We start from the raw sequence: 57,467 nt of genomic DNA, 5'->3' as shown, positions 1-57,467 counted from the left end.
GTTGAAGACGACGATCAGGTTGGTGCCAACGACCGCCGCGTTGTCGAGGCCCTCGAAGGCCTCGCCGCCGGACAGCGCGCCGTCGCCGAGGACGCAGACCACGTTGTGGCTCTGGCCGAGCAGGTCGCGCGCCTTGGCCAGCCCCAGGGCGAGGCTCACCCCCTGGGAGGTGTGGCCGCAGCGGAAGATGTCGTAGGGGCTCTCCTGGGGGTTGGTGAACCCGGAGCACTCGCCAAAGTGGGCTGGGTCGGTGAAGGCCGCCTTGCGGCCGGTGAGCATCTTGTGCGTGTAGCACTGGTGTGACACGTCGAAGACGATCTTGTCGCGCGGCGCATCGAAGACGTAGTGCAACGCGATGGTGGCCTCGACGACCGCGAGGTTGGAGCCCATGTGGCCACCGGTCACGCCGACGCTCTCGATGATCGCCGAGCGACACTCCCCGGCCAGCTCGACGAGCTCGGAGGTGGAGAGGCCCTTCAGGTCTCGCGGACTGTCGATGCGATCCAGATACCTGCCCATGTTCCCGCTCTACCCCCTGGCTCCTCGTTCGGGGACTGGGCACGCCAGCCCGGACCGGCACGTCGCCGTCCGCCGCGGGGCGGACGCGCCGACACACCATCTTACGCGAAAGGACAGGTTCGTGGCTGCGCGAGCGCGCTCCCTACCGTTCGCGGAGCGGCCGGGCGCTATTCCACGGGCTCGCCGGAGAAGTCGAGGCCGCGCGTGATCGTCCGCGCGACCCGCTCGTCCGCGCCGTCGGCGAGCAGCTCCTCGACCGAGAAGGTCACCCTGCCGAGGGCCGCCTCGTAGAGGTCCCAGAACGAGGCGCGGGAGCGCTCGCCGGTGAAGGGGTTCTCCCACGGGAGGTGCTCCCGGTTGTCGAAGTCGCTCGTCTCCTCGGGCCGCACGCGGTGCGCCATGGCCCGGTACAGCGAGTAGCGGCTCGGGGAGAACGCACGCTCGACCGCACCCGCCAGGTCGAGCTTCAACGGGTCGGGGGCGAAGAAGGCGCGCTGCGCCACGCGGAAGCACTCGACCGCGTGCGGGTAGGCGTGGGCGGCCTCCTCTACGGCCGCGCCCGAGAGCTCGGCGACCTGCTCCGCGAAGAGGCGGCCGACGCGTGTGAGCACGCGGTCCTGGGCGAGAAGGACGTGCTCGTAGGGGCGGTAGGCGCGGATGGTCTGGTGGCGCTTCGCGAAGAGGACCATCTCGTCGAGGTCGCGCTCCACCTCGGCGTGCACCCGCCCCGAGTCGCCGCGGTCGAGCCCCTCGACGCCGGCGGCGGTGAGGCCGCGCTCCCAGAAGTAGACGAGCGGGTGCACCGTAGAGTCGAGGAGGTAGTGGCAGAGGAAGCCCGCCACGTAGGCGCACGCGACGCCCTCGTCGCCCGCGTAGGGGTCACGCGCCGCGCGCGCCAGCGAGGCCAGCACCCGCGAGGGGCGCTCGTGGTGCAGCCGGCTGCCCACCTCCCTGTAGGGGCGGCTCCCTATGGGGTCGAGCACGAGGTAGAAGAAGGGGTCCGGCCCCTGGTTGCCCAGGAGGAAGGCGTCCCTCTCGTCCGCCGTCGAGAGCTCGACGGAGCCGAGGACCGCCCCGAAGGCGTCCCGTCCAAAGAAGTCGTGGGTCATGACCGCAGGCATCGTCCGCTCCTCCATCCCCCAGGCCCGCCGGCACCTGCCGGGCGGGCAGCCTCCGCTCAGAGCGTAGCGTAGCGCAAGCGTCCCCGGGAGGGCCCGCGCCCCACGCCGACGCCACCTTACGCTCAGATTACGCGCGGCTGATAATGGGCTAGGCCCGACAGGGCTAGCATGGTCTGTCGCCATTTGCGCAGGACGGCGCCGGCGGCGGGGGTCACGCACCCCGAGGAGGCGCCCCGAGGAGAGGGACGGTGGTTCGCATGGCAGGGCGCAGGCTCGACAGGACCGAGAGGAGCTGGGTCCTCTACGACGTGGGCAACAGCGCGCTCGTGCTTCTCGCCTCGAGCGTCATCCCCATCTACTTCAAGTCGCTCGCGGACGGGCCGGCACTCGTGGCGTGGAGCTACGCCGAGACGGTGGCCTCGCTGATCATCGCCCTTCTCATGCCCGTCCTCGGCAGCATGGCCGACATGCAGGGCATGAAGAAGCGCTTCGTGCTCGGCTGCGTGCTCACCGGCGCCGTGGCGACCGTCGCAATGGGCATCCCCACCGCCCCCATGGCCTTCCTCGTCGTCTACGTCGTCTCCTCGGTCATGCTCAACACCTCGATGGTGTTCTACGACGCCCTGCTCGTGGACGCCACGACAGACGATCGCATGGACGAGGTCTCGAGCCAGGGCTACGCCTGGGGCTACGTCGGCTCCACGATCCCCTTCGTCGCCTGCCTCGCGATCGTCCTCGTGCGCCCCTTCGGCATCTCCATGAGGACGGCCATGCAGATCTCGTTCCTGGTCACCGCCGCCTGGTGGGTGGCCTTCACAGTGCCGCTGCTCAGGAACGTGCGGCAGACCCACTACAAGCCACGGCAGGACCACCCCGTCTCCCGCGCGATCCGAGGCATCGGCGCCACCGCCCGAAAGATATGGGCCGACCGCACCATGCGCTACTACGTCGTCGCCTACTTCTTCTACATCGACGGCGTGCACACCATCATCAAGCTCTCGACCAGCTATGGCTCCGACCTCGGCATCGACGGCACCCAGCTCGTGCTGGCGCTGCTCGTTACCCAGTTCGTGGCCTTCCCCTCCGCCATCGCCTACGGCAGGATGGGCTCGCGCTTCGGCACCAAGCGGATGCTGCTCGCAGGCATCGTCGGCTACACCTTCATCACCCTGTTCGCGGCCTTCTTCCTGCGCACCGCCGCCGAGTTCTGGTTCCTCGCCATCATGGTCGGCCTCTTCCAGGGCGGCATCCAGGCGCTCTCTCGCTCGATGTTCGGCAAGCTCTGCCCCAAGGACCACGCCAACGAGTACTTCGGCTTCTTCGACATCTTCGGCAAGTACGCCGCCATCATGGGCACCTTCATCGTCGCGACCATGACGCAGCTCACCGGCTCCGGCTCGCTCGGCGTCTTCTCCGTCGTCATCCTGTTCGTCGTCGGCTTCGCGGTTATGTGGCGCGTTCCGGAGCGCGGGCGCGCCGAGGAGGAGGCCGCCTAGCGGAGAAGGACGTCCGCCCCAGGCGCCCGCCCGCGCGGGCGCCCTGCGGGCGGCGGGCTCTAGTCGAGGATCTCCAGGTGCTTCATCGAGATGTCGACGATGCCCGAGCTGTGCGTCAGCGCGCCCGAGGAGATGATGTCGACGTCGAGGTCGGCCAGCTGCGCTACGTTCTCCTCGCTCACGTTGCCCGAGATCTCGCACAGGGCGCGGTGGTCGATCAGGCGGATGGACTCGCGCATGTCATCGCGGCTCATGTTGTCGAGCATGATGACGTCCGCACCGGCCTCCACCGCCTCGCGCACCATCTCGATGGTCTCGCACTCGACCTCGATCTTGCACATGAAGGAGACGCGCATGCGCGCCGCCGCGATCGCGGGCTTGACGCCGCCGGCGGCGTTGATGTGGTTGTCCTTGAGGAGCACCGCATCGGAGAGGCCCGTGCGGTGGTTGCCGCCCCCGCCGATGCGCACGGCCGCCTTGTCGAAGACGCGCATGCCCGGCGTGGTCTTGCGCGTGTCGACGAGCTTGGCGTGGGAGCCGGCGGCGGCGAGCAGGTCCACCATCCGCCGCGTGTAGGTCGCCACGCCGCTCATGTGCTGCAGGTAGTTGAGGGCCGTCCTCTCCCCCGCCAGCAGGATGCGCACGTCGCCCTCGACGGAGGCGAGCAGCTGGCCGGCGTGGATGCGGTCGCCGTCGCGCACGAGCGAGGTCACCACCGTGGTGGGGTCGAGGATCTCGAAGACGTGGGTGAAGACGGCGAGGCCCGCGATGACGCCGTCCTGCTTGGCGATCACCTCCACGCGCGCGTGCTTGCGCCCGGAGACGACCGCGTCGGTCGAGACGTCGCCGGAGGGCATGTCCTCCTGGAGGGCGTAGCGGATGTGCTGCTCGGTCGCCACGTTCAGGACCGAGGGGTCCATCGTGGGGCGCATGTCCTTGGTGTGCTCGATGATGATCCGCTCCGCCGCCCGGCGCGCGAACACGAGGCACTCGAGCAGCGAGTTGCTCGCCAGGCGGTTCTTGCCGTGGACGCCGGTACAGGCGGTCTCGCCGACGGCGAAGAGGCGCGACATCGTGGTCTCGGCGTTGGTGTTCACGCGGATGCCGCCCATGAAGTAGTGCTGGGCGGGCACGACCGGGATGGGCTCGGAGAGGATGTCGTAGCCCTGCGCGAGGCAGTACTCGTAGATGTGCTTGAAGTGGGTCTTGATGATGGAGGGCTTGATCCTCTCGAAGGAGAGCCACACGTGCTTGGTCCCCTCGCGCCTCATCTCGGCGAGGATCGCCTGGGCGACCACGTCGCGTGGCTGCAGCTCGTCGCAGAAGCGCTCCATCTTGGAGTTGAGGAGGATGGCCCCCTCGCCGCGGGCGCTCTCGGAGATGAGGAACGAGCGGCCCGGCTCGCTCGAGTAGAGGCTCGTGGGGTGGATCTGCACGTAGTCCATGTGCTCAAGCGCCACGCCGTGCTTGGCGGCGATGCGACAGCCGTCGCCGGTGAGGATCGGGAAGTTGGTGGAGTGCTCGAAGCAGCCGCCGATGCCGCCCGTGGCGAGCACCGTGAAGCGCGAGTAGATCTCGTAGACCTCGTCCGCGTTGTCGTGGTCCTCGGCGCGGATGCCCGTGCAGACCTTCTGGTCGCCCGTGCCCTGGTCGACGAGGATGTCCACCATCTCGGTGTTCTCGTAGATCTCCACGTTGCGGCAGGCGCGCACCTGCAGGAGCAGGGTCTCGGTGATCTCGCGGCCGGTGATGTCCTCGTGGAATAGGATGCGCGGGCGCGAGTGGGCGCCCTCGCGCGTGTAGGCGAGCTCGCCGGAGGGCGTGCGGTTGAAGCGGACGCCGTAGCTGATCAGGTCGTTGATGATGGTGCGCGAGCTGCGGATGAGGATGTCGACGCTCTCGGGGCGGTTCTCGTAGTGGCCCGCCCTCATCGTGTCCTCGTAGAAGGAGTCGTAGTCGTCCTTGTCGTGCAGCACCGAGATGCCGCCCTGGGCGAGCATGGAGTCGCAGGTCTGGATGTCGCCCTTGGCGAGCATCACGATCTTGTAGTTGCGCGGCAGCTTGAGCGCGGTGTAGAGGCCCGCTGCCCCGCAGCCTGCGATCACCACGTCGCACTGGAGCCTCTTCATGGCAGCCCCTCCCCGGCCCGTCCGCCGGGCCCGGCGTCGTCGTCTTCGGTCGCGCCGGGGCGGCCCCGGCCGGCGCACGCCCTAGCGGGCGAGCTCGAGCATGCGGTCGAGCGCGCGCCTCGCCCCCGCGGCGAAGCGCTCGTCCACGTCCGTCTCCCCCGTGCCGTCGCGCAGGCAGGCCAGGACCTTCCCGCCCGTGACCTTCGCCATGTTGGGGCAGACGGGCGTCGTGCGCGGGAAGTAGTAGCGCTTGCGGCCCTGCTGGCCCGTCGCCGCGAGGCGCAGGTCGATCTCGTGGTGGACGCCGTGCACGGTGCAGATGACGTAGTCCTCCTCCGCGCCCGAGACGACCCGCTCGATGATGCCCGAGGTGGAGCCCACGTAGTCCGCCTCGTCCACCACCCAGGAGGCGCACTCGGGGTGGGCGCAGACGACGGCCCCGGGGTGCTGGGCCCTGAGCTCTTGCACCTCGACGAGCTCGATCGCCTCGTGCGTGACGCAGAAGCCGTCGTTCAAGATCACGTTCTTGGAGGGCACCTGCTCGGCGACGTAGTGGCCGAGGTGCATGTCGGGGATGAAGAGCACGTTGCGCTGGGGCAGGCGCCCCACGATCCTCACGGCGTTGGAGGACGTCACGCAGACGTCCGAGAGGGCCTTCGTCTCGGTCGTGGAGTTGACGTAGCAGACGACCGCGAGGTCTTCTCCGTAGCGCTCGCGCGCCTCCTCCACCGTCGAGCGCCTCACCATGTGCGCCATGGGGCACCCCGCCGTGGGGTCCGGCATGAGCACGCGCTTCTCGGGCGAGAGGAGCTTGGCGCTCTCCGCCATGAACTCCACGCCGGCGAAGACGAGGGTCGCGCACGAGAGCTCCTTGGCCTTGCGCGCGAGGTAGAAGGAGTCCCCCACGAAGTCCGCGAGGTCCTGGGCGTCGTCCTCCACGTAGTAGTGGGCGAGGATGACCGCGTCCTTCTCGCGCTTGAGGCGCTCGACCTCCGCGCGCATAGAGTCTGTGACCATGAGCCCCCCAAGCGAGTCCCGGCACTGCGCCACCGAGGATAACACGCCGGGGGTCCCGCGCGCCCACCGGACGAACGTCGCCCGGCGGACGCGCGGGAAGGCTAGCCCGCGAGCTCTGCGAGGAGGTCGCCGAGGGCGTCCGCCATCTCGTCGACCTCGGCCTCGCTCACCACGAGGGGCGGCAGGAACCTCAGGATCGAGTCGCCGATGTGGTTGAGGACGAGCCCCCGCTCGAGGCCCTTCTCCACCACCTCGGTCGCGACCGGCGCGTCGAGCTGGGCGCCGCGCATGAGCCCATGGCCGCGCACCTCGCTGACGTGAGGGAGGCAGGCCAGGCAGGCCGCCAGGTGCTCGCCGCAGGCGATCACGTGCTCGCCTATGCCCTCCTCCACGAGCGCCTCCACGCACGCGCGGCCGACGGCCGCCGCCAGCGCGTTGCCGCCGAAGGTCGACCCGTGGTCTCCCGGCCCCAGGAGGTCGGCTGCCTCGCCCCTCGCCGCGAACGCGCCCATGGGGAAGCCCCCACCGATGCCCTTGGCCATGGTCACGACGTCGGGCTCGATGCCCGCCAGCTGGTAGGAGAAGGGCGCGCCGCAGCGGAAGAAGCCCGTCTGCACCTCGTCCACCACGAGGAGGAGTCCGCGCTCCCGGCACGCCTCCGCGACCCCCCTGAGGTAGTCCGCGTCCGCGGGCCACACGCCGCCCTCGCCCTGCACGCACTCGAGCATAACCGCGCAGAAGGGCCCGCACTCCCCGCCCGGCTCGTCGAGGCGCGCCTCGAGCGCCCCGAGGTCGTTCAGGGGCACGGAGTCGAAGCCCTGAGGGAGCGGCAGGAAGCTCCTGTGGAAGGCCTCCTGGCCCGTGGCCGAGAGGGTCGCGAGCGTGCGGCCGTGGAAGCCGCGCTTGGCCGTGAGGATGGCGCTGGCCCCGCCGAGGCGCCTCTCGCCCCAGCGGCGCGCGACCTTGATCGCGCCCTCGTTGGACTCGGCCCCGGAGTTGGAGAAGAACAGCTTGAAGGCGGAGCCGGTCGAACCCGTCACGTGGCCGGCCCCGTCGGTCGTGGTCGCGAGCAGGGCCGCCACGTCGCGGGCGAGCTCGCCGCGGTTCTCGACGTAGTAGTAGTTGCCAACCTGCCAGAGGCGGCCGGCCTGCTCCTCGAGGGCGGCGACGAGCCTGGGGTGGCCATGCCCGAGCGAGAGGGCGCCAATGCCGCCGAGGAAGTCGAGGTAGGCGTTGCCCGCGGAGTCCCAAAGGCGCGCGCCCTCGCCGCGCACAAACTCGACGGGGAGCCTCCCGTAGGTGTGCATGAGGTAGGTGTCGTCGAGCGCGGCCACGTCCTCGGGGACGCTCCGGCCTATGTTCGCAGCTGCCATGGGTCTCTCCTTGTCTCCGCCGCGCGGGCGGTCGTCTAGTCCTGGGTGAACATGGTGCCGATGCCGGCGTCGGTGAAGATCTCGAGCAGGATCGAGTGCGGGTAGGTGCCGTTCAGGATGTGCACCTGCTCCACGCCGGCGTCGAGCGCGGAGGCGATGGCCGTGACCTTGGGGATCATACCGCTCGAGAGCGTCCCCGACTCGAGCAGCTGGTGGGTCTCGCTCCGCGTGACCTGCGTGACGAGGCTGTCCTCGTCGTCGACGTCGGCGAGAAGCCCGTCGACGTCCGTGAGGTAGACGAGCTTGTGGGCCTTGAGAGCCTTGGCGGTCTCCGAGGCGGCGACGTCGGCGTTCACGTTGTAGAAGCCGTCCGGGCCGCAGCCCACCGAGGCGACCACCGGGATGTAGCCGGCGTCGAGGACCGCCTCGACGAGCTCGCAGTTGACCTTGCGGATCCTCCCCACGCGCCCGAGGTCGGCGCTCACCGGTTCGCACTTGAAGGTCTTTCCGTCCGCGCCGGAGATGCCCACCGCGTTGTTGCCGTACTCGTTCAGGGCCCAGACCAGCTGCTGGTTGACCTTGCCGATCAGGACCTCCTGGACGGCCTCCATGGTCGCGTCGTCGGTCACGCGCAGCCCGTCCTTGAAGCGCACAGGGATGTCGAGCTGCGAGAGCAGGCGGTTTATCGCCTTGCCGCCGCCGTGGACGAGGACGACGCGCATGCCCATGAGCTTGAGCATCTCGATGTCGGCTACGACGCCGGCCATGAGCTCCTCGTTCTCCATCGCAGAGCCGCCGTACTTGACGACGACGGTCTCGCCGCGCCACTCGTTGATCCACGGCAGCGCCTCCACGAGGACGTTCGCCTTCTGGAGCGCCTCCTCGCGCATGATCCGGTCGTGCCTCTTCATCGGTCCTCCCTCTCGACTCTCCCATCCTGGTGGCGCGGCGACCCCGGCCCTCCCGGGGCGCCGCCATGCCGCTAGGTCCTGTACTCCCCGTTGATCCTCACGTAGTCGTGCGTGAGGTCGCAGGTCCAGATCCTGCAGGAGGCGTCGCCCATGTGGAGGTCGAGCGCGATGGGCACCTCCGGCGCCTCGAAGCGGCGAAGCATCTCCTCCTCGTCCATGGGCACCGCCATGCCGCCGCGGCAGACCGCGACGCCCAGGAAGTCTATGTCGACCCGCGCCTGGTCGAAGGCGACGCCGCACTTGCCGGCCGCCGCCGCCACGCGCCCCCAGTTCGCGTCGTGGCCGAAGACGGCCGTCTTCACCAGGGGCGAGTTGGCGACCGCGCGGGCAACCTCCTCCGCGTCGGCCGGGGTCGCCGCGCCCGTCACGTCCACGGTGACGAGCTTGGTCGAGCCCTCGCCGTCCGCCGCGATCTGGCGTGCGAGCTGCTCGGCGACCGCGCGCACGGCGGCCGCGAGCGCGGGGTAGCCGGCCGACCCCACGTCGATCTCGTCGCCGCCTGCGGCGCCCGTCGCAAGCAGGAAGCAGGAGTCGTTGGTGGAGGTGTCGGAGTCGACGGTCACCTTGTTGAAGCTCGCGCGCACGGCCGCGCCGAGCGCCGAGGCTGCCGCGGCACGGGTGAGGGGCGCGTCGGTCGAGAGCACGCAGAGCATGGTCGCCATGTTTGGCTGGATCATGCCCGAGCCCTTCACGAAGCCGCCCACGTGCACCACCCTGCCGCCGACCTCGCCGGCGAGCGCGAACTCCTTGGGGTGGGTGTCGGTGGTCATCACGGCGCGCGCCGCGGCGTGGGCGCCGGCCGCGTCGTGGGAGAGCGCCTGGAGGGCGGCCGGCACGCCAGAGGCGAAGGGGGCCTCGTCGAGCTGGACGCCGATGACGCCGGTCGAGGCGACGAGGACCTGCCCCTCCGCGCAGCCGAGCGCACGGGCGAGCAGGGCCGCCGACTCGCGTGCGACGCCGAGCCCGCGCTCCCCGGTAGCCGCGTTGGCGTTGCCGGAGTTGAGCATCACCGCGCGGGCGGAACCCGCTGCCGCGCGCGGGCGCGAAACCTGCACGGGCGCCGCGCAGAAGCGGTTCTGCGTGAAGGTCGCCGCACAGGTTGCGGGCTCGTCCGCGACGACGAGGGCGAGGTCGAGGCGGGCGGGGTCCTTGCGGAAGCCCGCGTGGACGCCGGAGGCGGCGACGCCGGAGGCGGCGCAGACGCCCCCCTCGCAGGGGGCGAAGCCGAACGAGGCGGCTCCGGACGACTCGTCGGGAACTGGTATCGCATCGAAGGTGGACATGGTCGCATCCCTTCCTGTCAGGGCGTAAGCGGCGCACGACGCCCGGCGAACCCAGGCGCCCGGAGTGCCGCGCGCTCTCTCTGATTTGCTCTTCCGGGGCCTGGCGCCAGGGCCAGCCAGGTCGCCTATACCACGGGCGCCACGAAGTCGAGCCCTGCCGTCTCGGGCAGGCCGCAGACCAGGTTGGCGCACTGCACCGCCTGCGCCGCGGCCCCCTTCCCGAGGTTGTCGATGGCGGCGGAGGCGACGAGCACGTGGCGTCGTCGCGCGTCCAACGCGACGCCCACCTGGGCGCGCGCCGTGCCGGCGACGGAGGCGCAGGAGGGCATCGCGTGGGCGGGAAGGACGCTCACGAGCGCCTCATCGCGGTAGCGGTCCTCGTAGATGGCCTGGACCTGGTCTGGCGTGACCTCGGGCGCGACCTCGAGGTAGACCGTCGCCACAAGGCCGCGCTTGAGCGGCACCAGGTGCGGCGTGAAGACGACGTCGACGGGCGAGCCCGCCACGGCCGAGAGGGTCTGCTCCATCTCGGGGGTGTGGCGGTGCGACCCCACTCCGTATGCCTCGACGGAGTCGCTCGCATGGCAGAAGTGCGTGCGCTCGGAGGGCTTGCGACCTGCCCCCGAAACGCCGGACTTGGCGTCTGACACGACGAGCGAGGAGGTGACGATGCCCGCCTCGAGGGCGGGGGCAGCGGCCAGCGCCGTCGCGGTGGGGTAGCAGCCCGGGGCCGCGACCAGGACGGGCTTACCCGAGGCACGGCGGCGCCCGAGCTCCACGAGGGCCGCGCGGTTGAGCTCGGGCAGGCCGTAGACCGCCTCGGCGAGGAGCTCGGGGGAGGTGTGGGGCGTCTTGTACCAGGCCTCGTACACCGCGGGGTCCTTCAGGCGATAGTCCGCCGAGAGGTCGACGACCGAGACGCCGCGCTCGAGGAGGGCCGGCGTGATGGCGAGGGAGGCGGTGTGAGGCACCGCGAGGAAGGCGAGGTCCGCGGCCGCGGCGATCGCGTCGGGGTCGGGCAGCGAGAAGGTCGCGGCGCACGACCCGAGGAGGGCCGGGTAGACGTCGGAGAGGGCAACCCCTGCGGCCTTTCGGTCGCAGGCCATCGCCAGCTCGAGGTCGGGGTGGGCGAGCACGAGTCGCACGACCTCGACGCCGGCGAAGCCGGTGGCGCCGACGACACAGACACGGATATGGCTGGGGGTTGCAGACATGTGATAAGACCTCTCTTCTTATCGCCGCTTATCAGGAAGCCGAGGGCATCGTTGTGTGGCCGCATGGCCGGTGCCCCGCTCATACCGATCCCGCGCTCGGCGGGCGTAGTGGGGCTACCCTAGCACAACGCCGCGGGGCCCCGGGTCCGCCCGCGCGTTGTTATTCTTCTCGACACATGCCCCCGTGGCGGGCCCGCGCCCGGCCGCAAGATTGGCGCTATAGTGTCTTGCGTGCGCCCGCCAGGGCGCGAGCACCAGCAAGAAGGAGAGAAGATGCCCGCCTCCACCGCCTACAGCAACCGAGAGCTCAGAGCCAAGAGGGGTGACCTCAGCATCTACGGCCAGCTCTACCTGCCCGGCTCCTGGGACGGCTCGCCCCTCCCCACCGTCGTCTGCGCCCACGGCTTCGGCGCCAACTACCTGCACAACGTGCCCTACGCCTGGACGCTCGCCGAGGCCGGCTTCGCGGTGTACTGCTTCGACTTCTGCGGCGGTGGCTACGCCTCGAGGAGCGACGGCAACCCCATCAACATGTCGCTCGAGACGGAGCTCGCCGACTTCGAGTGCGTGGTGGACATGGTCCGCGGCCAGGACTTCTGCGATCCCTCGTGCGTCGTCTGCATGGGCGAGGACCTCGGCGGGCTCGTGGCCACCATGGTCGCCGACGCCCTGCCGGACGAGGTGAGCGCCCTCGTCCTTCTCTACCCCACCCTGCAGCTGCACGACGAGACCAGGCGCACCTTCCCCACCAAGAAGAACATCCCGCAGTCCTACCGCCTCTCCGGCATGCGCGTGGGCCGCGGCTTCGGGGAGGCCGCCTGGGACGCCAACCCCTACACGCACATGCGCGACTTCGGCGGCGACGTGCTCATCGTGCACGGCGACGAGGACGCGACCAGCCTCATCGAGTACTCCGAGCGCGCGGCGGAGGTCTTCCGCTCGGCGAGGCTCGAGACGATCCACGGCGGCCGGCACGTCTTCCGCGACCAGGCCCTCGAGCGCGCCCAGGGGCTCGTCCTGCGCTTCGTGCGCGAGCAGGCCTCCAAGGCGGCGGCCCGCCTGCGCGAGGAGGCGCGCCAGCGCGCGCTCGCCGAGGCCGCCACGCAGGCGACCCAGGACGCGATCCGCGCCGCGCAGCAGGCCCTCGCGGAGGAGTTCCCCGCAGACCCCGTCGCGCCGGGCCAGCTCACCCTCGGTGAGGCCACGGCGCCGGAGCCGGCGGAGGCCGCGGGCGAGAAGGACGTGGCGCCCGCGCCCGCGCCGAGGCGCTCGCGCTACGTGCAGCCCGACCCCAGCAAGCTCGGCCGTCGCCGTGCGCGCCACTTCCGCGGGGACGCGTAGGCGGCCAAGGCCCGCCCGCCCGTGGCGACTGGCTACCTGATCCGGAAGAGCAGGCCCGTGTCGCCCGGCACGCTGAGCGTCGCCCACCCGTCGACGACGGGGACGCTCGCCGGCCGCAGGCCCTCCCCCTCGCGCGCCGCGCCCGCCCCGGGGTCGCCGACGCCCTCGCTCGCGCCCGCATCGCCCCGGGCGGGCGAGAGGGCCTCCGGGAGCCCCGCGTCCTTCTCGCCCACCGCCGCCGCGGGAGCGGTGGGCGCCTCGGGCCCCACGAACCTCTCGCCCTCGACGTCCACGCAGCCGTCCTCGCTCCTGCCGCCGAAGCGCTCCCAGTCCGTGGAGAGCACGAGCTCGAGCGAGGTGGCGAAGGAGACCGCGAGCCCGAAGTCGCGCTGGGCGGGCTCGCCGAGGTTGAGCACGCAGGCGTAGCGCTCCTGCCCCCACCGGCGCTCGAAGGCGAACACGAGCCGCTCGCGTGCGCGGTCGCCTATCCCGAGCCAGGTGAAGCCCTCCCCGCGGAAGTCCCAGCGCCAGAGCGCGGGCGTGTCGAGGTAGAGCCGGTTGAGCTCGCTCATGAAGCGGTAGAACTCGAGGTGGGTCGCGGGGTCGCCCGAAAGCGACTCCTCGCCCGCGCCGGGCGTCTCGCGCGCGACCTCGGGCGCCCTCTGCGGGTCCATGAGGTCCCAGTCCTGCAGGCGCCGGGCGTCCCACTCGCGCAGCTGGCCCCACTCCGAGCCCATGAAGTTGAGCTTCTTGCCGGGGTGGCAGGCCATGTAGAGGTAGAAGGCGCGCGCCGAGCGGAACTTGCGCGCCCAGGGGCCGAAGCACTTGCCCGGCAGCGTCGACTTGCCGTAGACGTTTTCGTCGTGGCTGAGCGGCAGGACCCAGTGCTCGCTCGGGAAGTAGTGCATGGAGAAGAGCAGGTCGCCGTAGTGCTCCCTGCGCTCGAAGTCCTGCTTGCGAAAGAAGTCGGTCGTGTCGTTGACCCAGCCCATGTCCCACTTGTAGTCGAAGCCGAGCCCGCCGCGGGCCGGGTCGCCCGTGACCTGCGGGAAGGTCGAGGAGTCCTCGGCGATGAGGGTGCAGCCGGGGACCGCGCGGTGCAGCGCCGCGTTGAGGCGCCTCACGAAGTCGACCGACCCCTCGTTCACGCCGCGCGACGGGTCGCCCTGCCAGTACAGCAGGCGGCTGACGGCGTCCATGCGCAGGCCGTCGAAGTGGAACTCCTCGAGCCACCAGCGCGCGGCCGAGGCCACGAAGCTCTGCACGTCGCCGCGGGTGAGCATGAAGTTGTGGCTCCCCCACTCGGAGACGCCCAGCTCGGGCGAGGGGTACTCGTAGAGCTTGGTGCCGTCGAAGTCCGCCAGCCCATAGGCGTCGCTCGCGAAGTGCACCGGCACGAAGTCCATCACGCAGGCGACGTTCGCCTGGTGCAGCCTGTCGACCAGGCGCTTGAGCTCGCAGGCCGTGCCGAAGCGGCTCGTCGGCGAGAAGAACCCGGTGTTCTGGTAGCCCCAGCTCTCGTCGAGGGGGTGCTCCGAGAGGGGCATGAACTCGACGCAGTTATAGCCCGCGTCCGTCACGTGGCCGATGAGCTGGTCGGCGACCTCGTCGTAGCGGTACCAGTCGGTCCTGCCGGGACCCTTGCGCCTCCAGCTCGCGAGGTTCACCTCGTACATGTTGAGGGGCACGTCGAGCGGGGGCCTGCCGAGGGCGTCGGCGGCCGCGGCGCGCGCGGCCACCCACTCGCCGTCGCCCCACTCGTACCAGAGGCTGCGCACGATCGAGCGGTGGCGCGGCCTGAGGTCCATGCCGAACCCGTAGGGGTCCACGTGCCGGCGGGCGCTCCCGTCGTATGCGCGGACCTCGAGCTCGTAGGGGAGGCCGTCGCGGACGTGCGAGGCCGTCGTCTCCCAGACGCAGCCGTCGCCCACCCGCATCATCGGGACGGGCGCGCGCCCCTCGAGCAGGAGCGTGACCCCGAGGGCGCTCGGGGCGTAGACCCTGAAGACGGCCGTCGTGTCGTCGAGGAGGTGGGCGCCGAAGTAGCGGTAGGCGTCCGTGCAGTCCCCCGTGTGGAACGCGAACGCGTCGAAGCCGTCCTTGGTCTTCCCTACGATCATCTGAGGCGCTCCTCCCAATCCCGGCCCGAGGCGGCGCGGGCGCGCATGCGGGCGCGGCCGCACGCGGTCGCATCGTGCAAGGTTATATATTCTAGTCCATCCCGCCGGCGCGCCGACGCGCCCTAGTCCACGCTCTTCAGGCTCTCCACCATGTCGACGCCGTCGAGCTTGCGGCGCATGATCGCCATGACGGCGAGGGAGAACGCGACCGTCAGCGCGAAGGCGGCCACGAAGCTCGCCGGGTGTATCGCCCTGCCGAACATGACGTAGTCCACCTCGGCCGTGGTAACCACGAAGTTCTCGAGCCAGACGCCCAGGAGGAGACCGAGGGCGTCGCCCATGAGGGTGAGCAGCAGCGTCTCGCGGAACACGTAGCGGTAGACCTCCCGCCTCGTGAAGCCGAGCACCTTCAGGGTCGCGATCTCGCGGATGCGCTCCTCCACGTTGATGTTGGTGAGGTTGTAGAGCACGATGAACGCGAGCGCGGCGGCGGAGACGATGAGCACCACGACCACCACGTCGACCACGGAGAGCATGCTGCGGTACTGGTCGATCGCCTCGTCGGAGAAGACCACGGTCGAGACGTGCGACAGCTCGTGCAGCCGCCCGGAGACCTCGGCGTGGGCGGCCGCGTCTCCCTCGAGCTCGCACAGCATGGTCGAGAAGGACGGCTCCTCCGGAGACGCCTCCCGCCAGGCGTCGCGGCCCACGTAGACGTAGTTGCCGACGTAGTTCTCGACGACGCCGGTCACGGTCAGGGCCCTCCCCTCCCCCCTGACGTTGCCCACCTCGTCCTGGTCGAAGAGGACGACCTGGTCGCCCACGGAGATGCCGTGGAGGCTCGCGAGCTTCTCGGTCACGAGGACCGAGCCGTCGTCGAAGGGCACCGGCTCCTGCGTCCGCCGGTCACGGAAGTCCACGAGAGCGCCGAGCTCCTCGGCGCTCTCGGGCACCACGACCGAGACGCGCGTGGTCGCCGTGGCCTCCTCGTCGCCTCCGGTACCGCCTGCCTGCATATTCTCCGCCTGGACGCGCGTGACGCCCGAGGCGGCACCCGACGAGGCGAGGAGGTCCGTGACCGCCGAGACGTCCAGCTCGTCGTCCGTGCCGTCCATGCCGACGGTGGTGTTGTAGCGGACGATCGAGGAGGGCTCGCCGGCCTGCTCCGTCGGGCCGAACTGCAGCTCGATGATGTCCCAGATGGAGTCGTGCAGGCCGAAGCCCACGAGGAGCAGCGCGGTGCAGCCGGCGATCCCGACGACCGTCATGAGCAGCCGGCGCTTGTACCTGAAGAGGTTGCGCGCGCAGACCTTCCAGAGGAAGGAGAGGCGCCGCCAGAGGGGTCGTGCGCGCTCGAGGAGGATGCGTTTGCCCGGCTTGGGCGCGCGCGGCAGCATCAGCTCCGCCGGGGTCTCGGAGAGGCTCGACCAGACCGCGGCCCACGTTGCCGCGAGCGTCACGCCCACGCCGAGGCCGCCAGACTGGATAGCGACGAGCGCGTCGAGCGGCAGCGGCCGCGGCAGCGGCGGCACCGCGTAGATGATCGCGTACGACCCGATGACTATGGAGGGCAGGACCTGGGAGAGGACAACCATCCCGAGGACGGCGCCTGCGCCTGCGGCCGCGAGCGCGTACGCGAGGTAGCGGCTGGCGATGCGCGCCTTGCCATAGCCAAGCGCCTTGTAGGTGCCGATCACCACGCGGTCGTCCTCGACCATGCGCGTCATGGTCGTGAGCGCGACGAGGGCGGCGACGAGGAAGAAGATGAGGGGGAAGACGTCGGCGATGTGGTCCATGCGCTCGGTGTCCGCCCGGTAGGTGGCCGCGCCCTCGCTCTGCGTGCGGTCGAGGACGTACACGTCGGGAAGCTCGATGGCGTCTATCTCCGCCTGGGCATCCTCGATCTGGGACCAGGCGGTGCCGAACCTGTCGTCCGCCTCGGCGAGGCCGTCCTCGTAGGAGGAAAGCCCCTCCTCGTAGCGGGAGCGTGCGTCCTCGAGCTGGGCGCGGGAGGAGGAGAGCCGGGCGGCCGCCTCGTCGAGGCGCCCCTTTGCGGAGGAGAGCTCGCCCTTGGCGTCGAGCCTCCTCTGGTCGAGCTCCGCCTGGCCTCGTGCGAGCTCGTCCTCGCCGGCGGCGAGCTGGGCACGGCCGTCGTCGAGCTGGGAGCGCGCCTCGGCGAGGGCCTCGGCGGACGAGCGCGCCTGCTCGAGCTGCGTCAGCTCGTCGTCCGTGGGGAGCGCAGCCTCCAGCTGGGCGATTGCACCCTCGAGGGGCGCGATCGCCCCCTCGGCCTGGTCGGCGGCCGCGAGGGCGGCGTCGAGCTGGGCGAGCGCGCCCTCCAGCCCCTCCCGCTCGGCCTCGAGCGCGGAGCGCGCTTCCTCGAAGCCCTCGGAGGCGGCGTCGAGGGCGGCGATCCTGGCGTCTACGTCCGCGATGCCGTCCGCGACCTCCTGGCGGCGCGCGGCCGCCTCGTCGCGCGCGGCGACTGCCGCCTCGGCCTGCGCGAGCTGGGTGCGGAGGTCGTCGAGCGTGGCCCGGGCGGACGCGGCCGCGGCGAGGCGCTCGTCGAGGGCGTCCGCGTAGCCCTGGGCCGTGTCGGCGCTGACGCCCGCAGGCCCGAGCGCGGCGGCGAGCCCTGCCATGCCCTCCTGCCAGGCTGCCTCGGCGGCATCGAGCTCCTCTCGCCTGGACGCGAGCTCGGCGGCCCCCTCGTCGAGGGCCGCCTGGGCGTCGGCGAGCTGCGAGGCGGCGGAGTCGCGCGCGGACTCGTAGGCGGCGAGGCCCTCGTCTAACTCCCGCTGCCCCTCCGCGAGCTGGCGGGCGCCCTCTTCGATCCGGGAGGCGGAGTCGTCGAGCGTGGCCTTGGCGTCCGCGAGCTCGCCGTACGTCTCGTCGTGTCGCTCGTCGTACTCCCGGACCTTCTCGTCCAGCTTGTCCTGGGCCCTCCGCCTGAGGGTGTCCTGGCGCGCCTGGGCGAGCTCTCCCGCCGCGTCCTCGATGCGCCCCTTGACCTCGCCGACCGCGGACTCGTAGGCGTCGGAGCCCGACGGCTCGGAGGAGGCGCCCGCGACCTCGAGGTAGACCTCCGTGTAGGGCGCGTCCGCGAGGAAGGCGTCCTCGGGGACGTAGAGGTAGTGCTCGACGCTGCCCGAGCCGAGGGTCGTGGAGCCGTAGCTGCCCGTGTAGACGTAGTCGGGCGCCACGACCCTGCCCGTGACCGTGAAGCTGCGCTCCTCGAGCTCCTCGTCGAGGCTCGAGGTGCCGTAGAGGACCGTCACGATGTCGCCGATCGCGAGGGCCCCGGCCCCGGCCGCGGAGACGACGCACTCGTCGGGCGCGCTCGGCCAGGAGCCCTCGCGCAGGATGGGACGGTTGAGGTAGGAGGGGTCGTCCGCCTCCGAGGAGGCCTCGCCGCAGGAGGACGTCGCGGCGGCGGCGACGTCCAGCGAGGAGATGCGCACGGCGACCTGCTCGTCGCCCACGCGCGCCATCGCGTCGACCGTGCGCGAGGGCATCGCGGCGCCGACGCCCTCGACGCCGGCGACGCGCGCGACGTCCGCGTCGTCGAAGCCGAGGGTGGAGACGACCCTGAGGTCCCACAGGCCCGTGCCGTCGTAGAGCCGGTCCGCTGCCAGGCGCATGTCGGGGCCGCACATCTTGAGGCCGGCGTAGAACCCGCAGCCGAGGGCGACGATGCCCATGATCGCCAGGAAGCGTCCGAGGGAGGAGCGGATGGAGCGCAGCACGCCCTTCGCGAAGGCGGAGCGCGCGCGGACGGGGCGCCTCGTCCCGTGACCCCGGGCGCCCATGCCTACCACTCCACGCTCATGGCGTCCGCGGGGTGCGCGTTGAGCTCGACGGAGGAGGCGCGTCCCTCGCGCACGCGGATGACGCGGTCGGCCACCTGCGTGAAGGCGAGGTTGTGCGTCACGATGGCGACCGTGCGGCCGGTCTCGCGCGCGGTGTCCTGCAGGAGCCTCAGGATCTGCTTGCCGGTCACGTAGTCGAGCGCCCCCGTCGGCTCGTCGCACAGCAGCAGCTTGGGGTTCTTGGCGAGGGCGCGGGCGATGGCGACGCGCTGCTGCTCGCCGCCGGAGAGCTGAGCGGGGAAGTTGTCCGCGCGCTCGGCGAGCCCGACCTTCGCGAGGACCTCGTCGGCCGGCAGGGGGTCGTCCGAGATCTGGCTCGCGAGCTCCACGTTCTCGAGGGCGGTCAGGTTCTGCACCAGGTTGTAGAACTGGAACACGAAACCGATGTCGTGGCGCCTATACTGCGTGAGCTCGCGCTCCGAGAGCGAGCTCACGACGCGATCCCCCAGCCTGATCGTACCGGAGGTCGCCGAGTCCATGCCGCCGAGCATGTTGAGGACGGTCGTCTTGCCGGCACCCGACGGCCCCACGATCACGGCGAGCTCGCCCCGCTCGATGTCGAAGGTCATCCCGTCGACCGCGCGGACCTCGACGTCGCCCATCCTGTACGTCTTAGTGACGTCCCTGAACTCGACGAATGCCATGCGCACCTCCCCTTTGGCACATCTTGTCACAGGGAAGCGCCACGCGCCAGCAAGCCGGGGGCGGGCGGGGCGCAGGGCGAGCCTGCGTGGGGTCCTGGCCCACATGGCATCCGACGAGGCCCGCCCGTGCCGACCGGCGACCCTGCCGTCCGGGCCCCGCGCCGCCCAGCGGCGTCTAGTAGCCCGTCACCTCGGAGAGCTCGTAGGAGGCCACGTCCTCGGGGTCGACCGTGCCCGAGGCGTTGAACTTCCAGGTGCCGCCCGCCTTCAGCTCGGTCGCGTTGGCGTAGGCGTTGCCCACCTGGTTGCCGTCCGCGTCGTAGAGGACGTAGGTCACCTGCACGTAGGAGCAGTCCTTACCGGAGTTGTTGGTCAGCGTGCCGCTGATCTGGTACAGGTACGGGTTGGAGGTGTCGACCTCCTCGTCGCTCACCGGAAACTTCTCCGCCGGCTCGGAGGCGGTCTGCTGGGTGCCCGCGGACGCTTGCGCGTCGCCCGAGACCGCCTGCGCGTCCGATCCGGACTTGCCGTTGCCGCCCATGCCGGCGATGACCGCCAGCGCGACCACTACCACCACGACGATGAGGACGACCTTGCCCTTGCCGCCCTTCTTCTTGCTCTTCTCGACCTCTGCCATCTGGACCCCCTTCGTGAGTACCCCGCGCACCCAGTGCCGGCGCGGAGAAGCAAACCGTGAGGGCAAGCCTAGGCAAGCCGCGCATGCCGTTCATTAGCTGCCGGCTAAGTCCCGCGCGTCGTCGGTCTCTCGAAGGGCCTGATCGAACTGCCCGTCCTCTCCCGTCCAGAGGTATCGACGGGAGGGACTCAGCATATGCGAAGCCGATTCGTCCGGAGGACTTGCCGGCAGCCTCGACTTTCGCTTCCCGCGCGAGAAGAAGCGGGGCGTCCACCGCCTTGCGAGCCGAAGGGCCGGAACTGCGGCACTGCCTGGGGAATGCCGATCGGAGAATCCGCATCGCGGCGTCTCCACGTGGATAGTCGAGAAGTCAGAGAGCGGCGGCGGTGAGAGGGCCCGTCGCGCCTACTGGCGGGGAGGGGCGCACGGATGGCGCCGTGCCGTCCGGGCGCCAACGCTACACGACGGCCGTCGCGGCGGCGCCGCCCGTGAGCGCCACCACGATGGATGCGAGCACCCAGACGAGAAGCATCGCCGCGAGGTAGGCGGACGCGCGCGAGACGAGGAGCCCCAGGGAGGCACCCGCGGAGGCGCCGCTCCCGTAGCCCCCCGTGCCCACCAAGAGCGAGCAGAGCTCGTAGGCGGGCAGCAGGAGGCCCCAGAGCCCGAGGGAGACAAGGATTGCGGCGCTCCCCAGCGCCTGGCCCGGGGGCAGGCCGGCGGTGCTCCCAGGGATGCCCGCCACCACCATGAGCTCGAAGAGGGCGAGCAGGGCGGCGAGGACCCGGACGGCGAGCCTGCGCGCCGCGCCCGCTGACCGGACTCCACCGACGAGCTCGGGCATCCCGCGCAGGGCGAGCGTGGGGAGCGCCTGGGAGATCCAGGCCACGACCGGGCGAGGGCCGCGACCTCCGCCCCCCGCCGCCTGGCCCGGGTCGGCAGGGCGCCCCGCAACCAGAGTGGGCTCGGAGGTGCGCCCCGCCGCCTCGCGGGCAGCCCTCGCGAGCTCGCCAGCGCTCCCGTAGCGCCGGCTCGGCTCGAAGGAGCACGCCCTTCTCGCCACCCCGGCGAGGCGCGCGAGGGCCACGGCCTCACCCTCCGCGCCCGACGTCACCCCGGCTCCGGAGCCGGGGGAAGGCACCACCCGGGCCGTCCCCCCGCACGCGAGGAGCCGCTCGTACGCGCGGTCCCCCGAGGCCTCTCCCGTGAGCGCGCACGCGAGGAGCCGGCCTAGCGAGAAGACGTCCGAGCGCGCGTCCGTCTGTGCGAACCCGAACTGCTCGGGGGCCGAGAAGCCCCTGGTGCCCAGCACGGTGGTATCGCGCTCCCGCGCCTCGTCGCGCACACGCGAGATTCCGAGGTCGGTGAGGTAGGCGCCCCGGGGCGAAACGATCACGTTCGAGGGCTTGACGTCTCGGTGTACGACCTGCTGCGCGTGCAGGGCGTCGGCCGCCGAGCAGACGTCGTCGAACACGTCGAGGGCGCGAGCGACGCCGAGCGCGCCGCGCTCGGCCAGCAGCTCGTCTAGGGGCGTCCCCTCCACGTAGTCGTAGGTGACGACGAGCCCGTCGGGCGTGGCGTACATGCCCTCGACCCTCGGCAGGTGCGGGTCCGAGGCGCGCATGGCACGCGCCCACGCCTCGGCGTTGGCGAGCTCCCACGGGATGCGCTTACGCACGTAGGGCCCCTCGCCCCCGATGGTGACGAGCTCGGTCGTGCCCGAGGGCCCATCCCTCAGGACGCGCTCGACGGCGTAGGCGTCATCTGCCCCGAGGGCGTGGAAGGCGAGGGAGTCCTCGTCGAGTCCAGGCGCGTCCTCAGCCAACCAGGGTCTCCTCCCCCAGCTCGTAGAGCTTGTCGTCCGTCGCCGCGCGGCTAAGGCCCCGGTCCACGCAGAAGGCGATGATCGCGTCTCGGCGGTCCTTGACCCACAGCTCCGCGTTGCCCGATAGGCGCAGGAGCCGCTGGGTCTCGCGCAGCGACGCACCGAGGGAGAGGGCGAGTGCGAGGGCCGTGTCACGTCCGGGACGACGGGTGCCCTGGAAGACCTGGTAGCCGAAGGTCGCGTTGACGCCGCTCTCGCGGATGACCCGGGCACGCCTGAGGCCGCTCTTCTCGAGGAGGTGGGCGAGGTAGGCCACGAGGTCGCGGCCTTCGACGGGGTGGCCCGGGCCCTCGAGGTAGGCCTCGGGGCTCGCGCTGGAGAGGAGCTGCTCCAGGAGCTCCTCGGTCAGAATCTCGTCGCACGCCGAAGACCCGGCACCTGCGTCGTCGCCCGCGACGGCACCCCGACCGTCCGTACGTCCCTCTCCCGCTACCACCATGCGCTCCCCTCGACGTGGCGCACCATTATACCGTCGTGCAGCGCATGCGCCTGCGGGGCTCGACGTGCGCTCGCGTGCCGCCGCCCCTCCCCGGCAGGGCGGCGCAGAAAAGTCCTATCCTTTTGCCATCGACCGGCAAGGATAGGAGAGGCACATGGAATACCGCTACGAGCACGACTCCATGGGCGAGGTGAGGGTCCCGGCGGACGCGCTCTGGGGCGCGCAGACGCAGCGCTCCCTCGAGAACTTCCCCATAGGGGACCAGACCATGCCCAGGGAGGTCGTCCGGGCGCTCGCGCTCGTGAAGAAGGCGGCCGCCCAGGCCAACGCCGAGCTCGGCGTGCTCGACCAGACCGTCGCCTCCCTCATCGAGGAGGCGGCCGACGAGGTGCTCGCCGGCGAGCACGACGACGCCTTCCCCCTCAAGGTCTGGCAGACCGGCTCGGGGACCCAGTCCAACATGAACATGAACGAGGTCCTCGCCCACATAGCGAACGCCCACGCCGCCGAGCGCGGCATCGCCCTCGAGCGGCCCGTGCACCCCAACGACGACGTCAACCGCAGCCAGAGCTCCAACGACGCCTTCCCCTGCGCGCTCAGCGTCGCGGCGGCTCTCGCGCTGGTCGAGGAGGTCATCCCTCCGGCGCAGCGCCTCATGGACACGTTCAAGCGCCTCGAGGTCGAGAACGAGGGCGTCGTGAAGAGCGGCAGGACCCACCTGCAGGACGCGGTGCCCATCGCCTTCAGCCAGGAGGTCTTCGGCTGGCGCGGCCTCGTGGCGACGCCGCTCGACCAGATGGTGAAGGTCCTCCCCTTCCTCTACCGGCTCCCCCTGGGCGCCACCGCCGTGGGAACCGGGCTCAACGCCCCCGAGGGCTTCGGCGACCTCGCGGCCGAGAAGCTCCATGAGCTCACCGACCTGCCCTTCCGGACGGACCCCAACAAGTTCCACGCCCTCACCTCGAAGGACTCGGTCGTCTTCGCGCACGCCGCGATCAAGGCCCTGGCCTGCAACCTCATGAAGGTGGCGAACGACGTCCGCTGGCTCGCCTCCGGCCCGCGCTGCGGCCTGGGAGAGATCAGCATCCCCGCCAACGAGCCGGGTAGCTCCATCATGCCCGGCAAGGTCAACCCCACCCAGTGCGAGGCTCTGACCATGGTCGCCGTCGAGGTCATGGGCAACGACGCCGCCATCGGCTTCGCCGCCTCCCAGGGCAACTTCGAGCTCAACGTCTTCATGCCCCTCATAGCCTACGACTACCTCGAGTCCGCGCGCCTGCTGGGCGACGCGATCGCGAGCTTCGACGAGAGGTGCGCCTCCGGCATCGTTGCCAACAGAGAAAAGATGGCGAACAACCTGCACAACTCGCTTATGCTGGTGACCTGCCTCAACCCCTACATCGGATACGAGAGGGCCGCCAAGGTCGCGCACAAGGCCTACGAGGACGGCGTCTCGCTGAGGGAGGCCTGCTGCGAGCTCGGCTTCCTCAGCGAGGAGGAGTTCGACAAGGTGTTCAAACCGGAGGAGATGGTCTAGGCACATGGACGACATCAGCAGGAGGAGCCTCGAGCTCCACGAGAGGCTGCAGGGCAAGATCGAGGTCGTGTCGCGCGCGAAGGTCGAGACCGTCGAGGACCTCTCGCTGGTCTACACCCCGGGCGTCGCCGAGCCCTGCCGCCAGATCCAGGCGGACTACCAGAAGTCCTGGGAGCTCACGCGCCGCAGCCACCTCGTCGCGGTCATCACCGACGGCACCGCCATCCTCGGCCTCGGCGACATCGGACCGGCCGCGGGCATGCCGGTCATGGAGGGTAAGTGCGCCCTCTTCAAGGAGTTCGGCGACGTGGACGCCTTCCCCATCTGCGTCGACACCCACGACACCGACGAGTTCGTCCGCACGGTGCAGCTGATTTCCAAGAGCTTCGGCGGCATCAACCTCGAGGACATCGCCGCGCCGCGCTGCTTCGAGATCGAGCGCAGGCTCCAGGAGGTCTGCGACGTCCCCGTCTTCCACGACGACCAGCACGGGACCGCCGTCGTCCTGGCGGCCGCCCTCATCAACGCCATCAAGGTGACGCACAAGCAGACGGGCGATCTGCGCATCGTGATCAACGGCGCCGGGGCCGCGGGCTGCGCCATCGCCACGCTCCTCGTCCACATGGGCTTCGGCAACGTGATCCTGTGCGACGTCAACGGGATCATCTGCGAGGGCGACGAGGGGCTGCACGCAGGCCAGGAGGCCCTCTCCCACGTCACCAACGCTGACCACGAGCACGGCACGCTCGCCGACGCCCTCAAGGGGGCCGACGTCTTCGTCGGCGTCTCCAGGGGCAACCTCGTGACCCCCGAGATGGTCTCCACCATGAACGAGGGCATCGTCTTCCCGATGGCCAACCCCGTGCCGGAGATCATGCCAGACAAGGCCCTCGAGGGCGGCGCCGCGATCGTCGGCACCGGCCGCTCGGACTTCCCGAACCAGATCAACAACGTCCTGGTCTTCCCCGGCATCTTCAAGGGCGCGCTGCAGGCGCATGCCAAGAGGATCACCGAGGAGATGGAGGTCGCGGCGGCGCACGCCATCGCGTCGCTCATCCCCGACGAGGAGCTCTCGCCCACCAACATCATCCCCTCGGCGCTCAACAAGTCCGTGGCGGACGTCGTGGCCAAGGCCGTAGCCGATCACGTGGAGTAGGGCCGCTCCTCCGCTCGCAACCCAGGCGCCCCTGCCAGGCAGGGGCCTTCCGGGGCCGTCGCGCTCGCGCGGCGGCCCCTTCCCTTTGGCGGGGGGACCGCATGGCGGGGGACCGCGCCTCGCCCCGGTGCGAGCCGGCCTCCTCGCGCCCTACCCGCCTGCCGGCCGGCCGCATCCGCCGGCAGCGGAGGCGTCCGGCGCCTCGACGTCGTTTCCGCCCCACTCGTCGAGGGCCTCGCGCTCGACCTCGCGCTCCTTTTCGCGCAGGGCCTCCTCGAACCCCTTGAGCGGGTTGAACGGCATGAATATCTTGGCCCTCTCGCTCAGCGGCATCCTGGGATGCCGCACGTAGAGGTCGTCCGGACCGAGGCCGCCGCCCGCAGCGGCGCCTGCCTCTGATCCTCCCGTGACGCGTCCTATGGCGAACCTCCCCTCCCTAGGCTCCCTCTCCGCTCCTGTGACCGCCGATCTGCGCATGGCGCTCGCGCGCCGTGGCCCCGGGCAGGAGGTCTATGCCCTTGAGCACTGCGTTCTTGCCGAACTTCCGCTTGATATCGTTGATGGCGCGCTGCCGCGTGCGCTCGCGCTCGCGCGCGCCCTCGTCGGCGAAGAGGTCGAGCTGGGTGCCCGCGGCGCCGAGCGGGGCGACCTCGGTGAGACTCACCCCCACGCGGTGGACGGGCCGCTCCCGCGACACCCCCTCGTCCCAGGCCGCGCGCGCCGCCTCGCGGAGCTCGCGCAGGGAGCTCGTGGGGCTCGCCAGTCTGCGCGCCCCGGAGGCGCCGGGGCCGCCGTAGAAGCGCAGGTTCCCGGCGCGCCGCATCCGGTCGCGCTCCTCGGCCGTGAGCGCGTAGCCCACCCAGAACGAGACGCCGCCCGCGACCTCCCCCTCGTCCACGAGCCTGAGCGAGAGGTCGTCCAGCATCTCCTTCACGACGAGCCACGCGTTGTCGAAGTCCTTGTCGCACCCGAAGACCTGGGCGCTCGTGTACATCCTGCTCCTTGAGCGATAGCCCTTTATGTCCGCCATGGTGCAGGGCTCCTGGCCCCAGGCGTGGTCGATCAGTATCTCCGCGTCACGGCCGAGGACCTCGTAGACGGGCTCGGGCGCAGCGAGTGCGAGCTCCCCCATGGTGTGTATGCCCAGCTCGGAGAGCCGCCTGGCGATCCCCGGCCCGACGCGCCAGAAGTCCGTGATCGGGCGGTGGTTCCACAGGGTCTGGCGGTAGGACTCCTCGTCCAGCTCCCCGAAGAAGCCGGGGCTGTGCTTGGCCGTTATGTCGAGCGCCACCTTGGCGAGGTAGAGGTTGGTGCCCAGCCCGCAGGTCGCCGGGATGCCGTTGCGCGCCACCACGTCCTCGCGGATGCGCTCGCCGAGCTCACGGGCGCCCATGCCGTACAGGTCGAGGTAGGGCGTGACGTCCAGGAAGGCCTCGTCGATGGAGTAGACGTGGACGTCCTCCTTGCCGACCCACCTGAGGTAGGTGCCGTAGATCTCGGCGCTCTTCTGGATGTAGCGGGCCATCCGGGGAGGGGCCATGGTATAGGGAATGCCCTTGGGTATCTCGAACACGCGGCAGCGGTTGCGCACGCCGAGGGCCTTCATGCTTGGGCTGACCGCGAGGCAGATGGTCTTCTCCGTCCGCGTGCCGTCCGCCACGACGAGGTTGGTGGTCATGGGGTCGAGCCCGCGGTCTGCGCACTCGACGCTGGCGTAGAAGCTCTTGAGGTCTATGCAGAGGTACTGCCGCTCCCCCATGCCGCCTCCCTTCGGTCGCCTCGGCATGCGAACAATTGTACGTCCAAACGCAGCGCGGCGCCAGCCCGGAGGGGAGGTTTTCCCGATCCGGACCGGCGCCGCGACCCAGGCCGGAGGGCGCCGGGCGGCGTGCGCCCCGGTGCCCCGGCGTGCGCCCCTACTCGCTCCTGAGCGCCTCCACCGGGTCGCGCCTGGCGGCGATGGTCGAGGGGATGATGCCCGCCACGAGCGTGAGCACCACCGAGATGACGATGAGGACGGCGGCGTTGGCCGGCGAGAGCGCCATGATGCCGGAGACGTGCTTCCAGCCGTAGACGAAGCGGTTGACCGGCACCTCGGCGACGAGGACGACCAGGATCGCGAAGACTCCCGACACCAGGCCCTCGATGAACGTCTCCGCGTTGAAGATGTTGGCGACGTTGAGCTTGGAGGCGCCCATGGCACGCAGGATGCCGATCTCCTTCTTGCGCTCCAGGACCGAGATGTAGGTGATGATGGCGATCATGATCGAGCTCACCACGAGCGAGATGGAGACGAAGGCGATCAGCACCGTGGACACGAGGTTGACGATGTCCGTCACGGAGGAAAGCAGGGTGCCCATGAGGTCGGTGTAGCTGATGACCTTGTCGTCCTCGCCCTGGGCCCGCATCCGGTCGTTGTAGCCGTCCACGATCTTGAGGACGTCCTCCTTGTCGGAGAAGCTCCTGGGGTAGATGTCGATCTCGTGCGGGTCAGACTCGTCAGCGTAGCCCAGGGTCGTGAGGTTGTTCTCGTAGGTGAGCGAGCTCGCGTTGGCGTAGTTGGTCAGCAGCGAGGTCAGGTCCTCCTGCGTGAGGTTGAAGTGGATCGCGTTGCGGAAGGCGTCGGCGTCGACGGAGAAGGAGTCGGCCATCGCGGAGGAGAGCCCCTCCATCTGCCCCTGCATCTGGGAGGAGATGGCGGCGGAGAGCTGCGAGCCGAGCGCCCCGGCGGCGCTCTGCATCTGGGTCTGGAGCGCCACGGCGAGCTGCTGCGCCATGGCATCGGCGGCCTGGCTCATGAGCGCGCCCATCCGCTCGGAGAAGTACGGCGCGAACTGGTCTGTCAGGTAGTCCTGCATGACGAACCTGAGCTTGGCCGAGAGGTCGTCGGTGCCGGTCGAGGCTGCCGCGACGGCCTCCGCGTAGCGCTGTCTGCCCTCCGGGTCCACCGTCGTGTAGTCGCTCCAGGCGGCCTGCCAGTCGTAGTAATGCCCCCCGTTCTGGTCGGTCTTGGTGTACTTGGCCATGTTGGCAAGCCAGTAGTCGCCAAAGCCGTCCGCGAGCCGCTGCGCCGCCTCCGTCGCCGCCTGCTGCCGCGAAGGGTCGACGTCCGCGGCGAGCTTGGAGAGGTCGGGCTGGGGGGCGTCGGCGACGAGCCGCGCCACGGCCTCGGGGCTGAAGACGGAGGAGAGGGAGCTCGTGTCGACCCCCGAGAGGTCGAGGCCGGAGAGGTCCATGCCCGAGAGGTCCATCCCGGAGAGGTCGAGGCCGTCGCCAGAGGAGGACATGGCCTGGGCGAACTTGTCCTGGTCGAACGAGAAGGCACCCCTGAGCGCGTCCTCGTCGACCGAGAAGATCTGGGACATGTCGAAGCTCGCGCCGGAGGCGGACCTCAGCTCCTCGAAGGTCTTGCCGGTGAAGACGTCCACGTCGGGGTCGTCGAGCTGCTGCCTCACGATCTGGGAGGAGGCCGCGTCGGCCATGAGGCGCTGCGTGAGGGCGTGGGTGTAGGCGACGCCCTCCTGCATGGAGGTGTTCTGCGTCGTCGCGTTGGGGCGCACGACGCCCACGACCCGCAGCGTCATCGCCGAGTCCACGACGCCGCGCATGAAGCCCTCGTCGCCGGTCATGTCCGTCCAGGTCGCGGTGTCGGCGTTGTACTGGTAGCACGAGGAGGGGTCCACCACCTTGAAGGTGAGGCCGAGCGCGTCGTCGTAGGTGAGGCCGACGTTGGTGTCCGGCAGGGCGGGCCGCTCGCCTGAGGCGCTTATCGAGTCGACGAGGTCCTTCAGCTGCTGGGGGTCGAGGATCCCCAGGCAGTAGAGGGTGTAGTCGGAGATCTTCCCATTGGCGTCGAGCACGAGGACCGCCTCGTCCTCGCCGGTCGGCCAGGAGCCGGCCACCACGTCGTACTGGGAGTCGAGGAGCGCCTGGTCATCGAGGAGCTCCTCGAAGCCCTCCGCGGAGGAGGACGAGGAGAGCCCCAGGCTCGCGCCCGCCTGCTGCATGCTGCTCTGGCCCGAGCTCAGGGGCGAGCCGAGCCTGGTCACGCCCTTCGAGGTGTCGGCGGCGTACATCTTGGGGTAGATGCCGTACTTGTACTCGATGGAGCTCGCGTGCTCCTCGACGCCGCTCTGCCCGCTGTCGAGGAAGGCCTTGAACGACGCGAGGTCGTTGAGCCTCACCTGGGAGAACATGTCGGAGACGACCGTCGACTCGGGGATCTCGTCGCCCCCGGAGACGCTCCCCTGCTGCCCGGTGCCGTCCGACTCGGTCGCGCTCGCGCCCATCTGGCCCATCAGCTCGGAGACGTTGGCCGAGCCCTGCGTGATCGCGAGGGGGTAGTGCGAGAGCGCGTCCTCCTCCGTCTTGGCGATGTAGTTGTTCACGCCGTTGGAGATGGCGAGGATGGCGGCGATGCCGATGATGCCGATGGAGCCCGCGAAGGCGGTGAGGATGGTGCGGCCCTTCTTGGACCAGAGGTTGTTGGCCGAGAGGGAGAGCGCCGTGAGGAAGCCCATGGAGGCGTGCCGGCGGGACTTGCCGCGCTCGTGCGCGTCGTCCGCGCGGGCCGCGCCGCGCCCCGCGCCAGGGGCGGAGGCGGCGGGCGGGGCGGACTGCGCAGGCATGGCCACCGTCTCGTCGCCCGCGACGGGGAGGGCGACCGTCGCGCCGCGTCCCTGGGCCGTCTCGGGGCGCGCGGGGTCGAAGGGGTCCGTGTCGCCCTCGACGCGCCCGTCCCTCACGCGCACGATGCGCGTCGCGTAGCGCTCCGCCAGCTCGGGGTTGTGGGTCACCATGACCACGAGCCTGTCGGAGGCGATCCTCTTGAGGATGTCCATGACCTGGACGCTCGTCTGGGTGTCCAGGGCGCCGGTCGGCTCGTCCGCCAGGACGATGTCGGGGTCGTTCACGAGGGCGCGCGCGATCGCCACGCGCTGCATCTGGCCGCCCGAGAGCTGCGACGGCCGCTTGCGCGCGTGCTCGGCGAGCCCCACGTCCGCGAGGGCCGAGAGCGCGCGGCGCTCCCGCTCCGCACGCCCGACGCCAGAGAGCGTGAGCGCCAGCTCGACGTTGGAGAGCACCGACTGGTGCGGGATCAGGTTGTAGCTCTGGAAGATGAAGCCGACGCGGTGGTTTCTGTAGGTGTCCCAGTCCTTGGACGAGAAGTCCTTGGTCGAGACGCCGTTGACGACGATCTCCCCCGAGTCCGCGTGGTCGAGGCCGCCGAGGATGTTGAGCATCGTGGTCTTGCCCGAGCCCGAGGGGCCGAGCACGGCCACGAACTCGTTGTCCCTGAAGGTGACCGAGACGCCGTCGAGGGCGACTTGGGTGAAGCCTTCGGTCGCGTAGGTCTTCTTGATCTGGTGCAGCTCTAGCATCGGAGTCCTTTGCAGAAAGTCCCTGCCGGCCCGCCGGGGACGGACCTCGGGGCGCCGTCGCCCCGGCTTGTGAGGTACCTATTGTGACGCACCCCCGGCCCTCCGCAGGAGCCGTCAGCAACACTACAGAAACCCAGCTCCAGGACCAGCTGCGGCAGTCCTTCCGTCCCGTGCCCCGCCCTGGGCGCCCGGGCGCCGATCGTGCGACCCGGACGTCGCCCGGGCGCCGAGCCCGGCGGAGAGGGGCGCCAAACGCTATCATCTTTTGCCTGAAGGGCGATTCGCGCCCGAGGTCCCAAGCGCGAGCCGGCCCCGAGGTCCGAGGGGCGACCAGCGCCCGGGCCCACTCCCCCACCCAAGAAGCCAAACGCGCAATAGGAACGCCATGTCACGAGACAGAGCCCCCCATACCAGACCCACCGACACCGCACCCGTCGAGAGGGGGGCCGCCGCCCCGGGTCGGCAGGAGCCACAGGGGAGAAGGACCTCGCGCCCGCAGGCGTCCGCGCGGGCGCGGCGCACGGCGCCCGCCCGCCCGCAGCGCGCCCCCGAGGGGGGCCGGGCCACCAGGGACGCCGCGCCCCGGCGGGCGGAGGGGCCGCGGGCGGCCGGGCAGCCTCGGGCCGGGCGTCGCAACGACGCGCTCGACGGCCTGCGCGCCCTCGCGATCGCCTCCGTCGTCTTCTACCACCTCTCGGTGGCCTGGCTGCCGAGCGGGCACATGGGCGTCATCGTCTTCCTCGTCCTCACCGGCTACCTGCTGACGAGCTCGCTCGTGCGCACCCTCGTCAAGGGGGGCGCCATCGGCTACCGCACCCTCTGGACGAGGCGCCTCCGCAGGATCTGGCCGCCCATGGCGGTCTGCGTCTTCGTCACCGTCGCGGCCTGCGTGCTCTTCAACCACGTCCTGCTGACGAAGCTCAGGCCGGACTTCGTCCCCTCGCTGCTGCTCGTCTCCAACCTGGCCGCCATCGTGCGCGGCGCCAGCTACTTCGACCACCTCGGCGGCGTCTCGCCGCTCACGCACCTGTGGTACCTCGGCCTCGACGCGCAGTTCTGCCTCGTGTGGCCGCCCGTCCTGGCCCTGCTGTGGAGGCTGGGGGCGAAGAGGCGCGACGCCGCCCTCCCAAGGCGCGCCACCTTCGCGCTCGCGCTCGCCTCCGCCGTCGCCATGGCCGCCCTCTTCGACCCCAACGGGGACCCGACGCGCGTCTACTACGGCCCCGACACCCGCTTCTTCGCCCCGCTCGTGGGCGCCTGTCTCGCCCTGCTGTGGCCCCTCGGCAGGAGGCGTCCGGTCGGCGCCCTCGGCGGCTCCAAGCTCGACCTGGGGTCGCTCGACATCTTCGGCCTGGTGGGGCTCGCGGGCGTGCTCGCCGTCATGGTCCTGTCCCAAGACACCGCGACCTTCCTCTACCGCGGCGGCATGATGATCGTGGCCCTGCTCTCGGCCGCCCTCGTCGCGTCCCTGCTCGACCCGGCGACGGTCACCTCGAGGTTCTTCTCCGCCAGGCCCCTGGTCTGGCTCGGCAGGCGCGCCTTCGGCATCTACCTGTGGCACTACCCGCTCTTCCAGCTCCTCCGGGTTACCGACGGCGACACCCCCGCCTGGGTGGTCGCGCTCGCCGTCGTCGCCTCCGTCGCCTTGGCCGAGCTCTCGCTGAGGCTCGTGGAGGAGCCCCTCGCCCGAGGCGCGTCGCCGCTGCCGACGGGTCCCGGCCGCCTCGCGCCCGCCCGGGCGGCAGCCCTCGTCGCGGGGCTCGCCGTGGTGGCCGTCGCGGTCGCAGGCGCCGTCGTCGTGCCGGACGAGACGGCGCTTCCCACCGACGCCCTCAACAACACGGGCGTGAGCGCCGGCGCGGCCAAGGACCTCACGTCCGAGTCGCAGCAGGCTGCGGACGGCGGGGATGCCGCGGGCTCCGCGGAGGACTCCAAGGGCGTCGCCGAGGGCGCGACCCCCGACGACCACCTCGTGCTCACGGCCTCCGCGGACGAGACGGGCCAGAACCGCTACGACCCCTTCGTGGTCGCCGACTCCGTCGCGGGCGACGCGAGCTGGTACTTCAAGCAGCACTGCCCCAACGGCTACCTCGACTCCTACGTCGGGCGCCGCCCCGACCAGGCCCTCGACGTCCTCAAGGGATACGTCGACCAGGGGGTCGTCGGCAAGGTCGTGGTGCTGTGCACCTTCTCCAACGCGCCGGGGACCTCCTCCACCCTCGACCAGCTCGTCGAGGCGTGCGGCGACCGCATCGTCTACGTGGTGAACGTCTCCATCCCGGAGTCGGAGGAGGCGCAGATCAACAGCAGCCTCACGGCGCTGGAGAAGAAGTACGACAACGTCCACCTGATCGACTGGAAGTCCTACGTGGCCGGCCACGGCGCAGACTCCGCCGAGCCGTGGCTCTACGCCGACAGGGAGCACCTCACCCCGCAGGGCCAGCCCCACTACATCGACCTCATCACCAGCGCGATCGCGAAGGACTTCGTCGAGTCCGCGGGCGGCTCCGCCCAGGTGGGCACGGTCGGGCAGAACACCGGCGAGTAGCCGCGGCACGGGAGGCGCCCGAGCCGCGCGACGGTGTCGGGCGCCGGACTGCCGGGCGCCGCGCCGCCGTCGGCGCGCCTCGCCCGGCCCGTCCTAGAGGATGGAGTCCACCTGCATGTCGTAGGTCGACTCGATGCTCTTGATGAGGCAGAACATGGCCTCGTTGTAGGGGGCGCTCAGCCCCTTTGCAGCCGCGTATCTCACGAAGGCGCCGTTGATGGAGCCGACCTCCGTCTGGCGGTGCATGATCACGTCCTGCGCCATCGAGGTGATGTGGTCCTTCTCGGAGCCGAAGATCTTGCGGCGCAGGTCGTTCTTGAGCCGCGTGGCGTCGACCTCGACGCCGTAAGCCTCGGCCACCGCGCAGGCCTCGTCGATGATGTCGTTACACAGGTCCATGCCCTTGTTCAGGATGCCCATGCCGCCGCAGGGGACGCGGCAGACGGCCGAGGTGGAGTTGAGCGCCGCATTGTAGGCCGCCTTCTGCCAGACGTCTCGCCAGACGTCCTCGTGGACCTCGCACTCGAGGCCGGCCTCGTTGAAGGCGCGTTCGACTGCGCGGGCGAGGTCGCTCACCTCCGAGGTGAGGGGCATGAACTTGATGATCCCCTCGCCGCTCGAGCGGACCGAGCAGAGCCCGGTGCGGTCGGCGTTGTACGTGCACATCCCGATGAGCACGCGTCCTGGGTCGACGAAGCGCTTGATGAGCTCCGCGTTTCCGAGGCCGTTCTGCAGCGAGAGCACGTAGGTGCCCTCCCCGAGGTAGCCCCGCGCCTGCTCCAGGGCCTCCGTCGTGTCGGGGGTCTTGGTGCAGAGCAGGACGAGGTCGGGCTCGCCCTCCACGTCCTCGGCGCGCATGACGGGCGGATGCGCCTCCAGGCGCTCGTCGCCGAACGCGCACGAGATGCCATGCGCGCCAATGGCGTCGATGGCCGCCTGGTCCCGCTCGACCAGGGACACGTCGTTCTTATCGCCCTGCGAGAGCATCGCGCCGTAGAGCTGCCCGATGGCGCCCGCGCCTAGGATGACTATCCTCATGACCTGCCTCCGTCCCCGTCGAGGCCCCGCTCGCCTCGCGTCCGGCTCGCGACTGCCGGCCGGGAGCCCCGGGCCGGCACGCAGATTGGTTTGCTATACCCCCGTTCGGGAGGCCTCAGTCAACCGGCGTCCCGGACGAGCGTCGATTCTCCCGTAGCTGGCGCCTGGAGCAGCGACGGGCGCCCGGCTCAGCGACGGGTGCCAGCACTAGCCCGGGGCGCCCCCGGCGGATCCCGCTAGAGCCTCTCGGCGATGCTCAGGATGAGGTGCTCCGTGCGCTCCCAGCCCAGGCAGGCGTCGGTGATGGACTGCCCGAACGTCCCGCCGCCGACGGGCTGGCACCCGTCGACGAGGTAGGACTCGATCATGAAGCCCCTGAACAGCCCGGCGATGTCGCGGTTGCGGGCGACCGAGTCGAGCACCTCGTTGGCGATGCGGCTCTGCTCGAGCGGCCGCTTGCCGGAGTTGTCGTGGTTGCAGTCCACGATGAAGGCCGGGTAGCTGTACTTCTTGGGGTCGTAGGCCTCGACCAGCCGCTCGAGGTACTCGTAGTGGTAGTTGGGGTAGTTGATTCCGTCCAGCCCCACATAGCCCCTCAGGAGCGCGTGCGCGAGCTCGTTGCCCGTGGTCTCGACCTCCCAGTTCCGGTAGATGAAGGTCTGCTTCGCCTGGGCCGCGTAGATGGAGTTCAGCATGATCGCGGTGCTGCCGCCCGTGGGGTTCTTCATGCCGACGGGCACCGGGATGCCGGAGGCGACGAGCCGGTGCTCCTGGTTCTCGACCGAGCGCGCGCCGACGGCGACGTAGGAGAGCAGGTCGGTGAGGTACTGGTAGCTCGACGGGTACAGCATCTCGTCGGCGGTGAACATGCCGCTCTCCTCCACCACGCGCAGGTGCATGTGGCGGATGGCCTTGACGCCCTCGAGGAGGTCGGGGGCGCCCTCGGGGTCAGGGTTGTGGAGGAGGCCCTTGTAGCCCGTCCCCCTCGTGCGCGGCTTGTTGGTGTAGACCCTCGGGACGAGCACGATCTTGTCCCGCACGATGTCGCGCAGGCGCGCGAGCCGCGTGACGTACTCGAGCACCGAGTCCTCGCGGTCGGCCGAGCAGGGGCCGACGACGATGAGGATGCGGTCGCTCTCGCCCTTGATGACCGACTGCACATCGGCGTCGAAGCCCTCCTTGGTCGCTGCGAGGTCGGGCGAGAGGGACATCTCCTCGCGGATCTCCTTCGGAATGGGCAGCCTTCGCTTGAACTCCATGGACATGGGCAGTCACCTCGAGGACGTCCCCGCGCGTGCGGGGGCGGTAGCTAGTGGACGAGTCGGACCTGGCCCTCGGCTCCCGGATGTGGCGCCGCGGCGGTCTCGTGTAGGAAATCTAGCGCAAGCCCCCTCGCGGGGCGCCAAAATTTACGTGCGTTAACAAGCGCGCGACGCCCCCGTCACGGCGCCCCCGTCACGGCGCCGCCATCCCCCTGCCGCATCGCCGGACGGGCTGGCAGGCGCGCTACCGTTCCTCTACCTTCTCAGGCTCTTGAAGCCCTCGCCGTAGGCCTCAAAGACCTCGGTGATGAAGACGATGGCGTCCGGGTCGATGCTGGAGACGCCCTCGCGCAGGTCGGCGGCCATGGAGCGGTTGACCACCACGAGAAGGACCGGCCGCTCCTTCCCCGAGTAGGAGCCCTTGGCGTAGAGCTCCGTGCAGCCGCGGTCCAGCTCGTAGAGGACCATGTGGGCGATCTCCTCGTACTTGTCGGAGATGATGTAGGCGGCGCGCTGCGAGTTGAAGCCGTCGACCACGCGGTCGATCGCGTAGCTCGAGATGTACATGGCGACCGCGGCGTAGAGCGCCCTCTCCAGGCCGAACACCGGCATGGAGGCCACCACGACCGCGGCGTCCACCACGAAGATCGTCACGCCGGAGGAGAGTGGCACCACCCGCTGGAGGAGCTGGGCCAGGATGTCGGTGCCGCCGGTGTTGCCGCCGACGCGGAACACCAGGCCGAGGCCGATGCCGCAGATGACGCCGCCCCACAGGGCGCAGAGCAGGAGGTCGCCGTTGCCGAGCTCGGGGAGGAACGGCTCCAGGGCGTCAATCAACACGGAGGAGGCGACGATGCCGACGAGGGTCCTCGCCGCGTAGCGCAGCCCGCCCGTGCGGATGACGGGGACCATCAGGAAGACGTTCATGAGAAGGACCATGCCGCCCACCGGGAGCGCGACGCCCGTGGTCGCGAGCACGACCTCGCGGATGGTCATGGCGAGCCCCGTCGCCCCGCCGGCCGCCAGCCCGTTGTTGAGCTCGAAGCAGTCGAGCCCCACTGCGAAGACGAGGCACCCGAGGCAGATGATGAACGAGTCCCTCACGATGCTCCGCTTGAGGATTGCTGGCAACGACATCTCCTGAGACCACCCGTTCCGCACGTCTTGTCCACCAGGCGCCCGAAGGGAGCGCCCGAGGCCAGATTGTCTTCTCGAGTTCACGATTATGCAACACTTCCGTGACATTCGCGCCGCCGGCGGCGGGCCGGGACGAGCGACGGGCGGCCGCGGGGCGGCGGAAGCGGCTATCATGAGCCAGTGATAGCGAGAAGAGCGGTTTCGACGAAAGAGGGCACCCATGCCTTGCACCACCATCCTGGTAGGTAAGGACGCGAGCTACGACGGCTCGACGATCATCGCGCGCAACGAGGACAGCGGCTCCCTGGGGTTTTGCCCCAAGCGGATGGAGGTCGTCCAGCCGGCCGACCAGCCCAGGCACTACCGCAGCGTCCTGAGCCACCTCGAGGTCGACCTCCCCGACGACCCCCTGCGCTACACGTCCGTCCCCAACGCGCTCGGCGACGAGGGCGTCTGGGCCGAGGCGGGCGTGAACTCCCTCAACGTGGCGATGAGCGCGACCGAGACCCTCACCACCAACGAGCGCGTGCTGGGCGCCGACCCCTTCGTGGAGCTGCGCCCCGCCCACGGCCAGCCCGGCGACGAGGACTTCGAGCCGGAGGTCCCCGGCGGCATAGGCGAGGAGGACATGGTCACCCTGGTCCTCCCCTACGTCACGAGCGCGCGCGAGGGCGTCGAGCGCCTCGGCGGGCTGCTCGAGCGGTACGGCACGTACGAGATGAACGGCATCGCCTTCTCGGATGTCGACGAGGTCTGGTGGCTCGAGACCGTCGGCGGGCACCACTGGATCGCCCGCAGGGTCCCCGACGACGCCTACGTCACCATGCCCAACCAGCTCGGCATCGACGCCTTCGACCTCGACGACGCCCTGGGCCCGCAGGAGAGCTTCATGTGCTCCCCCGACCTGCGCGAGTTCGTGGAGGAGAACCACCTCGACCTCTCGCTCGACGGCCGGCTCAACCCGCGCGACGCCTTCGGTAGCCACAGCGACTCCGACCACGTCTACAACACCCCGCGCTCCTGGGCCATCCAGCGCTTCCTCAACCCGCACAGCAACATCTGGGACGGCCCGGACGCCGACTTCCGCCCCGAGGACGACGACATCCCCTGGTGCCGCGTCCCCGAGCGCAAGGTGACGATCGAGGACGTCAAGTACGCCCTCTCCCTGCACTACCAGGGCACGCCCTTCGACCCCTACGCGCACTACGGCAGCCCGCTGGAGCGCGGCAAGTACCGCCCCATCGGCATCAACCGCAACGGCCAGCTCTCCGTCATCCAGCTGAGGCCCTACGAGCCCGAGGCCTGCCGCGCCATCCAGTGGCTCGCCTACGGCAGCAACGTCTTCAACGCCCTCGTCGCCCTCTACGCCAACGTCGACGCCGCACCCGACTACCTCGCCAACACGACGGGCCGCGTCACGAGCGAGAGCTTCTACTGGGAGAACCGCATCATCGCCGCGCTGGCGGACGCGCACTTCAACGAGTGCAACGCCGAGGTCGAGCGCTACCAGCAGCGCGTACCGGCGAGCTGCTACAACGTGCTCGCCCGCGTCGACCGCGAGGTCGCCGAGGCGGGGCTCGGCTACGAGGAGGCGGCCGGCGCGCTGGGCCGTGCCAACGAGGAGATCTGCGCGATGCTGCGGAAGGAGACGGACGACCTTCTCGCCAAGACGCTCGACACCGCGAGCCTCAAGATGAGGAACGCCTTCGCCAAGGAGGACGCGTAGCCGGACGGCCGCCAAGTCCGCGTGGGCCTGCGGGCCCGCGTGGGCCTGCGGGCCCGCCACACCGGCTCGCGGGACTTAAGGAGGAGACATGGTCTGCCCCGCTTGTGGCGCAAACATCGATCCGGACGCCGACGCCTGCCCCAAGTGCGGCGTCGCGCTCACCTACCGCGCCGCCAGGAAGAGCGCCGAGACGGACGGATCAGAGAAGGGCGGCACCAAGGCGACGGTCATATATGCGATCGTCTGCATAGCGGCGGTCGCGGCGTTCTGCTGGGCGATCCTGTTCTGGCACGAGTCGCAGGTCCGCACCGTCCCGCAGATCATCGCTCCCGGCGTGTCGCTCTCGAGGCTCGTGCAGCCCTAGGGCGCAGGGCGCGCCGCCAGAGGGACCGCTTGAGGGGCGGCGCCGCAGGTCGTGCGGCGGGCGCCTAACGCCGCACGACCTTCTCGCCCGCCGAGAGGACCGCGCGATACGCCTCCTGGTAGGGCACGTGAGCGGCACGAGCGAGCGCAGCCACCGCGTCATGCTCCGGGTAGGCGCGCTCGCTGCCGTCCGGAAGCTCGACGACCTTGACGGACGCCTCTCCCAGCTCGCAGGCGACCCGCACCTCCCTGCGTGCGAGGGCCGTGCGCTCCACCCTGTGCCTGCGGACGCCGATGGTCGTTGTCTCCTCGAAGAGGATCCGCTCCATGCGGGGTACGAGCGGCCCGTCGCATAGGACCTGCACCTGGTAGCCGGGGCGGTTCTTCTTCATGAAGACCGGCATGAAGTGCGCCTCGCGCGCGCCAGCGTCCATGAGCAGACCGAGCGCACGGCCAAGAGCCTCACCCGTGCAGTCGTCCATCTCGCACTCGAGCTTCCAGAGGCCGGCCTCTGCGCCCGCGCCCACCCGCGCGCAGCGCTCGGCATCCACCGAGGGCCCCTGCTCTGCCATCGGCGCCGACCCCAGGCCCCGCACCTCCTCCGGCAGAGGCTCGACGAGCAGCGCACGGACGGTGCTCGGGGGGTCGTAGGCACGCTTGCCCGACCCCAGGCCGCAGGCGAGGATCCTGTAGCGGCCCGGCGGCTCCTCCATCGTCCGTATCGCCGCGGCAATCGCGGCACCCGTAGGGGTCACGAACTCGCCCTGCCGACCGCTCTGCGAGATGACGAGCCCATGGCTCCGCACGATACTGGCGACCGCGGGGACGGGGACGGAAAGGACCCCGTGGGCGGAGCGGACGCGGCCCGTCCCCTCCATGAGCGGCGAGACGTAGGCGTCGATAACGTCGAGCGCGTCGAGGCAGTAGGCGACCGCGACCACGTCAACGATCGAGTCAACCGCCCCTACCTCGTGGAAGTGCACCTCGGAGACGGGGACGCCATGCGCCTCCGCCTCCGCCTCGGCGACGATGCGGAAGATGCGCCGGGCGATGCCCGCCGCACGCTCGCTGAGGCCCGCGGAGCCTATGATGCGGAGCACGTCCCCGAGGTTGCGATGCTCGTGATGATGGTCGTGGCCGCTGGCGCGCTCGTGGCCGCCGTCGTGGTCGTGGTGATGGGCGCAGGGCCGCTCGTGGGGCGTCGACTCGCCGTCCAGGTCACCGTAGAGGTATGCCATGTCGTGGTCGTGCCCGTCGTGGTCCTCGTCGAGGACGACGTCGAAGTCGCAGGCGTCGAGCGACCCCACGCGCCTACGGGACACCACGAGGTCGAACCCGTCGACGCCGAGGCTTGCCAGTGCCTCCCTCAGCCCGCGCACGTCGACTCCCAGGTCGACAAGGGCACCCGCCACCATGTCGCCGCTAATGCCCGAGTCGCACTGCAGGTAGAGCACCTTGCCCATCGTTACCTCCCCATCGACCGCGGCATGCGGGACCACGGCCCGCCATCCTTGCCCCCCCCAGACGCCTCGTAGAAGAGACGGCCGCAGCCATCTCGGCTGCGGCCGCCCGGCACCTACGAATCGCTCGCGAGTCCACGTGGACCCTACGAGAGCGTGATGTTCATGAACCAGCCCCAACGAGGGGTCACCGTGGACCCGTAGTAGCTGATCCACTGGTCCATGCTCCACGTGGCGACGCTGCCGATGTTGTGCATAATCGTGTTGTTACCGACGTAGATGCCGATGTGGCCGTAGATGCGGCCCATGCTCGACTGGGGGTGCGAGGACACCGCGACGATCATGCCCGGCTTGAGGTCCGCTCTGCTGGAGCTGTAGCAGTACGCGTTGTACATGTCGCACGCGTTGCCGCTGCCATAGCCGTAACCCGCGTTGCTGAAGACCTGCGAGACCCACATCGCGCATAGGCCTGCGCCGGGCGACGGGGTGCTGTGGCAGGCAGAGACGATGGCAGCCGCAGAGCCCGTGCCAGCGCCGCCCGTCCCACCGGCCGAACCGCCCGAGGAAGTTCCCGCAGACGAACCCGCGGACGGGGCCGTAGTCGAGCCCGAACCCGCGCTGGGTTCGCTCGCGTTCGGGGAGTCGGAGCCCTGGCTCCCCTGGGCCGCCGATGCAGCAGCGGCCGCGTCAGCGGCAGCCTTGGCCTCCGCCTGGCGCCTCTCCTCCTCCTGGGCCGCGAGAATCTCCGCGTCCCTCTGCTCCATCAGCTGCTTCACCTGAGCGTCGAGGGAGGTCAGGACCTGCTGCGCCTCGGCCTGCTTACTCTGCATCTCCTGAAGCTGCTCGGCCTGCTGGGCCTGGACGACCTGGAGGTTCTCCTGGTAGGCCTCGAGGTCCGCCTTGTTCTGGTCGAGCGCCCGCTTCTCCTCGTTGATGGAGTCGATGAGCTCCCTGGACTCCTTCGAGATGCGGTCGAAGTAGTAGACGTTAGACACCAGCTCGTCGATGGACTTCGCGCCGAGGAGCATGTCGACAACGCCCGTGTTGCCGTCCTTGTAGTTGGAGGAGACGTTGCTGGCGAGCCGTTCCCTCTTCTCCTTCAGGCTTGTTTCCTTGTCGGAGATCTGCTGAGTGACATCATCTATCTGCCTCTGGACGTCGTAGATCTCGTCGAGGGTCTCGGACTGCTTCTGCGAGATGGCAGCATAGTCCGTACCGATCTGCTCGAGCTGCTTCTGGACCTCTGCGTACTGCCGCTCCGCCGCATCGAGGTCGCTCTGGGTGTCAGCCAGGGCGAAGACGGGATGGGAGGAGACGGCGGCGAGGGTGCCAGCGCCAGCGGCGAGCCTCAGGAGGGAACGACGACTCATCGTGCGGCGCTTGGGGACATCACCCGGCTTGTTCTGATCCATGTTGATCCTGGCCTCCAAGTTAGTGTGTTTGTGCTTCGTTTAGGGTACGGCAGTCTATCACCATGCATGCAAATATACCGTACCCTACCACGAAGACGCCTGTCCGGGCAAACGCGCCTCGAGCGGATGGTGCGGACCGTCCGGCTTGCCTCGGCAGCAGGATGGTGGGAACCTCTACCGGCACCGCACCCTTCCCGCCATCTCGCAGGCTCTGTGTGCGCGAGGGGAGCCCTCGGCCCCGCGTCCGAGCTCCGAGCGCCCTCGGAACGCTCAAGAGAGGACCTCGGCACCACCGACGAGTGCCACGATGACCGTGGCGCATGATACGGCCGGGCAGAGTGGGAAGGTCCCAGGCTCCCAGGGCGACCGGCCGGAGCCATGTCCTGAGGCGCCGCTCACCCGCGAGCGCTCCCACACAACACGCAGCATCTCCTGTAGGAGCCCGAGGAGACACGAGGTGACTACGACGGCCGCACCCCAGTGCAGCCCAAAGTAGAGACCCACCACGAGGAAGAGCTTGAGGTCTCCCCCGCCGAGCCCCGGTCTCCCGCTCGCCCGGCTCACAAACAGGGAGGCTAGGAGGGCGGGGACGACGATACCGAAGGAGCCAACGACAGCGCGCGGGAGCTCCCAACCCAAGGGGCGCCCCAAGGGCCACGAGATGACGAGTCCTGCCACCCAGATGGCCAACGCCGCCATGATGGCAAGGTCGGGAATCCTCCGTACCAGCACGTCCACCACAGACGCCCAGTACAGGACGAACGCGAGCAGGGCCACCTGCACGCACGCAAGGCTGGGACCGAGGCGCGCGACCAGAAGCGGGAGAAGGAGGCCCATGAATGGGAAGGTGGCGGTCGCCTGACGGGACGGGAGCCCTAGGACGCCCGAGCATCCTTGGGCGCCCGTAGCCTCATGCACATTCCCCTTCTCGTTCGCATCTTCCGACCGGGGATACTTACCTGCAGCATATCTTTTCGCATTAGTGCATAATATTGCAGAAAAACATGTTCCAATGCAAAACAGAATAACGCTGACGCATGCTGCCAGCAGGGGTCCATCGCAATGCATTTCATCACCTTCCCACCTTTACCTCGTAATACGCCCTCTTTGATTTGCCTCCTTCAGAATTGGATTTTCCCTATTGACGTTAAAGAGATTGTGCTCTATACAATACATACCACAGACGTACATCTGTTCTATCGAAGGGAGACACGATGACTTCTCCACATTCTCGTCACAGGTGCTACCGTCGGACGCGCGAGCCGAGGTCTCCCGAGGGGAATCTCGCGGGACCTCCGGACTCTTACGGGCTTAGAGGATGCGTCGCGCGCGTCTCAGCGATTCTCGATCTTGGCGATGTTCCTGATCACGATCTCGATGTGCCCGTCATCGTCGTTCCTGAAGGCGATGTAGGTGGGGTTCGAGCTGTACTCGGAGGGGAAGGTGATGTCGATGCCAGTGTCCGTCCGGATGCGGTGACTCTTGGCCATGCGGTTCGCCACTCCACGCTTGACGGGTACCTCGTCGGGGATGCTCTCCTCGCGCGCCGTCTGCTCGTAGCGCTCCTCGTACCTCTCGCGCACTTGGGGCTGCTCCTCGAAGACCTCGCGACCGACCTCCTCGGGCTCGAAGGACTCGTCCCTCTCCACGCGCTGGGCCACCAACGCCTTGGCACGCGAGACCGTCTCCGCAGTGTTCAGGCCGTACTCCTCCGCCACGTCTTCGACGATCCTCGTGACGGTCTCGATCGCCTCACGACTGGACGCCTGCGTGGAGCACTGCAGGAGCCCGTCGGGGATCACGAAGCTCTCGGTCCCACCGATCGTCCTCGCCTTGTCGTGGAAGTCGATGGACATGGACGCCACGTCGATCACGGCGTAAGTGTCGATCTTCTGGGTGGGCGTAGGAAGGGTGGCGTCCGTCCTCACCAGCTCGTTCGAGACGTGTCCGTCCACGTCATCCACGGTGTGGAGGAAGCTCTGCCTCCTGGGGAGAATCGCGAGGGCAAAGTAGCGCTTGGGCTCTGCGTCGAACGCAGCCGCCGCCTCCTGCTCCCCCGCGCCCGCGCCTGGGGCCGAGGGCGGCTCGTCGAAGTCAGTGACGAGGAGGTCCGCGTTCGTCAGGTCGTCGCTCCGGCGGAGCTCCTCCCAGAACCACTGCGCTATGGACATGCTCAGCGCCTCGAACCCGTTCTCCCCGCGGAGGTAGAGCCCGAGCTCCTCTGCGAACGCACTCCCCTCGGAGAACTCGCCGTGCTTGTTGTCGGCGCTGGTGAGGCACTTGTGCATCGTACGTTGAACGTACGACCTCGTGGTCTTCTCGTCGAGGTCGAGCTCCCTCTCAGAGAAGTACTTCTCGCCCGTCTCGAAGTCGAAGGAGTGAAGGATGGCGTGCCTGATCTTGAGCATGGGCTCTCCAAACGAAGTGAGTCTTGGTACGCGCGCCCGGACGGCGTGGACGCATGCATGGGACGCCCCGCATCCTCGAGAGGGCCCGCGGACGCGCGACGCAAGGGAGGACGGGGGTGGCCTCAAGGCCGCAAGCGCCCGCAAGGCGGCCTGGACGGATGTCGGAAGCCGCTAGAGGTAGCGGTAGGACACCGTGCGGAGCCCCCAGGAGTTGGGACTGCCGAACCCGAAGGCGCGGTAGACGGCCGTAGAGAGGTCGAGGCCGCGACTGCCGTTTCCCATGTAGCCGCAGTCCGTCACCGTGGCGATGACCGACATCCCGTTGTAGCGGATCTCGATGAGGTCACCGTAGTGCGCCGAGGGGTTCTGCGACATCGGAAGGGCGACGGAGGGCTTGGAGTCATCCAGGGGGATGCCCGAGGCGGTCGACGTGGACCCCGGGGGGTCGTTGTCCGCGATGCTGTAGGCAGAGGCGACGCAGGTGATCCAGCCGCTCTCGGAGCTGCTCGACGAGGCGGAGGACGACCCGGAAGGCGTGGAGGAGCTCTGGGCGCCGGACGGCTTGGAGGCCTGCGAGCCCGAGCCGGATCCGGAGGACGTGGAACCGGAGCCCCCGGAGGAGCTCTGGGCGGCCTCGTTCGCAGATGCGGAGCTCGTCGTGGAGAGGTCCTTGATCTCGCCGGCTTTTGCCGCCGAGGCCTCCTCGTCGTTCGTCACGCCCTGCGACGAGGCTACCGGGCCGTTACTGTTGGTCGCAGCCGCAGCCTCCGCAGCGGCCCTGGCCTGCTCCGCGGCGGCGAGGGCGGCGGCTCGCTCGTCCTCCTCGAGCTGGGAGGCCTTGGCCTCAAGACTGGATATTGTCGACTGGACCTCCGCGCTCTGGCTCGAAAGCTCGTCCAGGGTGGACTGCTGCTCGTCCTTGGCGGCGCTGATCTGCGCCATCTGGTCGCTGAGGGTCGCCTTGTCGTCGTTCAGACGCTTGATGGCGTCCGCCTGGTACTCGTTGACCTTCTGGGCGTAGTGGATGCGAGACACCATGTCCTCGATGCTGCTGCTCGACATCACGAGGGAGAGGAGACTCGGCGTGAGGCCACCCTTGTAGGAGGCGGAGATGAGCTCGTTCAGGCGCGAACGGTCCTCGATGATCTCGGACTGGACGTCGATCGACTGCTGTGCCAGGTCGTCGATCTGCCCCTGGAGGGAGTCGATCTGACCTCGGTTGTCCTGCATGTCGCGGGCGAGCTCGTCGAGGCGGGACTGCTCCTGGGAGATCTGGTCTCGGACGTCCTGGGACGTCTCCGCGACGGCGACCGTCGGGAGCGCGAGGCCCGCGATGACGGCGAAGGCGCAGACCGCGAGCGAGACCCTGACGGCACCGGAGGCCCGCGTCCTCAAAGGGGCCGCAGCGGCAGGGCAGCCTCCTCGAGAAGCCTTGCTATGCCTTGTCGCTCCCGTCATCGCACCTCCAAGTACGAACCGCATGGGACGGACCATCCGTCTCAGGATAGCAGCTGCCGCGGCCCCTCCACAATATGGGCAGCTCCTTCCCCTGTGGCTGCGCTACATGCTCTCGAGCCTCTCCCGGTACTGGCCGAGCTTCTCGCGCTGGTCCTTGGGCAGTTCCGGGTAGTGGGGGTCGACCTCCTCGAGGAGGTCGACCACAGCCTCCGAGACGAGCCAGCGGGCGAACCACTTCTGGTCCGCCGGAATCACGTACCAGGGGCTGTGGCGGGTGGCGGTCCTGTCGATCGCGTCCTCGTAGGCCTCTCGGTACTTGGGCCAGAAGGCTCGCTCGGTGATGTCGGCCTCCGAGAACTTCCAGTTCTTCGAGGGGTTGTCGATCCTCTCCAGGAAGCGAAGCCTCTGCTCCTCGGGGCTCACGTTCAGGAAGAGCTTCATCACGCGGTAGCCGTTCTCCCAGAGGTGCTCCTCGAACTCCGAGATCCTCTTGAGGCGCCTTTCGAAGAACTCGTCGTCGTCCATGTCGACGCAACGACTCGGCATCCTGTACCCCCGCTGCATCTGGTGGACCCTGACTACGAGGACGTCCTCGTAGTACGAGCGGTTGAAGAGGGCTATCTTCCCCCTCACCGGCAGGCACCTGATGGCGCGCCAGAGGTAGTCGTGGCCCAACTCCTCGTCGGACGGCTGCTTAAAGGTGTGCACCTCGACGCCCTGGGGGTTGACCTCGCTCATGACGCGCTTGATCGTGGAGTCCTTGCCTGCGGCGTCCATCGCCTGCAGGAGGATGACCACCCCCTCGCGGCCCTCCGCGTACAGCTTGTCCTGCAGCACCTGCACGCGGCGCATGTTCTGGGACGTGAGCTGCTCGTACTCCTCGCGCCTCGACTTGTCGATCCTCGCGCTCGTCGGGTAGTCCCCGAGGTCGAACCGCCCCTCGCCGCAATACCGGCAGTCCTTCAGGCCAAACGCCATGGCTTCCTCCTATCCGACCGCAACGGGCCAGCCCCCCTCGCAAGCGTACGATTGAGTAGCTACCCACCGCATGTGAGGCAAGACGCACTTTTCCGTCGCGAACGCACTTTGCCGGCCGCCCGGCGCCCGGACGGAAGACGTCCGGGGCAAGCCGCCGTGCATGGGACGTCCCAAGCCCCGGCCCAAGTGGCGGGCCGGCGGCGCCAGCCGCTAGCGGGAGTCCTTGTCCCTCAGCCTCTTGAGGTCGACGCTCGCGCCGGAGCGCACGCGGCCGGAGGACTTCTGGCCTTCGACGAGGCCGAGCGCGCTCAGGCGCTTGTAGACCGACTTGCCGCTCTTGGTCTTGAGACCCATGAGGGGTATGGAGAAGAGCACGGGGAGGATGTACTCGATGGCGCGCCACACGACGTAACCAGCGGAGCGGGCATCGCCGAACATGTAGCCGAACAGCAGGGCGAAGCCGCCCTCGGCGCCGCCCGTGCCACCCGGCAGCGGGATCGCGGAGGTGAGGAGCTCGAGCATGGAGCCACAGGCGACGCACGTGAGGATGTCCGCCTGCTTGCCGAACGCCTGCAGGGTGAACCACGGGAGCGAGTAGAGGCATCCGAGCTGCAACAGCGTGACGAGCAGGGTCGCCAGCATCTCCGTCACGTTCCGCGCCGCGGACCTGAAGCCGGTCGCGAACTCGTCGACCTGGGACTCAATCAGGTTGTTCCAATAGTCGTAGCGCTTCACGCGCCCGGTCTTGTTCACCTGCCTGAGCACGAACCTGCCGACCCGCTTCACCACGCCCGGGAAGAGGCACACGACCACGAAGGCCGCCACCTGGAGGATCTTGAACCCGAAGATCAGGATGCCGATGAGGAATACGTCGCCATAGGTGTCGAAGAAGTAGTCGAGGCGGAATATCAGCATGATCGCAGCGAAGATGCCCTCCGCCGCCTCGTAGATGACGAAGCGCGTGTACTGCACCGCTCCCGCGCGACCGAGGGAGAGCCCCGCACGGGTGATGCGGTAGATCTGCGCCGGGGCGCCACCGGCACCGTTAGGGGTGAGGTTGGAGAAGAACATGCCCGTGGCCTCGACGCTCATGAGGTCGCGAATCCCCAGCGGCGACTTGGTGTCCTTCGCGAGCGCGAGGACGTAGGCGGAGACGCCGAGGATGAAGTAGACGACGTAGGCGAGCATGCCCGCGAAGACCCAGTAGGGATCCACCTCTGCGAGGGATGCAAGGAAGACGTCCATCTGCCCCGAGAGAATCAGGTACAGCACGTACGCGACGGCGACGAGGAGGAGGAAGAAGGCGCTCCTCCGGGCGGTACCCAAGCGCTTCTTCTGCTCCTGCGACTCGTCCGCGAGGCCCGAGCCGGCGGCCACGCTCACGCGCACCTTGGTGCCGCCCTTCGCGGCGGGCCTCCGCTGCGCGGTCGTGTAAGGGTGCGGGGCCGACTTGGCAGGGGTCTTCGCCCCCGCGGCGGCTCCCTTCCTGGTGGCCTCCCGCGCGTCCTTGTCACCGGACCCGCCGGGCCTGTGCTCGTCGGTCACCATCCGCCCCCTTCTTGCAACGCGTACAGACGCACTCGCCGTGAAGCGCCCTCTCCGGGGCGCCGTCCAAGCGGAGGAATGGCTGGGAAACCGCGCGCGCGTCCTCACATAACCTTAAATGTAACCACAGGGACACTCGCCCAAGCGCGGGAGGTCTCATTTCATAGACATTCCAGCGCGGTTCTGGTGAAGAAGCGTGCCGGCGACCTGCCAAGGACCGGACGGGGCTCGACCAGGCCCCAGCTAGGGCTCGGCACGTGCCTGGCCAGGTCCCGAACGGAACCTGACCAGGGGGCGTGCCGAACCGTCGTCACTGCTGGGCGCCGCCCGCCCTGAAGTACGCCAGGACGATGGAGCCGGGGCCCGCGTACGTGCCGATCGTGGCCCCGAGGGTGCAGATGGGCAGCCCGTCCACCATCCCCTCCCAGAGGCCGCGGGAGTCCTCGACGTACTTCTGCAGGAGGCTGTCCGAGAGGCCGGAGTAGCCGAGCGAGAAGGGCATCGCGTAGTCGATGCCCCCGTCGCGCCTGACCGTCTCGTTCAGGATGTTGCGGCCGTTCCTGGAGCCGCGCGCCTTCCCCAGCAGCGCTATCTCGCCGTCCTCGGCCGTGACGACCGGCTTGACGGAGAGGACGGCGCCGAGCGCGGCAGCGGCCGCTGGGATCCTGCCACCCCGCCTGAGGTACTCGAGGGTGTCGAGCAGGCCGATGACGCGGACCCGCCCCCTCGCGGCACGCAACCCCTCCGCGATGCTCGCGGCCCCCTCGCCCCTCTCGGCCATGGTCAGGCCGAGGTGCACGAGGATCTGCTCGCCCAGGGAGGCGCTGAGCGAGTCCACGACCTGGACGTCGTCCCTGCCCTCCGCGGCGACGCAGGCGCTCTGGTAGGTCCCCGAGAGCTTGGAGGAGAGCGTGACCACCACAACCTCCTCGCCGGCCGCCCGGGCGGCGTCGTACGCCTCGGCGAACGCGCCGGGCGCAGGGGCGCCCGTGCTCGGCAGCTTGTCGGACTCCACGAGGAGCTCGTAGAACTTCTCGTGCGAGAGGTCCACGCCGTCCTGGTAAAGCCTGTCGCCGAACATGACCGTCAGCGGCAGGACCGTGAGGCCCGGATGATCGAAGCCGACGATGTCCGAACCAGAGTCGGTGATGATGCGCGTAGGCATAAGCTCCCCCTTCTCGCGCTCGCCGCGCGAGTACAGCCTGATGGCTCCCTTGTCTTTTCGTCTCGCCCCTCGAAGGCCCCCGCCGCCCGAGCCTGGCGTTCAGGCGCGGGCCGGCACGGCGTCCTCGGCGCTGGGCGAAGGCCCTCCGTGCCGGACGACAGATTCGCTCTAGACGCGCTCGAGGGCGTCCAGGATCTTCTCGAGCGTCCCGTACATGCGGGCGCGCTCCCCCTCTCCCACGTCGGCCGAGGCCTCGTCGACGACCGACTGGATGACCTCCTCCATCTCGCGGGCGGCGCGCCTGCCGCCCTCGGTCAGGCGCACGCGGCGGCGGTAGTTGACGGAGTTGTCGCCGGACGCCTCCGTCACGAGGCCGTCGGCCTTCAGCTTGCCGACGATCCGCGTGATCGCCGCACGGTCCAGGCGCGTCAGTCGTGCCAGGTCCGCCCGGGTCTCCCCGTCGGGGTTCTCCGCCAGGTAGTAGATGACCATGGTGTCCGTGCCCCTGAGGCCGAACTCCGCCATCTTCTCCGACTTGATCCTCTGGATCTCCTTGTTGAGCGAGTAGACCATGCCCACGAAGTCCTCGAACCGAGCGTCCATCGCGCCTCCGTTGCCGTGGCTGCCATGCCGCGCCGGTCCCGGGCCCGGCACCACATAAGTGTTTTCCAGATATGTTGACATGTCAACATTTTGAGGGGTCGTCGCAAGTTCTCCTCATCTCTCCCCTCGCGGCAGCCTTGCGCGACGGAGGCGGGGCCGCTGGTCTACTGTATTCGGTAAGACGCACGACAGGCGACAGCGAGGCGGCGAGCTGGCCATACTCGGGGGGGGCCGCGCGCCTTCGGGACGCAACCAGGGGGAGGCCGGGGGAAGACATGTGCGAGCTGTTTGCGATAAACTCACGCGATCCGTTCGTGGCGAACGGCTACCTCAGGGAGTTCTTCTCCCATAGCACGCGACACCCCGACGGCTGGGGCATCGCGAGCCGCGTCGAGGCCGACGGAACGGGCCGAATCTCGCCTTCCGCCGGGCCGGGCACAGGCCCCGTCGAGCTCACGGGCCCCGTCGAGCTCCATCGCGAGCCCGCCGCGGCGTACGCCTCGGAGCTTCTCCCCCGCCTGCTGGACGAGCCCGTCCGCACCCGCCACCTGATAGCGCACATCCGCCGCTCCACCGGCGGCGGTAGGCTGGTCGAGAACTGCCACCCCTTCCTCGCGAGCGACATCTCGGGCACCGAGTGGGCGATGGCGCACAACGGCATCGTCTTCTACGAGCAGCTCACCTACGGCTACGAGGGCGTCGAGCGTGGCAAGACCGACAGCGAGCGCGCCATGCTCTTCTTCATGGACTGCCTGGACGAGGCGACGCTGCGCCGCGGGGGCAGGCTCGACTTCGCCGGGCGCTTCGACGCCCTCGCGAGCGCCATCGCGCAGTACAGCAACCTGAACAGGCTCAACGTAATCCTCAGCGACGGCACCTACACCTACGTCCACACGAACACCGACATCGTCACCCTGCGCTACCGCAGCGTCCCCGAGTCCGGGACGACGGTGGTCGCGACCACACCCCTCGGCGCCCCCGAAGAGGCCACCCTCTGGAGGCCCGTGCCCCAGTACCGCCTCGTGGCCTTCCGGGGCGACGAGATCGTCCGCATGTCCAAGCCGCACGTGTACGTGTTCGCCGAGGCGATCCTCGCGCTGCGCAAGGCCTACGGGGACTCCTGGCAGGAGGTCCTCTCGTAGGGTCGGCGCACGAAGAGGGGGAGGGTGCCCTTAGGCGCCCTCCCCCTTCGCTCTCGATGTCCGCCGGTCCTTCTCCGCTCGTGAACCCGTGCGGGTCCTCCTGCGGGGCCGCTGGGAGGCTCCCGCTAGAGGGAGACGACCCCCGGCTGGCCGGTCAGGATGCGTGCCAGGTTGTACGGGTCGATGGGCTCGCCGACCAGGAGCTCGTCGGTGGCGCCGTAGCGGTCGAGGCTCACGGTGTCTGACAGAATCTCCGCGCCGAGCTTCTCGAGAATCTGCAGGTCTTCGATGACCGCGGAGCCCTTGATCGTCAGCTTGACGCCGCTGTTGATGAAGACGAGCGCCTTGGGGACGACCTCCTGGTGAGCGAGGTCGAAGATGATCTCGCGCATGAGGATGTGGCCGAGGCTCTTGTCCCCACGGCCGATGGCCTCGGACCCGAACACCAGGATCGGGGCGTCAGCGGAGCCGAAGTCCATGTAGGAGACGGCCTTCTCGACCGGGTGATTGGTCTTGATGCGGTGGGACGGGACGAGCGTGACGACCGTGTAGTCGCCCTCGTCCTCGCGGATGAACTTGCACTTCTGCTCGTCAGCGAGACGGACCAGGCTCTCGACGGCCTTGCCGTCGTTGACGAGGAGCGCCAGCGTCTCCCCGTCCTTGAGCTCCGAGAGGGCCGTCAGCGCCATGACGACCGGCTTGGGGTTGAAGAGGTCCCTTGCATCGATCTGCATACGTACCACATCCCTTCGTCTGGACCACGGTGCGCGGTTCTGTTCTCCCCTTAGACGCCCGCGGCCAACGAGTCCAGATTAGTGGTGCCGCGAAAGCGGACGGCAAGGCTGTCCCCGAACGGCAGAAATGACTGGTAGATGGTGTACATGTTGCTGAAAAAGGGCGCCCGCTCTCGCAGGCGCCCCTGGCGTCGAGGCTCTTCTCGGCACGTGGCGAGCGGCTGGCAAGCCCTAGGCGAGATCCTCCTGGCGGAGCACCTTGAAGCCTGCGCCCTCCAGCGCGAACGTCGCCTTGCTCGCCTCCGCCGGGAGCTTGATCTTGAGAACGTCCACGGCGAGGTCGTCCTTCGCGCTGAAACAGTAGCCGTACTCGACCGGGATGTCGAGGTCGTCGAGGACCTCGAGCAGGTCGGCGAGGCCGCCGGGGCGGTTGGGGATCTGGATCGCCGAGACCTTGGTGACCATGGCGCTGTAGCCCTCCGCCTCGAGCGCCCGCTTGGCCCCCAGAGCGTCCGAGCAGATGATGCGCACCACGCCGTAGTCCGCCGTGTCGGCGATGGTGAGTGCCTGCATGTTGATGCCGGCCTCCGCGATGGAGCGCGCCAGCTTGGCGAGGCGGCCCTCCGAGTTCTCGAGAAGGACGGTGAGCTGGTCAATCATTAGAGGTTCTCCCCCCTGCGGTCGACGATGCGCTTGGCCTTGCCGGTGCTCCTCGGGATCGACATCGGCTCGACCAGCCTCACCTTAACACCCACGGAGAGCGCCGTCTTGAGCGCGCCCTGAATCTGCCTCTGGAGCTGGTCGATGGCGCCCGTGGAGTCGAAGTCGAAGTCCGGGGTGACCTCTGCCTTCAGAGTGACGACGTCGAGGTAGTTCTTCGTGGTGAGCTCGATCTGGTACCAGCTCGAGACCTCGTCGAAGGTTTCCATGACGTTCTCGATCTGGCTCGGGAAGACGTTGACGCCGCGGATGATGAGCATGTCGTCCGTGCGGCCGTGCAGGCGGTCGATGCGACGGTGGGTCCGGCCGCAGGCGCACGCGCCGGGCAGGATGCGGGTGATGTCGCGCGTGCGGTAGCGCACGACCGGGGACGCCTCGCGGTCGAGGGTGGTGATCACGAGCTCCCCCCACTCGCCGTCGGGGAGCACCTCGCCGGTCGCGGGGTCGATGATCTCGCAGAAGAAGTGGTCCTCGGCGACGTGCAGCCCGTCCTGCTCGAGGCACTCGACGGCGACGCCGGGCCCCATCGTCTCGGTCAGGCCGTAGACGTCGAGCACCTTGTAGTCGAGCTTGCGCTCGAGCTCCGCGCGGAAGTTGTCCGAGAAGGCCTCGGCGCCGTGGATGCCCGCCTTGAGGTGGAACTCCTCGGCCGGGTCGATCCCCATGGAGATGGCCGTGTCCGCGATGTGCATCGCGTAGCTGGGCGTGCAAGCGAGGATGGTGGTGCCCATCTCGCGTAGGATGCGGATCTGGCGCTCGGTGTTGCCCGCGGAGGTGGGGATGACGGTCGCCCCGGAGGCGAGGCCGCCGTAGTGCGCGCCTAGGCCGCCCGTGAACAGGCCGTACCCGTAGCAGATCTGCATCACGTCGTCGGGGCCGCCGCCGGCGTACCTGACGCCGCGCGAGAAGCAGTCGCTCCACGCCTCGAGGTCGTGCTGGGTGTAGGCGCCCACCGTCGCGACGCCGGTCGTGCCCGACGACATGTGGATCTCCTTCACGTCGCCCATGGGCACGGCGAGCATGCCGTAGGGATAGGCGTCGCGCAGGTCCTGCTTGGTCACGAACGGCGCCTTGCGCAGGTCGTCGAAGTCCCGCACCGAGTAGGGGTCAAAGCCCGCCTCGTCGAAGGACCTCTTGTAGAACGGGATGTTCTCGTAGCAACGAACCACGGTCTTCTTGATGCCCTCGAGCTGGATCTCCTCGATCCTGTCGTGAGGCATAGTGAGGATGTCTTCCTGATCGCCCATCTGCTCCCCTTGCCGAAATCACCTGCCTTGCCGCCCTCTGGCACCCGGCCGGGCGCCGGCGCTGCGCGCGTCGGTCGCGCCAGGCCGCCCGCGCCGCACGCACCCCGCCCGCGTGCGGCGCGTGCGGCGCGGGCAGGGCGCACTCAACGAGCGCGGCGTGCTCAACTATATAACTGAGCGACAACCGCATTGTTTCCGACAGCTTTCCTCTTCCCCGCTAGAAGTCGGGGTGAGGGGCGGCCGAGCCCCCGGGGAACGAGTTGCCCTGGGAGGCCTCGAACTCCATCAGCTCGGCGCGGGTCACCTCCTGGAGGTGGCGCTCCGCGGCGAGCATGGCCTCGCGGTCGCCGGACTGCCGTGCGCTCCGGTAGGCGTTGAGCGCCCGCAGGAAGTCCGCCTCGCCCGCGAGGTCGGAGTCGGCAGCCGCCCCGGCCGCGCTCGCACCGTCGTCGGTCCCGGCCGCCTGGCCGGCCGCAGGCGCGCCGGTCGGGCTCGCGCCGGTCCCCACCTCGAAGCGCCCCTCAGCGAGCCCCGCCTTCAGGGCCTCGACGAGCCTGCGGTCGCTCTCGTCCATACCGTTCTGCGACGCTACCCCGCCGGCGGTGCCGCCCGCGTCGCCGCGCGGGCCCATGTCCTTGTCCATGCCGTAGTCCTTGTCCATGCTCTGTTCCCTCCGTTTCCCGTGACCTGCCGATGGTGCCGAGCCTAGGCGAGCGTCACGTTCCCCCGGCCGTCGAAGAGCAGGTTCGTGCGATAGAGCCTCTCGAGCGCGCGGATGGCGTAGCCGGTGTCGCGCACGCCGGCCGTCTCGTACGACGAGTGCATCGCGAGCTGCGGCAGGCCGAGGTCGGCCGCCCTCATGCTGACCTGGACGTTGCTGAGGTTGCCCAGCGTCGAGCCGCCGGCGGAGTCGCTGCGGTTGGCGAACGTCTGGTGGGGCACCCCGGCGGCGTCGCAGACCGCCTCAAGGACGGCGCGGCTCAGCGCGTCCGTCGTGTACTTCTGGTTGGCGGCCTCCTTGACCACGGGACCCGCGTTGAGGTGCGCCTTGTTGGCGTCGTCGGTCTTCTCGGGGTGGTTGGGGTGGACGGCGTGCGCGTTGTCGCAGCTCGCGAGGAACGAGCCTGCGAGTGCGCGGTGGAAGTCCTCCTCGGTGCGGCCGAGGGCCGCGTTCGTGCGCCGCAGGACGTCCTTGAGCAGCGTCGACATGGCCCCCTGCTTGGTGAGCGAGCCGACCTCCTCGTTGTCGAAGCAGGCGAAGACGGAGACGTCGTGGTCGTTCTCCGCCGCCAGGAACGCCTTGAGCGAGCTGAAGGCGCACTGCAGGTCGTCGAGCTTGGGCGAGGACACGAACTCATCGCGCCAGCCCCAGACGCTCGCAGGCTGACGGTTGACAAGGAAGAGGTCGTAGGCGAGCAGCTGGTCGGGGTCGATGCCGAGCTCGGCCGAGACCAGGCGGCGGAAGTCGCCCCGCGCGAGCCGGCCCGCGGAGACGAGCGGGCAGAGGTCCACCTGGCGGTTTGTCGCCACGCCCTTGTTCGCGTCGCGGTCGAAGTGGATCGCGACGCTGGGGATGAGCGCGAGGTCGCGGTCAGGCGAGAAGAGCCGGCTCTCGATGCGGGCGCCGTCGCGGACGAGCACGCGGCCGGCGAGGGACAGCGGCCGGTCGAACCAGGTCCGGTCGAGCATGCCGCCGTACGCCTCTACGTTGAGGCGCAGGTACTCGTCCGGGCCTGCGAGCTCGGGCACGCTCTTCACCTTGAAGGTGGGCGAGTCGGAGTGCGAGGCCGTGACTTGGAAGTGGTAGCTGTCGAGCGACTCCCCCACCTTCCAGGCGACGACGCTCGAGCCGTTCCTCGTCGTGTAGTAGCGGCCGCCGGGCTCGACCTGCCACTCGTCTGACTCCGCGAGGCGCGTGAAGCCCGCCTCCCCCAGGTAGCCCTCGATGGTGCGCACCGTGTGGAACATGCTCGGGCTCCGCCTTATGAAGTCGATGAGCTCGAGCGAGGTGCTCTTGTCGTCCGCGTTCGTGTCGACGCTCTTGTCCGTGCTGGTCCCCATGTCTTTGATGACGCTCCTTCTCTGTTGTCCGACGCCGGGTCCCTGTGGCCCATTGCGTCTGGGTCGATTGCAGCTTGGCCGGCGACGCCTACCGGCCATGGGCAGGCGCCCCGGCGCCTTGCGGGCGGCGCGGCGCCCCGTGCCCGCTACAGCAGCTCGTCGAGGGTCTGGCCGTACGACGGCAGGAACTCCGCCACGAAGTCGCGGACCTCCGGCAGCTCCGCCGCCATCTGGTCCACCACCTCGCGGATGGTCTTCTCGGCCGACCTGAACTCGCCGTTGCCTCCCGCGTCCTCCTCGACGCACTTGATGAGCGCAGAGATCTTGTCGGCCGCCTTCACGAGGCGCAGCAGGTAGGCGTCCTCGCAGCTCGTGCCGAGGACGTCCTCGTAGACGGGGCGCAGGTCGTCGGGAAGCGTGGAGAGGAGCTGCTCCTTCGCCGCGTCCTCCACCTCGCCGTACGCCTGGCGGGTGCGGCCGCTGAAGTACTTGACCGGGGTCGGCAAGTCGCCCGTGATGATCTCCGGCGCATCGTGGTAGATGCCGAGGAGGGCCGCGTGCGAGGCGTCGAGGTCACGGCCGTATCTTACGTTGCCGATGACGCAGAGCGCGTGCGCGATCTCCGCGACCTCGAGCGAGTGCTCCGCGAGGTTCTCCGGACGGGCGCTGCGCATGAGCGACCAGCGCTCGATGTAGCGCATCCGCGACAACACCGCGAAGAAGTGCGAGTCGCGCGCGGTCCCGGCGCGTGTGACCTCGGCGCGCAAGGTCCCGGCGCGTGTGACCTCGGCGCGCACGGTCCCGGCACGCGCGGTCCCAGCGCGTGTGACCTCGGCGCGCACGGGCTTCTCCCCTGGGGCGCGCCCGCCCGTAAGACCCTCTGCCATCAGCATCCCCCAGCCTACGCACCTGCGTTGGGAAGGCGTCCGAAGTGCCGGAGCCACCCGCCACGCCCCTCGGCCCAAAGACGGCCGGTCGCCGCCAGAAGACATGATACGCAACCGAGAGAGTCGGCAGGGAGCGGGCGTCCCGTCGGCGAGCGCCGGGAATCGGAATGGCGACGGCTCGGGCGGCGCCGTCCGAGCCGCGCCCGAGCCGTCACCCGCCACGGCGGCGCTCGAATGTGCCCGACCTGGCATATTTTCGGCCGGTCGCAGAATGCCACTCCTTTTGTGAGAAACTTTTCTCATGGCGGCTCAAGCCTGCCAGACACACCCAGCGAGAGGGGCTTTCCCATGCTAAGAATCGGACTCCTTACCAGCGGCGGCGACTGCCAGGCGCTGAACGCCACCATGCGCGGCATCGTGAAGACCATCCTCAACAACGCGAAGGAGCCGGTCGAGATCTACGGGTTCGAGGACGGGTACCAGGGCCTCATCTACAGCAGGTTCCGCACCATGACCTGGCAGGACTTCTCCGGCGTCCTCACCCAGGGCGGCACGATCCTGGGGACGAGCCGCACGCCCTTCAAGCTGCTGGACACGCCCGGCGCAGACGGCGTCGAGAAGGTTCCGGCCATGCTGCAGACCTACCACAAGCTGCAGCTCGACTGCCTCTTCGTGCTCGGCGGCAACGGCTCCACGAAGACGGCGAGGCGCCTGAGCGACGAGGGCCTGAACGTGATCGCGCTGCCCAAGACCATCGACAACGACACCTGGGGCACCGACGTGACCTTCGGCTTCCCCAGCGCGATCGACGTCGCGACGCGCTACCTCGACGAGATCAAGACCACCGCGAGCTCCCACGGCCGCGTCTTCGTGGTCGAGATCATGGGTCACAAGGTCGGCTGGATCCCCCTCTACGCCGGCATCGCCGGCGGCGCCGACGTCATTCTCATCCCCGAGATCCCCTACGACATCGACAACGTCATCAAGGCGATCGAGAAGCGCAACGCCGACGGAGGCAGGTTCGCCATCGTCGCGGTCGCCGAGGGCGCGATCTCCAAGGAGGAGGCCGCGCTGCCCAAGAAGGAGTACAAGAAGGCCCTCGCGAAGCGCGCTGAGAAGTACCCCTCCATCGCCTATGCTCTAGCCGAGCAGATCGCCAAGACCGGACGCGAGGTGCGCGTCGGCATCCCCGGCCACACGCAGCGCGGCGGAAGGCCCGACGCAGAGGACCGCATCTTCGCGACGCAGTGCGGCGTCGAGGCAGCCCGTGGCTGTCTCGAGGGAAAGTTCGGCTACATGATCGCGAAGGTCAACAACAAGATGTGCCGCGTCCCGCTGAAGGAGGTCGCGGACAAGCTCAAGTACGTCGACCCCAAGAGCGACCTCGTGAGGGAGGCAAAGCTGCTCGGCATCAGCTTCGGCGACTAGGGGCCGGGCGCGG

At 69.4% G+C, this 57,467-nt stretch carries 44 protein-coding genes (1 of these 44 running past the window's edge); 9 read left to right on the top strand and 35 right to left on the bottom strand.

Features of this window, described 5'->3' with window-relative positions:
* Both VXJ25_RS01400 and VXJ25_RS01395 read right to left on the bottom strand, forming a co-directional pair.
* Positions 1-519, bottom strand: the 5' end (the start) of a protein-coding gene (locus VXJ25_RS01400; RefSeq protein WP_330957421.1) for a 1-deoxy-D-xylulose-5-phosphate synthase. Its footprint begins 1,227 nt before the window's first position; 519 of the gene's 1,746 nt are visible here — the first part of the coding sequence; the start codon lies at positions 517-519; its stop codon lies beyond the left edge, outside the window.
* A gap of 167 nt (positions 520-686) precedes the next feature.
* On the bottom strand, positions 687-1,640 hold the full coding sequence (locus VXJ25_RS01395; RefSeq protein WP_330957420.1) for a zinc dependent phospholipase C family protein: 954 nt from the start codon (positions 1,638-1,640) through the stop codon (positions 687-689).
* A gap of 257 nt (positions 1,641-1,897) precedes the next feature.
* Here VXJ25_RS01395 and VXJ25_RS01390 point away from each other — a divergent pair, with 257 nt between their 5' ends.
* A complete protein-coding gene (locus VXJ25_RS01390; protein WP_330957419.1) occupies positions 1,898-3,136 on the top strand; it encodes an MFS transporter in 1,239 nt (412 codons plus the stop codon).
* A 59-nt stretch (positions 3,137-3,195) separates the two neighbouring features.
* On the opposite strand, the gene VXJ25_RS01385 is transcribed toward VXJ25_RS01390, so the two are convergent.
* From VXJ25_RS01385 to argC, 6 genes are all read right to left on the bottom strand, one after another.
* On the bottom strand, positions 3,196-5,265 hold the full coding sequence (locus VXJ25_RS01385) for an L-aspartate oxidase (protein ID WP_330957418.1): 2,070 nt from the start codon (positions 5,263-5,265) through the stop codon (positions 3,196-3,198).
* A gap of 81 nt (positions 5,266-5,346) precedes the next feature.
* Entirely contained in the window at positions 5,347-6,282 is a 936-nt protein-coding gene (gene nadA, locus VXJ25_RS01380) for a quinolinate synthase NadA (protein WP_330957417.1), read from the bottom strand.
* Between the two features lie 101 nt (positions 6,283-6,383).
* Positions 6,384-7,655: an aspartate aminotransferase family protein gene (locus tag VXJ25_RS01375; RefSeq protein ID WP_330957416.1), complete on the bottom strand. Its 1,272-nt coding sequence runs from the start codon at positions 7,653-7,655 to the stop codon at positions 6,384-6,386.
* Between the two features lie 35 nt (positions 7,656-7,690).
* Complete coding sequence (gene argB / locus VXJ25_RS01370) at positions 7,691-8,566, bottom strand: acetylglutamate kinase (protein WP_330957415.1); 876 nt, start codon at positions 8,564-8,566, stop codon at positions 7,691-7,693.
* Between the two features lie 71 nt (positions 8,567-8,637).
* Positions 8,638-9,909: a bifunctional glutamate N-acetyltransferase/amino-acid acetyltransferase ArgJ gene (gene argJ, locus VXJ25_RS01365; RefSeq protein ID WP_330957414.1), complete on the bottom strand. Its 1,272-nt coding sequence runs from the start codon at positions 9,907-9,909 to the stop codon at positions 8,638-8,640.
* Positions 9,910-10,034: 125 nt separating this feature from the next.
* Positions 10,035-11,123 carry an N-acetyl-gamma-glutamyl-phosphate reductase gene (argC, locus tag VXJ25_RS01360; RefSeq protein ID WP_330957413.1) on the bottom strand — a complete coding sequence of 363 codons (1,089 nt, stop codon included), beginning with the start codon at positions 11,121-11,123 and terminating at the stop codon, positions 10,035-10,037.
* Positions 11,124-11,396: 273 nt separating this feature from the next.
* On the opposite strand from argC, the gene VXJ25_RS01355 reads away from it, so the two are divergent.
* Positions 11,397-12,464: an alpha/beta fold hydrolase gene (locus VXJ25_RS01355; protein ID WP_330957412.1), complete on the top strand. Its 1,068-nt coding sequence runs from the start codon at positions 11,397-11,399 to the stop codon at positions 12,462-12,464.
* A gap of 32 nt (positions 12,465-12,496) precedes the next feature.
* Here the strand turns inward: VXJ25_RS01355 and VXJ25_RS01350 are convergent, their stop codons facing one another.
* The 6 genes from VXJ25_RS01350 to VXJ25_RS01325 form a co-directional block, all read right to left on the bottom strand.
* The gene (locus tag VXJ25_RS01350) at positions 12,497-14,584 is read right to left on the bottom strand and encodes a GlgB N-terminal domain-containing protein (RefSeq protein WP_330957411.1); all 2,088 of its coding nucleotides are present in this window, start codon (positions 14,582-14,584) and stop codon (positions 12,497-12,499) included.
* A 122-nt stretch (positions 14,585-14,706) separates the two neighbouring features.
* The gene (locus VXJ25_RS01345; RefSeq protein ID WP_330957410.1) at positions 14,707-18,393 is read right to left on the bottom strand and encodes an FtsX-like permease family protein; all 3,687 of its coding nucleotides are present in this window, start codon (positions 18,391-18,393) and stop codon (positions 14,707-14,709) included.
* A 2-nt stretch (positions 18,394-18,395) separates the two neighbouring features.
* Positions 18,396-19,097 carry an ABC transporter ATP-binding protein gene (locus VXJ25_RS01340; protein WP_330957409.1) on the bottom strand — a complete coding sequence of 234 codons (702 nt, stop codon included), beginning with the start codon at positions 19,095-19,097 and terminating at the stop codon, positions 18,396-18,398.
* Between the two features lie 175 nt (positions 19,098-19,272).
* The gene (locus tag VXJ25_RS01335) at positions 19,273-19,734 is read right to left on the bottom strand and encodes a DUF3426 domain-containing protein (protein ID WP_330957408.1); all 462 of its coding nucleotides are present in this window, start codon (positions 19,732-19,734) and stop codon (positions 19,273-19,275) included.
* Positions 19,735-20,191: 457 nt separating this feature from the next.
* Complete coding sequence (locus VXJ25_RS01330; RefSeq protein ID WP_330957407.1) at positions 20,192-21,559, bottom strand: serine/threonine-protein kinase; 1,368 nt, start codon at positions 21,557-21,559, stop codon at positions 20,192-20,194.
* Positions 21,552-22,058: an XRE family transcriptional regulator gene (locus VXJ25_RS01325; RefSeq protein WP_330957406.1), complete on the bottom strand. Its 507-nt coding sequence runs from the start codon at positions 22,056-22,058 to the stop codon at positions 21,552-21,554. The genes VXJ25_RS01330 and VXJ25_RS01325 overlap by 8 nt, the downstream gene beginning before the upstream one ends.
* Positions 22,059-22,212: 154 nt before the next feature.
* On the opposite strand from VXJ25_RS01325, the gene fumC reads away from it, so the two are divergent.
* Both fumC and VXJ25_RS01315 read left to right on the top strand, forming a co-directional pair.
* Positions 22,213-23,595, top strand: coding sequence for a class II fumarate hydratase (fumC, locus tag VXJ25_RS01320; protein ID WP_330957405.1), 1,383 nt, complete (start codon positions 22,213-22,215; stop codon positions 23,593-23,595).
* A gap of 4 nt (positions 23,596-23,599) precedes the next feature.
* Positions 23,600-24,751 carry an NAD(P)-dependent malic enzyme gene (locus VXJ25_RS01315; RefSeq protein ID WP_330957404.1) on the top strand — a complete coding sequence of 384 codons (1,152 nt, stop codon included), beginning with the start codon at positions 23,600-23,602 and terminating at the stop codon, positions 24,749-24,751.
* 150 nt (positions 24,752-24,901) lie between these two features.
* Here the strand turns inward: VXJ25_RS01315 and VXJ25_RS01310 are convergent, their stop codons facing one another.
* The 3 genes from VXJ25_RS01310 to VXJ25_RS01300 form a co-directional block, all read right to left on the bottom strand.
* Positions 24,902-25,084, bottom strand: a complete 183-nt coding sequence (locus VXJ25_RS01310; protein ID WP_330957403.1) for a hypothetical protein — start codon at positions 25,082-25,084, stop codon at positions 24,902-24,904.
* Between the two features lie 103 nt (positions 25,085-25,187).
* Positions 25,188-26,510, bottom strand: coding sequence for a Y-family DNA polymerase (locus VXJ25_RS01305; RefSeq protein ID WP_330957402.1), 1,323 nt, complete (start codon positions 26,508-26,510; stop codon positions 25,188-25,190).
* A 157-nt stretch (positions 26,511-26,667) separates the two neighbouring features.
* Positions 26,668-30,132 (bottom strand): ABC transporter ATP-binding protein/permease, encoded by a 3,465-nt coding sequence (locus tag VXJ25_RS01300; protein ID WP_330957401.1) that lies wholly within the window; start codon positions 30,130-30,132, stop codon positions 26,668-26,670.
* Positions 30,133-30,517: 385 nt separating this feature from the next.
* On the opposite strand from VXJ25_RS01300, the gene VXJ25_RS01295 reads away from it, so the two are divergent.
* Complete coding sequence (locus tag VXJ25_RS01295) at positions 30,518-32,680, top strand: acyltransferase family protein (RefSeq protein WP_330957400.1); 2,163 nt, start codon at positions 30,518-30,520, stop codon at positions 32,678-32,680.
* Between the two features lie 93 nt (positions 32,681-32,773).
* Here VXJ25_RS01295 and VXJ25_RS01290 read toward each other — a convergent pair whose 3' ends face one another.
* The 3 genes from VXJ25_RS01290 to VXJ25_RS01280 all read right to left on the bottom strand — a co-directional run bounded on the left by VXJ25_RS01290 (position 32,774) and on the right by VXJ25_RS01280 (position 36,117).
* On the bottom strand, positions 32,774-33,718 hold the full coding sequence (locus VXJ25_RS01290) for a ketopantoate reductase family protein (protein WP_330957398.1): 945 nt from the start codon (positions 33,716-33,718) through the stop codon (positions 32,774-32,776).
* A 236-nt stretch (positions 33,719-33,954) separates the two neighbouring features.
* Entirely contained in the window at positions 33,955-34,983 is a 1,029-nt protein-coding gene (locus VXJ25_RS01285; protein WP_330957397.1) for a 3-deoxy-7-phosphoheptulonate synthase, read from the bottom strand.
* Between the two features lie 252 nt (positions 34,984-35,235).
* On the bottom strand, positions 35,236-36,117 hold the full coding sequence (locus VXJ25_RS01280; RefSeq protein ID WP_330957396.1) for a YitT family protein: 882 nt from the start codon (positions 36,115-36,117) through the stop codon (positions 35,236-35,238).
* 220 nt (positions 36,118-36,337) lie between these two features.
* Between VXJ25_RS01280 and VXJ25_RS01275 the strand changes: the two genes are divergently transcribed.
* Both VXJ25_RS01275 and VXJ25_RS01270 read left to right on the top strand, forming a co-directional pair.
* Positions 36,338-37,843, top strand: coding sequence for a C69 family dipeptidase (locus tag VXJ25_RS01275; RefSeq protein WP_330957395.1), 1,506 nt, complete (start codon positions 36,338-36,340; stop codon positions 37,841-37,843).
* An 88-nt stretch (positions 37,844-37,931) separates the two neighbouring features.
* A complete protein-coding gene (locus VXJ25_RS01270; RefSeq protein ID WP_330957394.1) occupies positions 37,932-38,207 on the top strand; it encodes a zinc ribbon domain-containing protein in 276 nt (91 codons plus the stop codon).
* Between the two features lie 64 nt (positions 38,208-38,271).
* On the opposite strand, the gene larC is transcribed toward VXJ25_RS01270, so the two are convergent.
* The 9 genes from larC to VXJ25_RS01225 form a co-directional block, all read right to left on the bottom strand.
* Positions 38,272-39,669, bottom strand: coding sequence for a nickel pincer cofactor biosynthesis protein LarC (larC, locus tag VXJ25_RS01265; protein WP_330957393.1), 1,398 nt, complete (start codon positions 39,667-39,669; stop codon positions 38,272-38,274).
* Positions 39,670-39,812: 143 nt separating this feature from the next.
* The gene (locus tag VXJ25_RS01260) at positions 39,813-41,078 is read right to left on the bottom strand and encodes a coiled-coil domain-containing protein (RefSeq protein ID WP_330957392.1); all 1,266 of its coding nucleotides are present in this window, start codon (positions 41,076-41,078) and stop codon (positions 39,813-39,815) included.
* 270 nt (positions 41,079-41,348) lie between these two features.
* Positions 41,349-41,915 (bottom strand): prepilin peptidase, encoded by a 567-nt coding sequence (locus VXJ25_RS01255; protein ID WP_330957391.1) that lies wholly within the window; start codon positions 41,913-41,915, stop codon positions 41,349-41,351.
* Between the two features lie 497 nt (positions 41,916-42,412).
* A complete protein-coding gene (locus VXJ25_RS01250; protein WP_330957390.1) occupies positions 42,413-43,486 on the bottom strand; it encodes a nucleoid-associated protein in 1,074 nt (357 codons plus the stop codon).
* Positions 43,487-43,657: 171 nt separating this feature from the next.
* The gene (locus tag VXJ25_RS01245) at positions 43,658-44,881 is read right to left on the bottom strand and encodes a coiled-coil domain-containing protein (protein ID WP_330957389.1); all 1,224 of its coding nucleotides are present in this window, start codon (positions 44,879-44,881) and stop codon (positions 43,658-43,660) included.
* Positions 44,882-45,046: 165 nt separating this feature from the next.
* A complete protein-coding gene (locus VXJ25_RS01240; RefSeq protein WP_330957388.1) occupies positions 45,047-45,922 on the bottom strand; it encodes a PPK2 family polyphosphate kinase in 876 nt (291 codons plus the stop codon).
* 210 nt (positions 45,923-46,132) lie between these two features.
* Complete coding sequence (locus VXJ25_RS01235; RefSeq protein ID WP_330957387.1) at positions 46,133-47,470, bottom strand: lysylphosphatidylglycerol synthase transmembrane domain-containing protein; 1,338 nt, start codon at positions 47,468-47,470, stop codon at positions 46,133-46,135.
* A 307-nt stretch (positions 47,471-47,777) separates the two neighbouring features.
* A complete protein-coding gene (locus VXJ25_RS01230) occupies positions 47,778-48,632 on the bottom strand; it encodes a DegV family protein (protein WP_330957386.1) in 855 nt (284 codons plus the stop codon).
* A gap of 168 nt (positions 48,633-48,800) precedes the next feature.
* Positions 48,801-49,235 carry a MarR family winged helix-turn-helix transcriptional regulator gene (locus tag VXJ25_RS01225; protein WP_330957385.1) on the bottom strand — a complete coding sequence of 145 codons (435 nt, stop codon included), beginning with the start codon at positions 49,233-49,235 and terminating at the stop codon, positions 48,801-48,803.
* A 275-nt stretch (positions 49,236-49,510) separates the two neighbouring features.
* Here VXJ25_RS01225 and VXJ25_RS01220 point away from each other — a divergent pair, with 275 nt between their 5' ends.
* Positions 49,511-50,377: a class II glutamine amidotransferase gene (locus VXJ25_RS01220; protein WP_330957384.1), complete on the top strand. Its 867-nt coding sequence runs from the start codon at positions 49,511-49,513 to the stop codon at positions 50,375-50,377.
* A 125-nt stretch (positions 50,378-50,502) separates the two neighbouring features.
* Here the strand turns inward: VXJ25_RS01220 and yedF are convergent, their stop codons facing one another.
* The 6 genes from yedF to yfbR all read right to left on the bottom strand — a co-directional run bounded on the left by yedF (position 50,503) and on the right by yfbR (position 56,026).
* Complete coding sequence (gene yedF / locus VXJ25_RS01215) at positions 50,503-51,111, bottom strand: sulfurtransferase-like selenium metabolism protein YedF (RefSeq protein ID WP_330957383.1); 609 nt, start codon at positions 51,109-51,111, stop codon at positions 50,503-50,505.
* 231 nt (positions 51,112-51,342) lie between these two features.
* Complete coding sequence (locus VXJ25_RS01210; RefSeq protein WP_330957382.1) at positions 51,343-51,771, bottom strand: hypothetical protein; 429 nt, start codon at positions 51,769-51,771, stop codon at positions 51,343-51,345.
* Positions 51,771-53,078, bottom strand: coding sequence for a phenylacetate--CoA ligase family protein (locus VXJ25_RS01205; protein ID WP_330957381.1), 1,308 nt, complete (start codon positions 53,076-53,078; stop codon positions 51,771-51,773). The genes VXJ25_RS01210 and VXJ25_RS01205 overlap by 1 nt, the downstream gene beginning before the upstream one ends.
* A 217-nt stretch (positions 53,079-53,295) precedes the next feature.
* Positions 53,296-53,739 (bottom strand): hypothetical protein, encoded by a 444-nt coding sequence (locus VXJ25_RS01200; RefSeq protein ID WP_330957380.1) that lies wholly within the window; start codon positions 53,737-53,739, stop codon positions 53,296-53,298.
* 44 nt (positions 53,740-53,783) lie between these two features.
* Positions 53,784-55,139 carry a M18 family aminopeptidase gene (locus VXJ25_RS01195; protein WP_330957379.1) on the bottom strand — a complete coding sequence of 452 codons (1,356 nt, stop codon included), beginning with the start codon at positions 55,137-55,139 and terminating at the stop codon, positions 53,784-53,786.
* Positions 55,140-55,285: 146 nt separating this feature from the next.
* Positions 55,286-56,026, bottom strand: coding sequence for a 5'-deoxynucleotidase (gene yfbR, locus VXJ25_RS01190; protein WP_330957378.1), 741 nt, complete (start codon positions 56,024-56,026; stop codon positions 55,286-55,288).
* 348 nt (positions 56,027-56,374) lie between these two features.
* On the opposite strand from yfbR, the gene VXJ25_RS01185 reads away from it, so the two are divergent.
* Positions 56,375-57,454, top strand: a complete 1,080-nt coding sequence (locus VXJ25_RS01185) for a 6-phosphofructokinase (RefSeq protein WP_330957377.1) — start codon at positions 56,375-56,377, stop codon at positions 57,452-57,454.
* Positions 57,455-57,467 lie beyond the last annotated feature (13 nt).

It is taken from the genome of Olsenella absiana (assembly GCF_036408855.1).
GTDB classification, from domain to species: domain Bacteria; phylum Actinomycetota; class Coriobacteriia; order Coriobacteriales; family Atopobiaceae; genus Olsenella_K; species Olsenella_K absiana.
Note: the sequence above shows the minus strand (reverse complement) of the source record. Positions and strands in the feature narration are given on the sequence as shown.

Coding starts and splice junctions, on each gene's coding strand:
- VXJ25_RS01355 (WP_330957412.1), top strand. CDS start 11,397: ATGCCCGCCTCCACCGCCTACAGCAACCGAGAGCTCAGAGCCAAGAGG.
- yedF (WP_330957383.1), bottom strand. CDS start 51,111: ATGCAGATCGATGCAAGGGACCTCTTCAACCCCAAGCCGGTCGTCATG.
- VXJ25_RS01205 (WP_330957381.1), bottom strand. CDS start 53,078: ATGGGCGATCAGGAAGACATCCTCACTATGCCTCACGACAGGATCGAG.
- argC (WP_330957413.1), bottom strand. CDS start 11,123: ATGTCTGCAACCCCCAGCCATATCCGTGTCTGTGTCGTCGGCGCCACC.
- VXJ25_RS01390 (WP_330957419.1), top strand. CDS start 1,898: ATGGCAGGGCGCAGGCTCGACAGGACCGAGAGGAGCTGGGTCCTCTAC.
- VXJ25_RS01290 (WP_330957398.1), bottom strand. CDS start 33,718: ATGAGGATAGTCATCCTAGGCGCGGGCGCCATCGGGCAGCTCTACGGC.
- VXJ25_RS01395 (WP_330957420.1), bottom strand. CDS start 1,640: ATGCCTGCGGTCATGACCCACGACTTCTTTGGACGGGACGCCTTCGGG.
- VXJ25_RS01225 (WP_330957385.1), bottom strand. CDS start 49,235: ATGGACGCTCGGTTCGAGGACTTCGTGGGCATGGTCTACTCGCTCAAC.
- argJ (WP_330957414.1), bottom strand. CDS start 9,909: ATGTCCACCTTCGATGCGATACCAGTTCCCGACGAGTCGTCCGGAGCC.
- VXJ25_RS01315 (WP_330957404.1), top strand. CDS start 23,600: ATGGACGACATCAGCAGGAGGAGCCTCGAGCTCCACGAGAGGCTGCAG.
- VXJ25_RS01260 (WP_330957392.1), bottom strand. CDS start 41,078: ATGGATCAGAACAAGCCGGGTGATGTCCCCAAGCGCCGCACGATGAGT.
- VXJ25_RS01385 (WP_330957418.1), bottom strand. CDS start 5,265: ATGAAGAGGCTCCAGTGCGACGTGGTGATCGCAGGCTGCGGGGCAGCG.
- VXJ25_RS01210 (WP_330957382.1), bottom strand. CDS start 51,771: ATGATTGACCAGCTCACCGTCCTTCTCGAGAACTCGGAGGGCCGCCTC.
- VXJ25_RS01270 (WP_330957394.1), top strand. CDS start 37,932: ATGGTCTGCCCCGCTTGTGGCGCAAACATCGATCCGGACGCCGACGCC.
- VXJ25_RS01350 (WP_330957411.1), bottom strand. CDS start 14,584: ATGATCGTAGGGAAGACCAAGGACGGCTTCGACGCGTTCGCGTTCCAC.
- VXJ25_RS01200 (WP_330957380.1), bottom strand. CDS start 53,739: ATGGACAAGGACTACGGCATGGACAAGGACATGGGCCCGCGCGGCGAC.
- VXJ25_RS01285 (WP_330957397.1), bottom strand. CDS start 34,983: ATGTCCATGGAGTTCAAGCGAAGGCTGCCCATTCCGAAGGAGATCCGC.
- VXJ25_RS01255 (WP_330957391.1), bottom strand. CDS start 41,915: ATGGGCCTCCTTCTCCCGCTTCTGGTCGCGCGCCTCGGTCCCAGCCTT.
- VXJ25_RS01310 (WP_330957403.1), bottom strand. CDS start 25,084: ATGCCGCTGAGCGAGAGGGCCAAGATATTCATGCCGTTCAACCCGCTC.
- VXJ25_RS01230 (WP_330957386.1), bottom strand. CDS start 48,632: ATGCCTACGCGCATCATCACCGACTCTGGTTCGGACATCGTCGGCTTC.
- VXJ25_RS01220 (WP_330957384.1), top strand. CDS start 49,511: ATGTGCGAGCTGTTTGCGATAAACTCACGCGATCCGTTCGTGGCGAAC.
- VXJ25_RS01185 (WP_330957377.1), top strand. CDS start 56,375: ATGCTAAGAATCGGACTCCTTACCAGCGGCGGCGACTGCCAGGCGCTG.
- VXJ25_RS01375 (WP_330957416.1), bottom strand. CDS start 7,655: ATGGCAGCTGCGAACATAGGCCGGAGCGTCCCCGAGGACGTGGCCGCG.
- VXJ25_RS01345 (WP_330957410.1), bottom strand. CDS start 18,393: ATGGGCGCCCGGGGTCACGGGACGAGGCGCCCCGTCCGCGCGCGCTCC.
- VXJ25_RS01305 (WP_330957402.1), bottom strand. CDS start 26,510: ATGGGGGAGCGGCAGTACCTCTGCATAGACCTCAAGAGCTTCTACGCC.
- VXJ25_RS01280 (WP_330957396.1), bottom strand. CDS start 36,117: ATGTCGTTGCCAGCAATCCTCAAGCGGAGCATCGTGAGGGACTCGTTC.
- nadA (WP_330957417.1), bottom strand. CDS start 6,282: ATGGTCACAGACTCTATGCGCGCGGAGGTCGAGCGCCTCAAGCGCGAG.
- VXJ25_RS01300 (WP_330957401.1), bottom strand. CDS start 30,132: ATGCTAGAGCTGCACCAGATCAAGAAGACCTACGCGACCGAAGGCTTC.
- VXJ25_RS01340 (WP_330957409.1), bottom strand. CDS start 19,097: ATGGCATTCGTCGAGTTCAGGGACGTCACTAAGACGTACAGGATGGGC.
- argB (WP_330957415.1), bottom strand. CDS start 8,566: ATGAAGAGGCACGACCGGATCATGCGCGAGGAGGCGCTCCAGAAGGCG.
- VXJ25_RS01235 (WP_330957387.1), bottom strand. CDS start 47,470: ATGGTGACCGACGAGCACAGGCCCGGCGGGTCCGGTGACAAGGACGCG.
- fumC (WP_330957405.1), top strand. CDS start 22,213: ATGGAATACCGCTACGAGCACGACTCCATGGGCGAGGTGAGGGTCCCG.
- larC (WP_330957393.1), bottom strand. CDS start 39,669: ATGGGCAAGGTGCTCTACCTGCAGTGCGACTCGGGCATTAGCGGCGAC.
- VXJ25_RS01275 (WP_330957395.1), top strand. CDS start 36,338: ATGCCTTGCACCACCATCCTGGTAGGTAAGGACGCGAGCTACGACGGC.
- VXJ25_RS01325 (WP_330957406.1), bottom strand. CDS start 22,058: ATGGTGGTAGCGGGAGAGGGACGTACGGACGGTCGGGGTGCCGTCGCG.
- VXJ25_RS01195 (WP_330957379.1), bottom strand. CDS start 55,139: ATGGGGACCAGCACGGACAAGAGCGTCGACACGAACGCGGACGACAAG.
- VXJ25_RS01240 (WP_330957388.1), bottom strand. CDS start 45,922: ATGGCGTTTGGCCTGAAGGACTGCCGGTATTGCGGCGAGGGGCGGTTC.
- VXJ25_RS01335 (WP_330957408.1), bottom strand. CDS start 19,734: ATGGCAGAGGTCGAGAAGAGCAAGAAGAAGGGCGGCAAGGGCAAGGTC.
- VXJ25_RS01295 (WP_330957400.1), top strand. CDS start 30,518: ATGTCACGAGACAGAGCCCCCCATACCAGACCCACCGACACCGCACCC.
- yfbR (WP_330957378.1), bottom strand. CDS start 56,026: ATGGCAGAGGGTCTTACGGGCGGGCGCGCCCCAGGGGAGAAGCCCGTG.
- VXJ25_RS01250 (WP_330957390.1), bottom strand. CDS start 43,486: ATGCTCAAGATCAGGCACGCCATCCTTCACTCCTTCGACTTCGAGACG.